This window comes from Stenotrophomonas maltophilia (assembly GCF_006970445.1).
In the GTDB taxonomy this organism is placed as follows: domain Bacteria; phylum Pseudomonadota; class Gammaproteobacteria; order Xanthomonadales; family Xanthomonadaceae; genus Stenotrophomonas; species Stenotrophomonas maltophilia_AU.
The window spans coordinates 3,829,364-3,885,698 of sequence record NZ_CP033877.1; the positions used below are offsets into that span (position 1 = coordinate 3,829,364).

50 protein-coding genes (2 of these 50 cut by a window edge) are annotated in these 56,335 nt (G+C 66.9%); 15 read left to right on the forward strand and 35 right to left on the reverse strand.

The window, feature by feature from the left end; translation table 11 throughout:
• The 3 genes from EGM71_RS17525 to EGM71_RS17535 all read left to right on the forward strand — a co-directional run.
• Nucleotides 1–182 carry the final stretch of a glucokinase family protein gene (locus EGM71_RS17525; protein ID WP_049442849.1) on the forward strand. It extends 835 nt beyond the left edge of the window, so 182 of the gene's 1,017 nt are visible here — the last part of the coding sequence; its start codon lies off the left edge, out of view; it ends in the stop codon at nt 180–182.
• Between the two features lie 143 nt (nt 183–325).
• Nucleotides 326–2,989, forward strand: coding sequence for a TonB-dependent receptor (locus EGM71_RS17530; protein WP_188486007.1), 2,664 nt, complete (start codon nt 326–328; stop codon nt 2,987–2,989).
• 111 nt (nt 2,990–3,100) lie between these two features.
• Nucleotides 3,101–5,458 carry a beta-N-acetylhexosaminidase gene (locus tag EGM71_RS17535; protein WP_188486009.1) on the forward strand — a complete coding sequence of 786 codons (2,358 nt, stop codon included), beginning with the start codon at nt 3,101–3,103 and terminating at the stop codon, nt 5,456–5,458.
• 137 nt (nt 5,459–5,595) lie between these two features.
• Here the strand turns inward: EGM71_RS17535 and EGM71_RS17540 are convergent, their stop codons facing one another.
• Together EGM71_RS17540 and EGM71_RS17545 are read right to left on the reverse strand one after the other, a co-directional pair.
• On the reverse strand, nt 5,596–5,988 hold the full coding sequence (locus tag EGM71_RS17540; protein ID WP_188486011.1) for a VanZ family protein: 393 nt from the start codon (nt 5,986–5,988) through the stop codon (nt 5,596–5,598).
• Nucleotides 5,985–7,169 carry a class I SAM-dependent methyltransferase gene (locus EGM71_RS17545; protein WP_188486013.1) on the reverse strand — a complete coding sequence of 395 codons (1,185 nt, stop codon included), beginning with the start codon at nt 7,167–7,169 and terminating at the stop codon, nt 5,985–5,987. The genes EGM71_RS17540 and EGM71_RS17545 overlap by 4 nt, the downstream gene beginning before the upstream one ends.
• A gap of 59 nt (nt 7,170–7,228) precedes the next feature.
• Here EGM71_RS17545 and EGM71_RS17550 point away from each other — a divergent pair, with 59 nt between their 5' ends.
• The gene (locus EGM71_RS17550) at nt 7,229–7,966 is read left to right on the forward strand and encodes a pteridine reductase (RefSeq protein ID WP_008265570.1); all 738 of its coding nucleotides are present in this window, start codon (nt 7,229–7,231) and stop codon (nt 7,964–7,966) included.
• Between the two features lie 60 nt (nt 7,967–8,026).
• Here the strand turns inward: EGM71_RS17550 and folK are convergent, their stop codons facing one another.
• The gene (gene folK, locus EGM71_RS17555) at nt 8,027–8,512 is read right to left on the reverse strand and encodes a 2-amino-4-hydroxy-6-hydroxymethyldihydropteridine diphosphokinase (RefSeq protein ID WP_188486016.1); all 486 of its coding nucleotides are present in this window, start codon (nt 8,510–8,512) and stop codon (nt 8,027–8,029) included.
• 89 nt (nt 8,513–8,601) lie between these two features.
• Between folK and EGM71_RS17560 the strand changes: the two genes are divergently transcribed.
• Nucleotides 8,602–9,345, forward strand: coding sequence for a 20S proteasome subunit A/B (locus EGM71_RS17560; RefSeq protein ID WP_188486018.1), 744 nt, complete (start codon nt 8,602–8,604; stop codon nt 9,343–9,345).
• A gap of 244 nt (nt 9,346–9,589) precedes the next feature.
• Here EGM71_RS17560 and EGM71_RS17565 read toward each other — a convergent pair whose 3' ends face one another.
• From EGM71_RS17565 to EGM71_RS17580, 4 genes are all read right to left on the reverse strand, one after another.
• Entirely contained in the window at nt 9,590–11,101 is a 1,512-nt protein-coding gene (locus EGM71_RS17565) for an ATP-binding response regulator (protein ID WP_188486020.1), read from the reverse strand.
• A 4-nt stretch (nt 11,102–11,105) separates the two neighbouring features.
• Complete coding sequence (locus EGM71_RS17570; protein ID WP_087923644.1) at nt 11,106–11,546, reverse strand: response regulator; 441 nt, start codon at nt 11,544–11,546, stop codon at nt 11,106–11,108.
• On the reverse strand, nt 11,543–13,360 hold the full coding sequence (locus EGM71_RS17575) for a sensor histidine kinase (protein WP_188486021.1): 1,818 nt from the start codon (nt 13,358–13,360) through the stop codon (nt 11,543–11,545). The genes EGM71_RS17570 and EGM71_RS17575 overlap by 4 nt, the downstream gene beginning before the upstream one ends.
• Before the next feature lie 168 nt (nt 13,361–13,528).
• Nucleotides 13,529–13,912: a BON domain-containing protein gene (locus EGM71_RS17580; protein WP_014038506.1), complete on the reverse strand. Its 384-nt coding sequence runs from the start codon at nt 13,910–13,912 to the stop codon at nt 13,529–13,531.
• 170 nt (nt 13,913–14,082) lie between these two features.
• Here EGM71_RS17580 and EGM71_RS17585 point away from each other — a divergent pair, with 170 nt between their 5' ends.
• Nucleotides 14,083–15,126 carry an oxidoreductase gene (locus EGM71_RS17585; protein WP_188486023.1) on the forward strand — a complete coding sequence of 348 codons (1,044 nt, stop codon included), beginning with the start codon at nt 14,083–14,085 and terminating at the stop codon, nt 15,124–15,126.
• Between the two features lie 381 nt (nt 15,127–15,507).
• Here the strand turns inward: EGM71_RS17585 and gnd are convergent, their stop codons facing one another.
• The 7 genes from gnd to EGM71_RS17620 form a co-directional block, all read right to left on the reverse strand.
• Nucleotides 15,508–16,413, reverse strand: coding sequence for a phosphogluconate dehydrogenase (NAD(+)-dependent, decarboxylating) (gnd, locus tag EGM71_RS17590; protein WP_188486025.1), 906 nt, complete (start codon nt 16,411–16,413; stop codon nt 15,508–15,510).
• 10 nt (nt 16,414–16,423) lie between these two features.
• Entirely contained in the window at nt 16,424–17,677 is a 1,254-nt protein-coding gene (locus EGM71_RS17595) for a hypothetical protein (protein WP_188486027.1), read from the reverse strand.
• Nucleotides 17,678–17,679: 2 nt separating this feature from the next.
• Nucleotides 17,680–18,270: a DUF2242 domain-containing protein gene (locus EGM71_RS17600; RefSeq protein ID WP_188486029.1), complete on the reverse strand. Its 591-nt coding sequence runs from the start codon at nt 18,268–18,270 to the stop codon at nt 17,680–17,682.
• A gap of 234 nt (nt 18,271–18,504) precedes the next feature.
• Nucleotides 18,505–20,682 (reverse strand): carboxy terminal-processing peptidase, encoded by a 2,178-nt coding sequence (locus EGM71_RS17605; protein ID WP_188486031.1) that lies wholly within the window; start codon nt 20,680–20,682, stop codon nt 18,505–18,507.
• A gap of 318 nt (nt 20,683–21,000) precedes the next feature.
• Entirely contained in the window at nt 21,001–22,011 is a 1,011-nt protein-coding gene (gene lipA, locus EGM71_RS17610) for a lipoyl synthase (RefSeq protein ID WP_032130310.1), read from the reverse strand.
• Between the two features lie 18 nt (nt 22,012–22,029).
• Nucleotides 22,030–22,740, reverse strand: a complete 711-nt coding sequence (gene lipB / locus EGM71_RS17615; RefSeq protein ID WP_188486033.1) for a lipoyl(octanoyl) transferase LipB — start codon at nt 22,738–22,740, stop codon at nt 22,030–22,032.
• On the reverse strand, nt 22,728–23,006 hold the full coding sequence (locus EGM71_RS17620; protein WP_188486035.1) for a YbeD family protein: 279 nt from the start codon (nt 23,004–23,006) through the stop codon (nt 22,728–22,730). Before EGM71_RS17620 ends, lipB begins: the two co-directional genes overlap by 13 nt.
• Before the next feature lie 352 nt (nt 23,007–23,358).
• Between EGM71_RS17620 and EGM71_RS17625 the strand changes: the two genes are divergently transcribed.
• A complete protein-coding gene (locus EGM71_RS17625; RefSeq protein ID WP_188486037.1) occupies nt 23,359–24,417 on the forward strand; it encodes a lipid A deacylase LpxR family protein in 1,059 nt (352 codons plus the stop codon).
• Between the two features lie 263 nt (nt 24,418–24,680).
• Here EGM71_RS17625 and EGM71_RS17630 read toward each other — a convergent pair whose 3' ends face one another.
• From EGM71_RS17630 to EGM71_RS17670, 9 genes are all read right to left on the reverse strand, one after another.
• Entirely contained in the window at nt 24,681–25,901 is a 1,221-nt protein-coding gene (locus EGM71_RS17630) for a D-alanyl-D-alanine carboxypeptidase family protein (protein ID WP_014038515.1), read from the reverse strand.
• Between the two features lie 100 nt (nt 25,902–26,001).
• Complete coding sequence (locus EGM71_RS17635; RefSeq protein ID WP_188486039.1) at nt 26,002–27,276, reverse strand: septal ring lytic transglycosylase RlpA family protein; 1,275 nt, start codon at nt 27,274–27,276, stop codon at nt 26,002–26,004.
• The gene (mltB, locus tag EGM71_RS17640) at nt 27,273–28,418 is read right to left on the reverse strand and encodes a lytic murein transglycosylase B (RefSeq protein WP_188486041.1); all 1,146 of its coding nucleotides are present in this window, start codon (nt 28,416–28,418) and stop codon (nt 27,273–27,275) included. The genes EGM71_RS17635 and mltB overlap by 4 nt, the downstream gene beginning before the upstream one ends.
• Nucleotides 28,419–29,407: 989 nt before the next feature.
• Nucleotides 29,408–30,502: a rod shape-determining protein RodA gene (gene rodA / locus EGM71_RS17645; protein ID WP_188486043.1), complete on the reverse strand. Its 1,095-nt coding sequence runs from the start codon at nt 30,500–30,502 to the stop codon at nt 29,408–29,410.
• A 122-nt stretch (nt 30,503–30,624) separates the two neighbouring features.
• Nucleotides 30,625–31,737 carry a rod shape-determining protein RodA gene (gene rodA, locus EGM71_RS17650; protein ID WP_188486045.1) on the reverse strand — a complete coding sequence of 371 codons (1,113 nt, stop codon included), beginning with the start codon at nt 31,735–31,737 and terminating at the stop codon, nt 30,625–30,627.
• Nucleotides 31,734–33,809, reverse strand: a complete 2,076-nt coding sequence (mrdA, locus tag EGM71_RS17655; protein WP_188486047.1) for a penicillin-binding protein 2 — start codon at nt 33,807–33,809, stop codon at nt 31,734–31,736. Before mrdA ends, rodA (EGM71_RS17650) begins: the two co-directional genes overlap by 4 nt.
• Nucleotides 33,810–33,812: 3 nt before the next feature.
• Nucleotides 33,813–34,298, reverse strand: coding sequence for a rod shape-determining protein MreD (gene mreD / locus EGM71_RS17660; protein ID WP_005419400.1), 486 nt, complete (start codon nt 34,296–34,298; stop codon nt 33,813–33,815).
• Nucleotides 34,295–35,449 (reverse strand): rod shape-determining protein MreC, encoded by a 1,155-nt coding sequence (gene mreC, locus EGM71_RS17665; RefSeq protein WP_188486049.1) that lies wholly within the window; start codon nt 35,447–35,449, stop codon nt 34,295–34,297. Before mreC ends, mreD begins: the two co-directional genes overlap by 4 nt.
• 121 nt (nt 35,450–35,570) lie before the next feature.
• Nucleotides 35,571–36,617 carry a rod shape-determining protein gene (locus EGM71_RS17670; RefSeq protein WP_005419402.1) on the reverse strand — a complete coding sequence of 349 codons (1,047 nt, stop codon included), beginning with the start codon at nt 36,615–36,617 and terminating at the stop codon, nt 35,571–35,573.
• Nucleotides 36,618–36,900: 283 nt separating this feature from the next.
• Here EGM71_RS17670 and EGM71_RS17675 point away from each other — a divergent pair, with 283 nt between their 5' ends.
• Nucleotides 36,901–37,839: a carbohydrate kinase family protein gene (locus tag EGM71_RS17675; RefSeq protein ID WP_014038522.1), complete on the forward strand. Its 939-nt coding sequence runs from the start codon at nt 36,901–36,903 to the stop codon at nt 37,837–37,839.
• A 103-nt stretch (nt 37,840–37,942) separates the two neighbouring features.
• Here the strand turns inward: EGM71_RS17675 and EGM71_RS17680 are convergent, their stop codons facing one another.
• The 4 genes from EGM71_RS17680 to ubiE form a co-directional block, all read right to left on the reverse strand.
• The gene (locus EGM71_RS17680; RefSeq protein WP_188486051.1) at nt 37,943–38,566 is read right to left on the reverse strand and encodes an HAD family hydrolase; all 624 of its coding nucleotides are present in this window, start codon (nt 38,564–38,566) and stop codon (nt 37,943–37,945) included.
• Nucleotides 38,566–39,297 (reverse strand): hypothetical protein, encoded by a 732-nt coding sequence (locus EGM71_RS17685; RefSeq protein ID WP_008265071.1) that lies wholly within the window; start codon nt 39,295–39,297, stop codon nt 38,566–38,568. Before EGM71_RS17685 ends, EGM71_RS17680 begins: the two co-directional genes overlap by 1 nt.
• A gap of 127 nt (nt 39,298–39,424) precedes the next feature.
• Nucleotides 39,425–41,353, reverse strand: a complete 1,929-nt coding sequence (locus EGM71_RS17690; RefSeq protein ID WP_188486053.1) for a M1 family metallopeptidase — start codon at nt 41,351–41,353, stop codon at nt 39,425–39,427.
• Nucleotides 41,354–41,624: 271 nt separating this feature from the next.
• Nucleotides 41,625–42,386, reverse strand: a complete 762-nt coding sequence (gene ubiE, locus EGM71_RS17695) for a bifunctional demethylmenaquinone methyltransferase/2-methoxy-6-polyprenyl-1,4-benzoquinol methylase UbiE (protein ID WP_005411082.1) — start codon at nt 42,384–42,386, stop codon at nt 41,625–41,627.
• Nucleotides 42,387–42,467: 81 nt separating this feature from the next.
• On the opposite strand from ubiE, the gene EGM71_RS17700 reads away from it, so the two are divergent.
• The 4 genes from EGM71_RS17700 to EGM71_RS17715 all read left to right on the forward strand — a co-directional run bounded on the left by EGM71_RS17700 (nt 42,468) and on the right by EGM71_RS17715 (nt 44,295).
• Nucleotides 42,468–42,920, forward strand: a complete 453-nt coding sequence (locus EGM71_RS17700) for a nucleoside deaminase (protein ID WP_075676219.1) — start codon at nt 42,468–42,470, stop codon at nt 42,918–42,920.
• A 198-nt stretch (nt 42,921–43,118) separates the two neighbouring features.
• Nucleotides 43,119–43,379 carry a hypothetical protein gene (locus tag EGM71_RS17705; RefSeq protein ID WP_188486055.1) on the forward strand — a complete coding sequence of 87 codons (261 nt, stop codon included), beginning with the start codon at nt 43,119–43,121 and terminating at the stop codon, nt 43,377–43,379.
• A gap of 73 nt (nt 43,380–43,452) precedes the next feature.
• Complete coding sequence (locus EGM71_RS17710; protein WP_014038526.1) at nt 43,453–43,779, forward strand: hypothetical protein; 327 nt, start codon at nt 43,453–43,455, stop codon at nt 43,777–43,779.
• A 93-nt stretch (nt 43,780–43,872) separates the two neighbouring features.
• Nucleotides 43,873–44,295 (forward strand): low affinity iron permease family protein, encoded by a 423-nt coding sequence (locus tag EGM71_RS17715; protein WP_014038527.1) that lies wholly within the window; start codon nt 43,873–43,875, stop codon nt 44,293–44,295.
• Nucleotides 44,296–44,439: 144 nt separating this feature from the next.
• Here the strand turns inward: EGM71_RS17715 and smeF are convergent, their stop codons facing one another.
• From smeF to smeD, 3 genes are read right to left on the reverse strand one after another with little or no spacing between them, the layout of a single operon-like run.
• Nucleotides 44,440–45,840 carry a multidrug efflux RND transporter outer membrane subunit SmeF gene (gene smeF / locus EGM71_RS17720; protein ID WP_188486057.1) on the reverse strand — a complete coding sequence of 467 codons (1,401 nt, stop codon included), beginning with the start codon at nt 45,838–45,840 and terminating at the stop codon, nt 44,440–44,442.
• Between the two features lie 57 nt (nt 45,841–45,897).
• Nucleotides 45,898–49,020 carry a multidrug efflux RND transporter permease subunit SmeE gene (gene smeE / locus EGM71_RS17725; RefSeq protein ID WP_188486060.1) on the reverse strand — a complete coding sequence of 1,041 codons (3,123 nt, stop codon included), beginning with the start codon at nt 49,018–49,020 and terminating at the stop codon, nt 45,898–45,900.
• 12 nt (nt 49,021–49,032) lie between these two features.
• Nucleotides 49,033–50,217, reverse strand: a complete 1,185-nt coding sequence (gene smeD, locus EGM71_RS17730; protein WP_075676214.1) for a multidrug efflux RND transporter periplasmic adaptor subunit SmeD — start codon at nt 50,215–50,217, stop codon at nt 49,033–49,035.
• 227 nt (nt 50,218–50,444) lie between these two features.
• On the opposite strand from smeD, the gene smeT reads away from it, so the two are divergent.
• From smeT to EGM71_RS17745, 3 genes are read left to right on the forward strand one after another with little or no spacing between them, the layout of a single operon-like run.
• The gene (gene smeT, locus EGM71_RS17735) at nt 50,445–51,104 is read left to right on the forward strand and encodes an efflux transporter SmeDEF transcriptional repressor SmeT (protein WP_005419430.1); all 660 of its coding nucleotides are present in this window, start codon (nt 50,445–50,447) and stop codon (nt 51,102–51,104) included.
• A complete protein-coding gene (locus tag EGM71_RS17740) occupies nt 51,101–51,610 on the forward strand; it encodes a MepB family protein (protein ID WP_101766100.1) in 510 nt (169 codons plus the stop codon). Before smeT ends, EGM71_RS17740 begins: the two co-directional genes overlap by 4 nt.
• 35 nt (nt 51,611–51,645) lie before the next feature.
• Nucleotides 51,646–52,638, forward strand: coding sequence for a Gfo/Idh/MocA family protein (locus EGM71_RS17745; protein WP_188486061.1), 993 nt, complete (start codon nt 51,646–51,648; stop codon nt 52,636–52,638).
• 48 nt (nt 52,639–52,686) lie between these two features.
• Here EGM71_RS17745 and hslU read toward each other — a convergent pair whose 3' ends face one another.
• The 5 genes from hslU to EGM71_RS17770 all read right to left on the reverse strand — a co-directional run.
• The gene (hslU, locus tag EGM71_RS17750; protein WP_019337671.1) at nt 52,687–54,060 is read right to left on the reverse strand and encodes an ATP-dependent protease ATPase subunit HslU; all 1,374 of its coding nucleotides are present in this window, start codon (nt 54,058–54,060) and stop codon (nt 52,687–52,689) included.
• Between the two features lie 103 nt (nt 54,061–54,163).
• Nucleotides 54,164–54,715 carry an ATP-dependent protease subunit HslV gene (gene hslV, locus EGM71_RS17755; protein ID WP_005411093.1) on the reverse strand — a complete coding sequence of 184 codons (552 nt, stop codon included), beginning with the start codon at nt 54,713–54,715 and terminating at the stop codon, nt 54,164–54,166.
• 74 nt (nt 54,716–54,789) lie between these two features.
• Nucleotides 54,790–54,990, reverse strand: coding sequence for a DUF3079 domain-containing protein (locus EGM71_RS17760; RefSeq protein ID WP_024957056.1), 201 nt, complete (start codon nt 54,988–54,990; stop codon nt 54,790–54,792).
• 77 nt (nt 54,991–55,067) lie between these two features.
• Nucleotides 55,068–55,958 (reverse strand): tyrosine recombinase XerC, encoded by an 891-nt coding sequence (gene xerC / locus EGM71_RS17765; protein WP_188486063.1) that lies wholly within the window; start codon nt 55,956–55,958, stop codon nt 55,068–55,070.
• A 16-nt stretch (nt 55,959–55,974) separates the two neighbouring features.
• Nucleotides 55,975–56,335, reverse strand: partial view of a DUF484 family protein gene (locus EGM71_RS17770; RefSeq protein WP_188486065.1) — the 3' portion only. Its footprint extends 314 nt past the window's final position; only the last 361 of its 675 coding nucleotides appear in the window; its start codon lies beyond the right edge, outside the window — the gene reads right to left on this strand; its stop codon occupies nt 55,975–55,977.

A 56,335-nucleotide genomic window follows, 5' to 3' on the forward strand; every position in this document is an offset into this window, starting at 1 on the left:
TGGCCGGCGGCATCCTGCCGCAGATCCGCGAATACCTGCACGCCAGCACGTTCGTCGAACGCTACCTGCAGAAGGGGCCGATGGGCGAAGCGCTGGCACGCATCCCGGTAAAGGTCGTCGAGCACGGCCAGCTGGGCGTAGTCGGCGCTGCCAGCTGGTACCTGCAGCAGTCGGCCGCCTGACACCGCAACAGGCTTCAACGCAATCGCAGCACGCAGTACGTGGCACGCCAACGCACGGGACTTCGCCGCCGCCCCGCGCATGTCATCGCAACCGTAACCGAACACCGCCGCCGGCATCCAATCGAGTGATGAGGAGAGACATCATGAATACCCGCAAGACCCTGCTTTCGGCCGCCATCGTCAGCTGCATCGCCTTCAGTGCCCACGCGCAGCAGGCCACCCAGACCGCCACCGACCTGGACACCGTGACTGTCACGGGCATCCGTGGTTCGATGGAAAAGTCGCTGGACACCAAGCGCGAAGCCAATGCGCGCGTGGAAGTGGTTACTGCCGAGGACGTGGGCAAGCTGCCGGCGCACAACGTCGCCGACACCCTGCAGCGCCTGCCGGGCGTCAACATCAGCTCGTCCAGCGCCGATGAAGGCGGCTTCGACGAAGCCGACCGTGTCAGCCTGCGCGGCACCAGCCCGAGCCTGACCCAGACCCTGATCAACGGCCATACCGTCGGCTCGGCCGACTGGTTCGTGCTCAGCCAGGGCAACAATGTCGGCCGCAGCGTCAGCTACTCGCTGCTGCCGTCGGAACTGGTCAGCTCGGTGGAAGTGAACAAGTCCTCGCAGGCCAAGCTGCAGGACGGCGGCACCACCGGTACCGTCAACATCATCACCCGCAAGCCGCTGGAGTTCTCCAAGCAGTTCACCGCTGAAGGCTCGATCGGCATGGTGCGCTCGGACCAGGCCAAGTCGAACGACCCGCAGTATTCGGCACTGTTCAACTACAAGAACGACGAAGGCACCTTCGGCGTGATGGTGCAGGGCTTCAGCCAGAAGCGCGAACTGCGCCGTGAAGCGCAGGAAATCCCGGGTGGCTTCTTCAAGATCGGCGCAGACGATCCGGTCGCCAAGACCAATCCGGACCTGATCGGCGTCAATGTCCCGGGCCTGCTGGGTTCGACCCTGTTCGAACAGACCCGTGAGCGCAAGGGTGGCCTGGTCTCGCTGCAGTTCAAGCCGAGCGACAGCCTCACCCTGGGCCTGAATGGTTTCAGCTCCGAGCTGAAGGCAAACAACTACAACCGCAACTTCATGATGTTCGGCAACAGCTTCGCCAAGTCGCAGGCGCCGGATCCGGGCTACGTGGTCAAGGATGGCGTGCTGACCAACGCCAACTACAAGGGCGTGCCGGGCACCAACTATGCGGTGTACGACATGATCTACCGCGAGTCGAAGGCCAAGTCGAGCTATGTCACCTTCGATGCCGACTGGCAGATCAACGACAGCCTGACCGCCAAGTTCCAGGCCGGCAGCACCAAGGGCACCGGCGAGACGCCGCGCCAGTACATCGCCGAGGTCACCCTGGCCAACGGCGGCGGCGCCAGCTGGGCCACCCACGGCAATGGCTCGCCGATCGACTGGAATGTCGGCGGCGATATCTCGCCCAACGGCGTGACCAGCTTCGGCACCTGGGGCAACCAGCAGGTCACCGCCGAAGACAAGGAGAAGTGGGCCACGCTCGACTTCAACCAGTACTTCAATGATGGCGGCGTGCTGAGCTCGATCGACTTCGGCCTGCGTTTCGCCGACCACAAGCGCGAAGCACTGTCGCCGGAAGGTGCAACCCCGGGTGACATCTGGAGCGCGCTGAAGAACGGTGCGACGGCCAACTATCCCAGCGGCTTCGCCGGTGACATCGGCGGCACCTTCCCGCGCAACCTCTGGTACTTCACCCCGGGCGCGCTGAAGGACGCGGTGACCAACAATTCCACCTGGCTGGCCGGCAATGATGGCCCGACCGGTCGCCACAACTACGGCGCCGAGTGGAAGGTGAAGGAGAAGAACTTCGCCGGCTACGTGCAGGCCAACTTCCGCGGCGACTGGTGGAGCGGCAACGTCGGCCTGCGCTACGTCAACATCAAGCAGGACATCGACACCTACAACGCGGTCAGCAAGGCCGCCGATGCCGATGTCAGCAGCCTGTTCGGCATGTGGGAGCGCCTGGCCTTCCAGAACAAGCGCAACCGTGTGCTGCCCAGCGCCAACATCAAGTTCGACCTGGACGACTCGCTGGTACTGCGCGTCGCCGCTTCGCAGACCCAGACCCTGCCGGATTACTCGGCACTGGGCGCCTCCTCGTACGGTTCGGACCTGAACCGCACCGGCGGCGGCGGCAATCCGAACCTCAAGCCGACCCTGTCGACCAACCTGGATGCCAACCTGGAGTGGTACTTCATGCCGCGCGGCCTGCTGTCGGTGGGCGCATACCACATGAACCTGAAGGACTACATCGCCTTCGACGTGGTCTCGCGCCAGCTGTACAGCGAACTGACCAACCAGCTTGAGACCTACCAGATCTCCACCCCGATCAATGCCGACGGCAAGGTCACCGGCGTGGAAGTGGCCTACGAGCAGCCGATCGGCGAATACTTCGGCATCAATGCCAACTACACCTACGCCAACGGCACCACCTCGCACACCTGGTCGGATGGTTCGCACAACCTTCTGGGCACCTCGAAGAACACCTACAACGTGGGTGCCTACTTCGAGAACGAGCGCTTTGGTGCCCGCGTCAGCTACACCCGCCGTTCCTCGTTCCTGATCAGCCTGTCGGGCACCAACCCGTACTACCAGGATGACTTCGGCACGCTGTCGGCGTCGCTGAGCTACAAGGCCACCGACTGGCTGAGCATCAGCCTGGATGGCCTGAACCTCAACAACCCGACCTACAAGTACTACCAGACCGCGGCCATCCCGACCTCGTTCTACAGCAACGGTCGCCAGTACTACCTCAACTTCCGCTTCAAGTACTGATCCAGCGGCGGCAACATCGCCGAGTCGTGCACGCACGCCGGGCCTGGGTCATTCCGGGCCCGGCGTTTTTCATGTATAGCGTTCATCGCACCGTTCCAAGGAGTCGTTCCGATGGTCAAGCCTTCCCGCGCCCGGATGCGCAGCGCGCTGCTGCTGGGCAGCCTGCTCGCTCTGCTGCCAGCACTGCCCGCACTCGCCGCCGATCCCACGCCGGCCGCTGAAGCACCGGGTCCGCAGCTGCGTGCCGGCAGCCTGATGCTGATTCCCGCCCCGGCCACCGTGCAGCCCGGCCAGGGCAGCGGCATCACCGTGCGCGCCGATACCGTGCTGCACGCTGAAGGCGAGGCCGCACAGCGGGTCGCCACGCAGTTCGCCGACCTGCTGGCGCGCAGCGGCGGGCCACGCCTGGCACTGGCCAAGGGCAAGACTGCATCAAGGAGCGGCGGCATCCGTTTCGAGATCGTCCCGACCTTCCGCGACAGCGGCGAGGGCTACACGCTGGAAAGCACCGCGCAGGGCGTGCTGGTGCAGGCCGGCAACGAAACCGGCCTGTTCTATGGCGCGACCACGCTCGCCCAGCTCGCCACCGGCGGCAGCAACGGCGTGCTGCCAGCGGTGCAGATCCAGGATGCGCCACGCTTCAGCTGGCGCGGTTTCATGCTCGACTCGGCACGGCATTTCCAGAGCCTGGACGAGATCAAGCGCGTGCTCGACGCAATGGCTGCGCACAAGCTCAATACCTTCCACTGGCATCTCACCGATGACCAGGGCTGGCGCATGGAGATCAAGCGCTACCCGAAGCTGACCGAAGTGGGCAGCTGCCGCCTGCCGGCCGGCGACGGTGGCATCGATCCGGCCAGCGGCCAGAAACATCCGTACTGCGGCTTCTACACGCAGGACCAGATCCGCGAGGTGATCGCCTATGCCGCGAAGCTGCATATCCAGGTGATTCCGGAAATCGATGTGCCGGGGCACGCGACCGCAGCGATCGCCGCGTACCCCGAGCTGGGTTCGATCAACACCCCGCTGAAGCCGATCAGCGAATGGGGCGTGTTCCCGAACCTGTTCAACGTGGAAGACAGCACCGTCACCTTCCTCGAGAACGTGCTGGAGGAAGTGATCGAACTGTTCCCGGCCAAGTACGTGCACGTGGGCGGCGACGAGGCGGTCAAGGACCAGTGGGAAGCCTCGAAGCAGGTGCAGCAGCGCATGCGTGCACTGGGCATCAAGAATGAAATGGCCATGCAGAGCCACATCATCAAGCGCCTGGAGACGTTCCTGGAGGAACACGACCGGCGCCTGATCGGCTGGGATGAGATCCTCGAAGGCGGTCTGCCGCCGCAGGCCACGGTGATGTCGTGGCAGGGCACCGAAGGCGGCCTGGCGGCGGCCAGCGCCGGGCATGACGTGATCATGTCGCCGGTCGGTTACCTCTATCTGGATTACCTGCAGACGGCCTCGCCGAATGAACCGCCGGGCCGCCCGACCCAGGTCAACCTCGGCAAGCTCTACAACTTCGAGCCGGTGCCGGCCGAACTGGCCACCGACAAGCGCGGCCACATCCTCGGCCTGCAGGCCAACATGTTCACCGAGCACACGCGCAGCTATGCACGCCTGCAGCACAACCTGTTCCCGCGCCTGGCCGCAGTGGCCGAGACCGGCTGGAGCACGCCGGAACATCGCGATTTCCGCGATTTCCTCGCACGCCTGCCGGCCCAGCTGCAGCGCTACCGCGCCTGGGGCCTGGCCTACGCGCAGACCCCGTTCGAAGTGGGCGTGGACTACACCGACAGCCGTGCGGCCAACACGGTGACTGTGTCGCTGGCCAACCCGCTGGGCTATGAAGTGCGCTACAGCACCGATGGCCAGCCGGTGACCGCGCAATCACCGCTGTACCAGCAACCGCTGACCGCGACGCTGCCGACCACCGTGCAGGCCGCCGCGTTCTACCAGGGCCAGATGCTGGCCGCGAAGCCGAGCATCGCCGCGTTCACCGCGCAGTCGCTGCTCAGCCGCCGCAGTGATGAACTGCTCAGCTGCGTGGGCAAGAAGGGACTGGTGCTGCGCCTGGAAGACGATGGCCCGCGCGAGGGCGCCCGTGCAGTGTTCAACGTGGACATCTTCCAGCCGTGCTGGCGCTGGCCGCAGGCGCAGCTGGACGGCATCGGCAGCGTGGAAGTCCGCGCGGGCCGTATTCCGTACTACTTCCAGCTGGCCCACGACGAGCCCAAGCGTCGCTTCGAGAAGGCCAAGCGCGCGCATGGGGAGATGCTGGTGCGTCGCGGCGACTGCAGCGGCAAGGTGCTGGCTGAAGTACCACTGCCGGCCAAGCCGGATGCCGATGGCTTCGTGACGCTGAAGGCCACGTTGCCGAAGGACACGCAAGGCACCGGTGACCTGTGCATCAACTTCACCGGCGACACGCGCCCGGCGATGTGGGTGCTGGATGAGGTCACGCTGGGGAAATGACGGCAGGTCTGTCTTGATGGGTGCCGACCTTGGTCGGCACCTCGGGCAGTTCATCCACGCATGGCGTGGATCTACTGAAACTCCATCCACGCATGGCGTGGATCTACGGGTAGGTGCCAGCCCTGGTTGGCACGCTTTTACCCGCGCCAGCGCAGCAGCAGGTCGCGCAGCGGGGTCAGTGCCGTGGCCATGCCGGCCAGCACACCGATCGTATTGGCCAGCGCATCCATCGGGTCGGTAGTGCGGTTGCTGGTCAGCGCGCCCTGCGCGAACTCGATGCCGATACCCATCAGTACCAGGCCCACGCCCACCCACAGCAGCGGGCGGCCCCGACGGAACAGCTGCACCGCGCTGCCGGCCAGGACGAAATAGGCGAGGAAGTGCTCGCCTTTGTCGCTGTTTTCCGGCAACGGAATCGGCGGCGGTGGGATCAGGCAGACCACGATCACCAGCAGCACTGCGGTGACCCACAGTGCGGTCCACAACCGTGGCCGCCGCAGCAGCTTGATCACCGGCAACGCGTGGCTCACAGGCGCCAGCTCAGGTCACCCAGCTCGAAGGCCGGTTCGAAGTCGACGCCACGCTGCAGGCCGATCGCCTGGAAGCGCTCGCCCATCTCGGTCGGCAGGGTCAGCTTCTTCACCTGGTCGCGCAGCTGGATGCGGCCGACCTCGTCGGTACGTTCCTCGGCCAGCAGCAGCACCTGGTCCAGGCCATTACCGAGCAGGAAGCTGGCCTGGCTGCAGTAGCCGGCCAGTTCAAAACCACCGTGCGCGCCGGCCTCGGCCATCGCGGTGAAATCCACCGACGCGGTGATGTCCTGCAGCCCCGGCCAGCGATGCACGTCGTTGTGCACATGGTGGCGGTAGAACGCACGTACGGTGCCATCGTCGCGGTCGTGCTGGTAGAACTCGCCGCGGTTGTAACCATAATCGACGAACAGCAGCGCACCGCGCTGCAGGCCGCCGGCCACCGCCTGCAGCCAGTACGGCAGCTGCGGCAGCACCTCGGAGCGGTAGCCTTCGGCGAAGGGCTTTTCCAGGTAGCGCTCGATATGCCGCACTGCGCCGTTGAGCAGGATGTCCGCCGGCTGCGCGCCACGGATGAAGTTGCCTTCGGCATCCAGCTCGACGGTTTCCTCGTAGACCTCGCCGTCCCGGATCAGGAAGCGCGGGGTCGGCAGCGCGTCGATCACCTCGTTGGCGAACACCACACCTTCCCAGTCCTCTTCGAACGGGCGGTCGACCCAGTCCACCCGCGCGGCCAACTCCGCCGGCAGGTTCTGCTGCAGGCGCTGCTGCTGGCGCTCGCGCAGGTCGGCGCTGGGTTCCAGGATCGCGTAGCGCGACGGCAGCGCGTCCAGCTCGGCCAGGCGCAGCAGCACGGCCTCGGCGAAGGCACCGGTACCGCCGCCCAGTTCCAGCATGCGCGCCTGCGCACCCAGCTGGGCGAACACGGGCGCCAGCGCATTGGCCACACTGCCGGCGAACAGGCTGCCGAGCTCGGGCGCGGTGGTGAAGTCACCGCTGCCACCAAACTTGCTGGCGCCGGCGCTGTAATAGCCCCAGCCGGGGGTGTACAGGCACAGCTCCATGAAGCGCGAGAATGGCATCGCCCCGCCCTGTGCAAGGATTTCGGCGCGCAGGGCGGCCGCCAGCTGGTCGCTGTGGGCCAGGGCATCGGCTTCGGGCAGGGGGAAGGTGGGCTGCATGGCGTCTTCGAATGCGGTGACAATGGTGCACAGGATAGCCGAGCCTTGGAGGACCCTCGATGAGCGACACCCACCCCGTGGTCCTGATCACCGGCAGCGCGCGCCGGATCGGTGCGGCCATCGCCCGCCAGTTCCACGCCTGTGGCTGGTCGGTGGTGCTGCACGCCAATACCTCCAGCGCCGAGCTGCAGCAGGCCGCGTTCGATTTCGACAACGTACGTCCCGGCAGCGTGCTGGCCCTGCAGGCCGACCTGCGTGACGCCGACGCCCTGCCCGACCTGGTGGAACAGGCCGTCACCCACTTCGGGCGCCTGGACGCGCTGGTCAACAACGCCTCCAACTTCTTCCCCACCCCGCTCGGCCAGGTCACCGCCGAGGCAATGGACGAGCTGTATGCGGTCAATGCACGCGCGCCGCTGCTGCTGTCCCAGGCGGCGGCGCCCTACCTGCGCCGCCAGCAGGGCTGCATCGTCAACCTGACCGACCTGCACGGCACCGACCCGATGCGCGACCACATCGCCTACACCATGGCCAAGGCCGCGCTGGAAATGGCCACACGCTCGCTGGCGCTGGAGCTGGCGCCCAAGGTGCGGGTCAATGCAGTAGCGCCGGGTGCGATCCTGTGGCCGGAACAGGGCAAGGACGATTTCGCCCGGGAGGCGCTGCTGGCGCGCACGCCGCTGGCGCGGATCGGCACGGTCGAGGAGATCGCCGAGGCGGTGTACTGGCTGGTGGCCGAGGCCAGCTTCGTCACCGGCCACACCCTGCGCGTGGATGGCGGGCGCACGGTCAGCTGAAATGTTGCCGGCCAGCGGCCGGCACTACCGGTCGTGCCGGCCGCTGGCCGGTAACCTCCATCAATCGAGGTCCACCACCTCGAACGCCTCGCCAAACTGCGTGTGCGCGCGCCACAGCGTGGCCAGGTCCAGCCCGCTGACCGGGTCGATGAAGCCCGGCGCGATGTCGGCCAGCGGCTTCAGCACGAAGGCATGCTTCAGCTCCGGGCGCGGAATGCGCAGGTGGCCAGGGCCTTCCACCACCAGGTCGCCGTAGAACACCACGTCGATGTCCAGGGTCCGGTCGGAGAAGCGTGGCCCGCTGCGATCGCGGCCGTGCGCGTCTTCCAGCGCATGCAGCCAGTCGTCCAGTTCCTGCAGCGGCAGGTCGGTCTCGATCGCCACTGCATTGTTGAGGAAGGCCGGGCCATCGAAGCCGACCGCGGCGGTACGGTAGGCCGGCGACACCTGCAGCGCGCCGAAGCGCTCGCGCAGGGCCGCCACCGCGGCGTGGAGGTAGCGGCGGGGCTGGACATTGCTGCCCAGGCTCAGGAGCACGGTCGTCATGCGGTTCAGGTGGCAGCGATGGGGGCGTGGACATGCCGTCGTCACGGCGGCCTGCCTACAATCCGGGACGCACATGATAGGGCACCGACATGACCTATTGCGTTGGAATCGAGGTGGACGAGGGCCTGGTCTTCGCTGCCGACACCCGGACCAATGCCTCGCTGGACGATGTGCGCGTGCACCGCAAGCTGCACGTGTTCGAGTATCCCGGCCAGGCAGCCTACGTGCTGATGGCGGCTGGCAACCTGGCCACCACCCAACTGCTGGTGTCGCGCCTGGGGCGCGATGCCGACGAACGGCGCGCGCCCAACCTGCGCGACATGACCCACCTGTTCGAAGCCGCCGAGTACGTCGGCCAGCTGCTGGTGGACAGCCAGGTGCACAGCAACCACAGCGAACATGGCCACGATGGGGTCAATACCCAGGCCACGCTGATCTTCGGCGGCCAGATCGCCGGCGAGCGCCCCGGGCTGTACATGATCTACCCGCTCGGCAACGCCATCGCCGCCTCGCCGGAGACACCGTACCTGCAGATCGGTGAATCCAAGTACGGCAAGCCGATCCTCGACCGCATCCTCAGCCCGGCCACGCGCCTGGAGGATGCCGCGCGCACGGCGATCGTCTCGCTGGACTCCACCATCCGCTCCAACCTGTCGGTGGGCCTGCCGATCGACCTTGCGCTGCTGCGCGACGGAGAACTGCGCATCGGCCAGCAACTGCGGCTGGGCGCGGATTCAGCGCTGTATGCCGATATCCACCAGAACTGGTCACGGCGCCTGGAACAGGCAGTGGACGCCCTGCCGCGCTTCCCCTGGGAAACCATCGAACGGTAGTGCCGACCGCTGGCCGGCAACCGCGTGCGGTGGGATCCATGCGGCTGCCGGCCAGCGGCCGGCACTACCCGAATGTCAGCCCAGCGCTTCAGCCACTGCGCGGAACACCTGCTGCATCTGCAGCGACCAATACCAGCCTCGCATCTCCAGGGAAACCGGGGACCGGTAGTGCCGGCCGCTGGCCGGCAACCGCAGTAATCCCGCCGCACGGGGATGCCGGCCAGCGGCCGGCACTACCGCGGCATCAGCCCAGCGCTTCAGCCACTGCGCGGAACACCTGCTGCATCTGCAGCGGCTTGCGCAGCACATGGACTTCCACGCCCGCCGGGAATGCATCAGCGGGCACCGCCGCCGCTGCGTCCTCCAGCACCAGCGCCGGGCCGCGATAGCCCAGCGCGGCCATCTCACCCAGCAGCTGGCTGGCCGGCAGCAGCTTTGAGCCGGCGTCTGCAATCACCAGCGCCGGCATCGCCTCCTGCTGCATCCAGCGCAACGCCGCCGGGCCATCGGAGGCCAGCTGCAGCTGATACCCCTGGCTGGACAGCGCGTTGCCGAGCAGCGACAGGCGCGTGGCCTCGCCGTCGACCACCAGGATCGACTGGCCACTGCCCAGGGCCACCAGCTGCTCGATCGGCTCGCTGCCGTCGCTGGCCTCGTGCATCGGCAAGCGCAGTTCGAAGCAGGTGCCCTGCCCCGGCTGGCTGCTGACATGGATGCTGCCGCCGGCGCCTTCGACGATGCGCTTGCAGGAAATCAGGCCCAGGCCGGTGCCATCGGCCTTGGTGGTGAAGAACGGATTGAACAGGTGCGACAGCGTGTCCGCATCCATGCCGATGCCTTCATCGGCCACGCAGATCTGCATCCAGTCCACGCCATCGCGCTGCCCGGCATGGCTGGCGGTCAGGCTCAGGCGGCCGCCGTTGGGCATCGCCTGGATCGCATTGAGCGCCAGGTTCAACATCACCTGCTGCAACTCGGTGTAGTTGGCGTCGACCACCAGGCCTTCGTCCTGCACCTGCAGTTCCAGGCGCACGGCATCGGGCACGTTGCTGCGCAACAGCAGTGCCACCGCATCGAACAGGCCACCGATCTCGATGCGCTCGCTCGGCTTGCGCGAACCGCGCACGAACGACAGCATCGACTCGGCCATCTCGTGGCCACGGCGGCCGCACTCGGCGATGACGTCGGCCAGGTGGTGCAGTTGCGGATCTTCAGTACGCGCCTTCAGCAGGTCCGGCATGATCAGCAACGGCTGCAGGATGTTGCGCAGGTCATGGCTGAGGCCGGCGGCAAGCAGCGACAGGCTTTCCAGCCGCTGCGCGCGCATCAGTTCGGTTTCCACGCGCGCACGCTCGACCGCGCTGCGTGCATCGCGGATCGCACGCGCCACCGCCGACGGCAGGCGCGCCGGCAGGTGCTTGATGATGTAGTCGTTGGCACCCTTCTGCAGCGCCGCCACCGCGTTCTCCTCACCCATGGTGCCGGAGACGAAGATGAAGGGCACTTCCGGCGAGGTCTCGCGCACGATGCGCAGCGCGTCATCACCGGAGAACCCCGGCATGCTCAGGTCGGAGAGCACGATGTCCGGCTGGAACGCAGCCAGAGCCTGGCGCAGTTCCGCCTCGCTCTCGACACGCTCGAAGCGGGCTTCCAGGCCCGCGTCGAGCATCTGTTCGGACATCAGCTCGGCATCTTCCGGTGAGTCTTCCACCAGCAGGATGCGCAGCGCCCCCAGGGCGGGACCGGTCAGGGGCATGGGCTCACTCGAGTTCCGGTGCCTGGTTGATCAACGCCCAGAACTTGCCCAGGGTCTGCACCGCGCCGAAGAACTGGTCCACGTCCACCGGCTTGACCACATAGGCATTGACGCCCATGTCCCAGCTGCGGGCCAGGTCGCTTTCCTCGCGCGAGGACGACAGGATCACCACCGGCAGGCGCTTGAGTTCTTCGTGCTCACGGATCTGCCGCAGCACTTCCAGGCCATCCATGCGCGGCATCTTGATGTCCAGCAGCAGCACCGCCGGCAGGCCTTCCTCGCGGCTGGCGAAGGCGCCGCGGCGCAGCAGGTAGTCCATCACTTCCACGCCGTCTTCGACGTGCACGATGGGATTGGCCAGACGCGCCTCTTCCAGGGCGTCGATCGCCATTTCGGCGTCAGCCGGGCTGTCTTCGGCGAGAAGAATGGTGCGCAGAGTCGTCATGCAGAAGGACCTTGTTTGTCCGCGTCGATCGCGGGAGGCAGGTAGAAGTGGAAGGTGGCGCCGACGTCCGGTTCGGCCTCGGCCCAGATACGGCCGCCATGACGGGTCAGCACGCGGCGCACGCTGGCCAGGCCGATGCCGGTACCCGGGTAGTCACTGGCCTTGTGCAGGCGCTGGAACACGCCGAACAGTTTGCCGGCGTAGGTCATGTCAAAGCCTGCACCATTGTCGCTGACCGTGAACTGATGGCCGCCATCGGGCTGCTGCTGATAATCCACGCGGATCTTGGCCGGCTCACGGTTGCCCGAGTACTTCACTGCGTTGCCGAGCAGGTTGAGCCAGACCTGGCGGATCATGTTCTCGTCGCCCACCACGATCGGCAGCGGCGCGATGCTCCACTCCACGTGGTGCGCATGGCCGCTGTTCTCGGCTTCGGCCTGCAGGTTGGAATCGAGCATGGCGCGGGTATCGGCCACCAGCGACTGCATGTCCACCGCCTGCTGGCGCATCGCCGCGCGGCCCAGCCGCGAGTAGACCAGCAGGTCGTCGATCAACGCCGCCATGCGCCGGGCCGAACTGGAGATCACTTCCAGGTAGTGGCGGCTCTTGTCATCGGCCTGATCGCCGAGGTGCCGCGACAGCTTGTCGGAGAATCCGGCCACGTGGCGCAGCGGTGCACGCAGGTCATGCGAGACCGAGTAGCTGAAGGCCTCCAGCTCGCGGTTGACCTCGGATACCTGCGCAACCTTGCCTTCCAGCTGGCGGTTCAGCTCTTCCACGCGCAGCTGCACTGCGCGCTGCATGGTGACGTCACTGATGGTCAGCAGCACCACTTCGTCATCGGTGTCGGGCAGCGGCATGCGCCGCGCGTTGAGCAGCATGTAGCGCACCATGCCGTCGGCGGTGCGCTGCTCGTGCTCGAAGTCCCAGAGTTCGCGACCGCGCGACAGCACGTCGGCCAGGCGCTGCCGGACCACCGGGTCCTGCCAGGCGTTGTCGCCAACGGTTTCCAGCAGCAGGCCGTCGGCACGTTCGTCCTGCAGGCCGTACAGCTCAGCGAATGCCGGGTTGTGCAACTGGACGCGCAGGTCGCGGTCGAGCAGCACGATCGGTTCGCGCACCGTCTGCAGCACCGAGGCCGCGCGTGCGGCCGAGCGCAGCGATTGCCGCTCTGCATGCAGCCGACGGCCGATCTGCCGCTGCAGCAGCCACAGCACCAGGCCGAGCAGGGCCAGCTGGATCGCCAGCGAACTCCACGACACCAGTTCGGTCTGCTTGCGCTGGCGAGCAGCCTGCTCGGCGCGCTGTGTCAGCAGCTTCTGCTCGCTCGCCTGCAGTTCCTCCACCAGGCCACGGATCGGATAGCGCGTGCTCAGGTCCTGCACCAGCTCGCGCTGATCACTGTTGGGTTCGGACTTTGCCAGTTCGCGGGCAAGCGCCATGCGCCCTTCCAGCATCGACTCGATACGGCCGATGCGGATCAGCTGCTCAGGATTGTCGCGGGTCATCCGGCCCAGTTCAGCCAGGCGACCGGGAAGGTCATTGGCTTTGGCCATGCGCTCGCGCAGGCCAGGCGCATCCACACCCTTGGACAGGGTCAGCGCAGCCGATTCGACATCGCGTACATCAGCCTGCAGCTGCTGCAGGGCCACACCCACGGCCTGGGTATGATTGACCCAGGCCATCGCATCTTCGCTGTCCTGCTGCAGTTTGCGCAGGGTCAACCACGGCACCACGATGATCGCTGCAGCGGCCAGCGCCAGGGCCGGCAACCGCCAGCGGTCCCAGATGTCGTCACTGAAAACCAGCGCCATAGTTCCTCGTCAGCTCAGCCGCGAAGCGTTGGCCGGGACGAACCCGGCTGCGGCGGAACCGGCAATATAGCGCAGGCGGTCACAACTCTGGAGTTTCCAGCCGAGTTGCCTGAACGGGTTGGCGGAACCCCGTGCAGTGGGCGCCCCGCACCGGGGCGCCCACCCGGTTCAGCGCTTGGCGGCAGCGCTGACCTTCAATGCGGCGGCATCGACGCGGGTCACGCCCTTGATGCCCTTGGCGGTGGTGACCGCCTTGTCCTTCTCGGCCTGGGTGGCCACGGCACCGCTCAGGCTGACCACGCCATTCACGGTTTCCACCTTGATTTCAGTGCCCGGAACGTTGCTGCTGGCCAGCAGATCGGCCTTCACCTTGGTGGTGATCCAGGTATCGGTCACCGGCTCGTTGGAGTCATGGCGATCGGCATGGGTCGTCGGATGGGTGCTGGTCGGCGGGCTCTTCGCGGCCGGGTCCTTGGCGAATGCGGCCGAGGAGGACAGCGCCAGGCCCAGGGTCAGGGCGGAAGCAATCAGCGTGCGGGTGGTATTGCTCATCGTGTCGTACTCCTTCGGGATGTGCTGCCAGTCTGGACAAGCCGCCGTAGAGCAGGCGTGGCGTTGCGGTCATGCCGCCGTGAATCGAAACGTTTCCAACGGCAACGGTTCAGTTTTGGACGGCCAGCACCCGTCGTTTACCCTGCCCTTCCCACTGCCGGAGCCCTGCCATGCGCCCCGACCTGCAACTGGCCCTGATCGGCTACGGCCTCGCCGGCCGCGTCTTCCATGCGCCACTGATCCAGCACACGCCCGGGCTGGTGCTGCACAGCATCGTCAGTTCGCAACGCGACACCCTGCTGCGCGCGTTCAGCGACGTGCACGTGCGCGCCACGCCGCAGGAGGTGTTCAACGATCCAGCAGTGGATGCGGTGGTGATCGCCACACCGAACGAACAGCATGCACCCCTCGCGATCGCCGCGCTGGCCGCCGGCAAGCATGTGCTGGTCGACAAGCCATTCGCGCTGGATGTGGCCGAAGCGGAAACGGTGCTGGCTGCGGCGCGCGATGCCGGACGCATCGCGACCGTGTTCCAGAACCGGCGCTTCGATGCCGACTTCCTCACCCTGCAGGCGCTGCTGGCCGAAGGCACGCTGGGCGACGTCGCCGAGTGCCACGCGCACTTCGACCGTTACCGCCCGCAGGTGCGTGACCGGTGGCGCGAGCAGGACGGGCCCGGTAGTGGCCTGTGGTACGACCTCGGCCCGCACCTGCTGGACCAGATGCTGGTGCTGTTCGGCTGGCCCGACGCCATCGATGCCGATCTGGCCGTGCAGCGCGAAGGCGGCACCGGCATCGATTACTTCCACGCCGTGCTGCATTACCCACGTCATCGCGCGATCGTGCATTCCGGTTCGCTGGTAGCGGCGCCCACGCCGCACTTCGCAGTGCATGGCCGCGATGGCAGCTGGATCAAGCACGGACTGGATGTGCAGGAAGCGCAGCTGCGCCGGGGCGTGGCACCGGGCGCGCCGGGCTGGGGCATTGATCCGCGGCATGGCGAGCTGCTGCGCTGCGACGCCGAGGACAACGTGCAGCGCACGACGGTCGACAACCTGCCGGGCGACTACCGGCGGTTGTATGCGCAGTTCGCGGCGGCGATGCACGGCGACGGCGAAGCCACGGTCAGCGCGGTGCAGGCGCTGCAGCTGATGCGGTTGCTGCAGGCCGGCATGGACAGCGCGCGCGAAGGGCGGCGAATCGCATTGGACTGATCGGCAGGGCTGCGCCCTGCACCCGCAGAAGCGGTAGTGCCGGCCGCTGGCCGGCAACCTCAACAGCAACAGCAACAGCCGGCCATCCGTGAGATGGCGGGGTGGGTCCGGTTGCGGGGGACGCCGTAAACCCATCCTTGGGGGCTTGGCCGCGGCATCCATGCCGCGGACACCCCCGCAACCGGACCCACCCCGCCTTCGACAGTTATCCGCGCCCGACGGTAGGTGTCGACCTTGGTCGACACATCCACACCATGCGTGGATGACGTGGAAACCATAGGAGAAGGCTTTTGTAGAGTCGGGCCATGCACGACTGACCCCGATCTGCCTGGGGCCGGATCCCTTCGGCAACGCCGAAGGGCTCTGCCCCCATCGCGGTGCTTACGATTTCTTGATGGCGTGGCCGCCGAATTCATTGCGCATCGCCGACAGCAGGCGGTCGGTGAACGAATTCGATTCGCGCGAACGCAGGCGTTCCAGCAGCGACAGGGTGATCACCGGTGCCGGTACGTCCAGCGCGATCGCTTCGGCCACGGTCCAGCGGCCTTCGCCGGAATCCTCCACGTACGGCGCGATGCCATCCAGCGAAGGATTGCGCTTGAGTGCTTCGGTGCTCAGGTCCAGCAGCCACGAGCGCACCACGCTGCCGTGGCGCCACACCTCGGCTACCTGGGCCAGGTCCAGCTCCATCTCCTGCTTGCGCTCCATCAGCGCGAAGCCTTCGGCGTAGGCCTGCATCATTCCGTACTCGATGCCGTTGTGGACCATCTTGGTGAAGTGGCCGGCGCCGGACGGGCCGACACGCCCCCAGCCACGATCCTCGGCCGGAGCCAGCGTGCGCAGCAGCGGTGCGATCTGCTCCACCACCGACGCTTCGCCACCGACCATCAGGCTGTAGCCCTCCTGCAGGCCCCACACGCCACCGCTGGTGCCGCAGTCGACGTAGCCAAGATCGCTCTCGGCCAGCGCCTTGGCGCGGCGGATCGAGTCCTGGTAGTTGGAGTTGCCGCCGTCGATGACGATGTCACCCTCGGCCAGGTGCGGGGTCAGCTGGCCAAGCGTCTGGTCGACGGTTTCGCCGGCCGGCACCATCAGCCACACCACGCGCGGTACCGGCAGCGCGGCCACGGCGGCGGCCAGCGAATCAACCACCTCCAGGCCGGCCTCGGCGGCGCGCTGGCGGGCAGCGTCGCCCGGGTCGTAGCCGACCACGCGGTGGCCACCGCGATGCAGGCGCTGGGCCATGTTGGCGCCCATGCGGCCGAGGCCGATCATTGCAATATCCATTGTTTCACCTTCAGTTGGGGTCTAGGGTCAGGCTGCCTGGCCTGCCGGTAGCCGCGCAGTGGCGCAGCTGCGCCTCGCGCCAACGCCGGTAGAGCGTGGTATGCAGATTGTGCACCGCCAGGTCGATCGAAAACGGCGTTCTCGGGTTGCGATCGAGCAGGCGGGCGATGTGGTAGCCGACAGGACGTATACCGCGCGGATGCACATAGATCACGAACTGCTGGTAGAACGGATCGTCCAGCAGCTGGTCCATGCGCCGCAATGCCTCGTGGTAGCGCGGCGCCAGCCGTGCGCGCAACTGTGGATCGCGCTCGAACAGCAGGCGCTCGAAATAGCGTTGGCCCGTACGCGGAATGCCCTGCGCCAGTGTCCACAGCTCGGCATTGCGCTGGTCGTACCAGGCCAGGCCACCGTGCTGCGCCAGGGCCCGCGCAGCGCCCTCGCCCACGTCGACCACCACGAAGTTCTCGGCCTGGTTGCTCAGGTCGTCCAGCATGCCCTTGTCGTACACATGTTCGATGAAACCGGGCACGCCCACGAACGCCTGCCGCCCCATCGCCGAGGTGCGCACCGCCTTGCCATCGGCGAAGAAGTCGCCGGCATGCGCGCCGAGCAGGATGCTGTCGGTATCGTGCAGCGCGAGGAAGGTGCCGATCGACAGTTCATCCGCTGCGAACTCCGTATCGAACGCGGCATCGCCATACAGCTCGCGCTGGGTGGCCAGCTGCGCGACCTGGCGGCCGACACCGCATTCGGCACGCACCGCACCGCTGTAGAACGCCTGCAGCGCATGGCTGTTGCTCGCACGGGGCACGAAGCCACGACCGAAACTACGCGTACGCTGCCAACCTTGTGCCGGTGCACCCTGCAACCCGAAGCCGATCCACCCGAGCTGCGGGCCGGAGAAGCGGAACGTGGGGTTGCCCTGCAGTGCCGACGTCGCGCGCCGCGTGGCCGCCCCCAGCTCGAAGGCATAGGCGCAGACCGTGGCCGGGTCATCCAGCAGCTGCTGCAGCAGTGCCTGCCGTGCGGCAGCGGGCAGCGCCGCCGGCCATCGCACGCGCAGGTCACCGGCCGCCTGCGATTCAGCCAGCGAGGCACGCGTGCACACCGGGCCACCGTGTACCTGCGGCGCACTGAGGGACGCCTCCTCGAAGCGCCACCCCAAGCGTTGCAGCAGGCCCTGCACACAGTCCGGGGAAGGCGCTGCCACGACCCACGCTGGCGCCAGCAGCAGGGCTGCAATCAGCCACCTGCCCCGCATGCTCAGCCCTGGTCCGTGACCGCCGGTGCGGGTTCCGGCACCGCTTCCGGCGATGGCGATGGCTTGCCTGCCGCGGCCGGCAGGTACTGCTGCAGGCGCTGGAAGAAGCGGCGATAGAACTCAGCGTCGGTGACCGTGCTGCTGGCCACCTTCACCAGCGAGTCGTCGTTGCTGCCGAAGGGCAGCGATACCGAGCCCAGCGCGCCCACGCCGACGCTGGCCGAGGTTGGGCTCTTCTTCAGCGCGTAGCGATCCTGCACGGCACTGACGAACACCAGCGTCTGGCTGCCACGCGGGGCGCAGGAGATGCGCAGCACCAGCTGCTCATGGTCATCCTCGCGCGGCTGGAAGTTCTTGTTGCCCTCCACCTGCGCGTCATCGGAGCGGGCGATGGCATAGCCCTGGCTGAGCAGCGTGCGGCGCGCCGCCTCGCAGGCTTCGCCGGGGCGTCCCTCAACGGTGCGCGAGAAGGTATCGCCGGAATCGAAGGACTCGCGCAGCACGGTGCTGTCGGCGGCACGGCCACCACAGGCCGAGAGGATCAGCGCACTGGCGAACGCCACGGCAGCGCTGGAAAGACGGGAGGCCCGCATGGGTACTCCTGCGAGAACGAGAGCCCCAAGGGTAGTCCCGCCCCCGTGTGCGGCAGGTCGACATGCCCCCCCACGTTGCTCCCGGTTCATGCACGAAAAAAGGGGACGGAGGGGATTAAGTCGTTTGTGGCACTTCGCTCGCCGGGCAAGGCCCGACGCTACGGTGATCGAGGTCCCCAATCAAAAAAGGGGCCGGCAATGCCGGCCCCCTCAGGATTACATGCCGTCTCCGGCTCAGTCCGCCCAACGCCCCGCGCCGGTGGACTGCGGCAGCACCTGCGCCGACAGCGGGCGGTCGTTGGCCAGCAGGTTCACTGCATCGGCCAGGATCGAGGCCGACTCGCGCAGCAGCGGGTCCGGACGCTTCTCGGCAGCCTTCTCGCGGGCAGCATCCTTCACGATGTCGCGCTCGTTGCCGGTCAGGCCATCGTCGCTGCTGTCGTCGGCCAGCGGATCCAGGTCCAGGCCCAGTTCCTTGCGCATCACCTGACGGTCCTTGCGCTGGGTGTCCTGGCGCTCACGCTCGGCGCGGCGGGTGGCCTCGTTGAGCGAGATGTACTTCTTCGCGGCCTCGGTGCGGAACTGCTGCACGTCCTCGTTCCACCACTGGAATTCCTTGTCGGTCGCGATGCGCGCGTCGTGGCGGGTTTCCAGCTTCGGCAGCAGCGGCGCGAAGTTGCCGTACTGGGTGTGCGGCACGGCAGCGATGCGGGTCCACGGCAGTGCATTGTCGTAGGTGCTTTCACCGAATTCGGTGGCATCGACGCTGGCCGGGAATGCCAGGTCCGGCACCACGCCCTTGTGCTGGGTGCTGCTGCCGCTGATGCGGAAGAACTGGGCGATGGTCAGCTTGACCTGGCCGAAGCGCTGGGTTTCGCCACTCGGCCAACGGTCCAGGTCGACGATGTTCTGCACGGTGCCTTTGCCGAAGCTGGTTTCACCGATCACCAGGCCACGACCGTAGTCCTGGATGGCACCGGCGAAGATCTCCGAGGCCGAGGCCGAACCGCGGTTGATCAGCACCGCCAGCGGGCCGTCCCACGCCACGCCCTGGTTACGGTCGCTGTTGACGGTGACGCGGCCACCGGACTCACGCACCTGCACCACCGGGCCCTGCTCGATGAACAGGCCGGTCAGTTCGATCGCCTCATCCAGCGAACCACCACCGTTGTTGCGCAGGTCCAGCACCACGCCATCCAGCTTGTCGTTCTTGAAGCCGGCCAGCAGCTTGGCCACGTCACGGGTGGCCGAGGCATAATCGGCCGCATTGCGGCGACGACCTTCGAAGTCCTGGTAGAAGGTCGGCAGCTTGATCACGCCGATCTTCCGCGCCGGCTCACCATTGGCGGCCGGAATGGACATGGTCTCGCCCTTGGCGGCCTGTTCGGCCAGGCGCACCTTCTGCCGGGTCAACAGCAGGGTGTGGTGCTTGCCATCGGCACCTTCGGCAGCCGGGATGAATTCCAGCTTGACCTGGGTGTCCTTGTCGCCACGGATCTTGGCCACCACATCGTCGATGCGCCAGCCGATCACGTCCTCGACCTGGCCGGACTTGCCCTGGCCAACGCCAACGATGCGGTCACCCGGCTTCAGCGTGCCGTCCATCGCGGCCGGGCCACCGGCGATGATCTCGCGGATCACCACCACATCGTCCTGGCGCTGCAGCTGCGCACCGATGCCTTCCAGCGACAGCGACATCGCCTGGTTGAAGTTCTCGGCGGTGCGCGGGGTGAAGTAATCGGTGTGCGGGTCGACAGCGCTGGTGTACGAATTCATGAAGAACTGGAAGACGTCTTCGCCCTTCAGCTCGTTGACCGACTTCTCCAGCGTCGCGTAGCGCTTGTCCAGCGTCTTGCGGATGTCGTCCGGCTTCTTGCCGGCCAGCTTCAGGCGCAGCCAGTCGTTCTTCACCGACTTGCGCCACAGCTCATCCAGCTCTGCACTGCTGGCCGCCCACGGCACCTTCTTGCGGTCGTATTCGAAACGCTCGTCGGTGGTGAAATCCGGCTCCTGCTTGAGCAGCTTGCGCGCATAGGCCACACGTTCGCCGACGCGCTGCTTGTAGACCGCAAACACCTGGAACGCCGGCTCAAGCTCGCCGCCACGGATGGCCGAAGAGATGTTGGCTTCGAACGGCGCGAAGCGCGCCACGTCGGCCTGGGTGAAGTACTGCTTGGCGCCGTCCAGTGTCTCCAGGTAACGCTTGAACACGTCCTTGGAGGTGGCCTCGTCCAGCGCGCGCGGGCGGTAGGCGTAGCGGCTGTCGGACAACAGGCCATACACCAGCTTGGAGGTGGTCACCTGATCGGCGGTTGCCGCGGCGGGCAATGCAGGCGAGTCGGCCTTGGCCGCCAGCGCCAGCGGCGCGACCAGCGCCAGGGCCATCAGGAATGCGGGGGCTTTGAATTTCATTGACGTGCTCGAAGGCGCCTTGCCAAGGGGGAGACTGCAGGGTGTTCAGACACCACGACAGTGCCGAAAGTTGCCGGGTTTGTCACCCGGCCGCGCTCGGTGGAAAACCAGCCTAGCGGGGCCGGTGTAGCAAATTGTGAATGGCTGAAGAGCGGCGCACCCAGCGGCGCCGTCTGTCCGGTTGCAGAGGGCATGGGGTTGCAAGCCCCCTGAGTCAGGGGGCGGCCGCGAAGCGGCGGGGGTGTGGGTGGTGGTAAGCCGGGGCCCACGGTGTGCGCAGCGCAGCGTGGAAAGCGGTAGCGCGCATCGCGCAACCGCTTACCGGACCCCTGCGCCCTTGGCCTGGACGTCGGCGTGGTACGACGAGCGCACCATCGGGCCGGACGCCACGTGGCTGAAGCCCAGCTCGTAGCCGTAGTCTTCCAGCGCCTTGTAGTCCTCGGGGGTCCAGTACTTCAGCACCGGGTGGTGGTGCGCGGTCGGCTGCAGGTACTGGCCGATGGTGATCATGTCCACGTCGTGCGCGCGCAGGTCGCGCATGGTGGCCTTGATCTGTTCGAACTCTTCGCCCAGGCCCAGCATGATGCCGCTCTTGGTCGGCACGTCCGGGTGCTGCGCCTTGAAGTTCTTCAGCAGGTTCAGCGACCACTGGTAGTCCGCGCCCGGGCGCACGTTGCGGTACAGGTCCGGCACGGTTTCGATGTTGTGGTTGAACACATCCGGCGGGTTCTGCGCCAGGATCTCCAGCGCGCGCTCCATGCGGCCCTTGCCGCGGAAGTCCGGGGTCAGCACTTCGATGCGGGTGCCCGGCGACTTCGCGCGGATGGCACTGATGCAGTCGACGAAGTGCTGGGCACCACCATCGCGCAGGTCATCGCGGTCGACGCTGGTCACCACCACGTACTTCAGGCCCATGTCGGCCACGGTCTGGCCGAGGCTGGCCGGCTCGTTGGCATCCGGCGGCTTCGGGCGGCCGTGGGCCACGTCGCAGAACGAGCAGCGGCGGGTGCAGACCTCGCCGAGGATCATGAAGGTGGCGGTGCCATGGCCGAAGCACTCGTGGATGTTCGGGCAGCTGGCCTCCTCGCACACCGTCACCAGGCGGTTCTCGCGCAGCTTGGCCTTCAGGTTCTGCACGGCATTGCCCGAAGGAATGCGCACGCGGATCCAGGACGGCTTGCGCAGCACCGGCGCGTCGGCGAACTGCACCGGCGAACGGTTGATCTTGTCACCGCCCAGCTGTTTGACCCCGGCCTGCAACGGCGCGGCGGACGGGGAATCGCCCTGCACGATCTGCAGGGGAATGGAACGAGCGGTGGTTTCAGTCATGGCAGTTCCGGGGGGCGGTCAGGCGGCCGCAGAAAGATCGGGCAGTTCCGGCGTGTGCTGCAGCAGCAGGCCGAACTGGCGGGCCAGGTGGTCCAGCAGCACCGGCTTGACGGCATCCATCCCGGAGGGGCCGCCCAAGTCTACCACCGAGGTCACCTGCAACCCCTGATAGCCACAGGGGTTGATGCGGTGGAAGGGTTCCAGGTCCATGGCCACGTTGAAGGCCAGGCCATGGAAGGTGCAGCCGCGGCGCACGCGTATGCCGAGCGCGGCGATCTTGGCGCCACCGACGTAGACGCCAGGGGCGCCCTCGCGGCGTTCGGCGCCGATGTTCCACTCGGCCAGGGTATCGATGAGCGCCTGCTCGATGCGGCACACGTAGTCGCGCACACCGATGCCCAGCCGCGGCAGGCGCAGCAATGGATAGACCACGATCTGGCCGGGGCCGTGATAGGTCACCTGGCCGCCGCGGTCCACGTGCAGCACGGGAATGTCGCCCGGCGCCAGCACATGCTCATCCTTGCCGGCCTGGCCCAGGGTGAACACGGGATCGTGCTCGACCACCCACAGCTCGTCGGCATCGGCGTCGCTGCGCTGGTCGGTGAAGCGCTGCATGGCGCGCCACACCGGCTCATAGGCCTGGCGGCCCAGGTCACGGACCACCGCCGGACGCGGCGCGCGGTCTTCCGGGGCGGCTTCGGCCGGGCAGTTGTCGGCTACAGCGTCCACTTCACTTCCGGGTGGTCACGCAGTGCCTGGTGGGCCAGGTCGTACTGTTCGCGGCTGTCGGCCTTGAACACGATGCGGACGGACACGTACTTGCCGTTGGACGAGTGCTTCCAGCTGATGCGTTCGTTCACCACATCGATGCCGGCAGCCAGCAGCAGGCGGGGAAGCTCATGCTCCAGGCCGCGGTTGGCCGGGCCCATGGCACTGAGCTCGAACTGGCCGGGGAACTGGAAGCCGTGGTCGGGGTTGTCGGACTTGATTTCCATGGCCCCATTATCGGGCCGCAGGGCAACAAACCCAAGAGTATTCATCAACGTCAAAGACGGCACCGGCGGTCTGCTGCGTTGCAGGCGGCCCCAAAGCGGGGGCCGAAAGTCCAACGACAGCTGACTGCATTCTCCTGTCCCGCACTGGCCCCGGCATCGTACGGGCGGCCTGCGATCGCCTTCACGCCAGGCCCGCAGCGCGTACGCGAGTAACGAATTGTGTCTGCCGGACAATGTTGTTTTCGGAACAGACAAGTGATCCGAACGCGCTCGTTCCGACGCGCGGGCACGAGTACCGTAGCGTTGCAGAAAACGACAGAAAACCGCCCCCTTCCCCATGAGCATCCCATCCATGCGTAGTGTCGCAGCCCTCGGGCTGGCCGGCCTGCTGGCCTCTGCCCTCCCGCTTGCCGCCCAGGCGGCCGAACAGTGTGGCCCCGACGCCATGCGCGACCACCCGCCGCAGATCAATTTCCGCGTCGACAACGACCTGTTCGGTGGCCGCCACCAGGACCAGGGCTATACCAACGGCGCGCAGCTGACCCTGGTCTCGCCGAATCTGGTCGACTACACCGACGACCCCTGCCTGCCCCGCATGGCGCGCTGGGTGAACCAGTACCTGGAAGGCTTGCACCCGGGCAGGTTCGAACAGCAGAACATGATCTTCAGCATCGGCCAGGGCATCTTCACCCCCACCGACCCGACCCGCCGCGACCTGATCGAGGACGACCGGCCCTACGCCGGCGTGCTGCTGGCCAGCTTCGGCTTCAACGCGCGCAGCGGCGACCGCCTGCAGACCACCCAGCTGGCCGTGGGTGTGGTCGGCCCCTGGGCACAGGGCAAGCAGGTGCAGGACGCGGTGCACAACATCCTGGGCGACAAGAAGTTCGAGGGCTGGGACAACCAGCTGCACAACGAACCGGTGTTCATGCTGACCCACGAGCGCATGCGGCGCTGGCCGGCCGATGCCAGCGTCAATGCCGGCGGTTGGGGCTGGGATGCGATCAGCCACTACGGCGGTGCGATCGGCAACCTGGAAACCAAGGCCAATGCCGGTGGTGAAGTGCGCTTCGGCTGGAAGCTGCCCGACGACTTCGGCAGCACGCCGCTGCGTCCGGCCGGTGAAAACACCGCACCGACCCGCGGTGGCCGCCCCAGTGGCTGGTCGTGGCACCTGTTCGTGACCACCGACGCGGCGTGGATGATTCGCGACATCACCCTGGACGGCAACACGTTCCGCAGCAGCCACAGCGTGGACAAGCGCCACGTGGTGGCCCAGGGCGGCTACGGCATCGCCGTGATGCGCGGGCGCTGGAAATTCGCGATGGCGCGTTACCACAGCACCCGCGAATTCGATGGACAGCGCCAATCGCCCGTGTTCGGCAGCTTCACCATCAGCCGCTCGCTGTAAGCGAGGGGCTGAGGTAGTGCCGGCCGCTGGCCGGCTGTTGGCACATCCGGATGGGTTCATGGGGTGCCGGCCAGCGGCCGGCACTACCCACATCCGTATGGGTTCATGGGGAGCCGGCCAGCGGCCGGCACTACCCACATCCGGATGGGTTCATGGGGTGCCGGCCAGCGGCCGGCACTACCCACATCCGGACGGAACCGGCATCCCAGAACAGAAAAGGCCGGCATGCGCCGGCCTTTTCGTTCACCCCGCCGAGGCGTGGATCATTCCGATTCCCACCACATCCAGAAGCTGTCCCACAGGCGCTTGAAGAAGCCGGCCTGCTCGACGGCGGCCACGGCCACCAGCGGTGCCTCGGCGATGACCTTGCCATCCAGGGTGACCTTCACGGTGCCGATCTGCTGCCCGGCGGTGAACGGTGCTTCCAGGGTCTTGGGCACGTCGATGCTCGGCTTCAGGTCGTTGTAGCGGCCGCGCGGCACGCTCACCAGCATCGGCTGGGCCACGCCCAGCTGCACCTTGTCGGTGGTGCCCTTCCAGACCTTGTGCTCGGCCACGGCCTTGCCCGGCTCGTACAGGCGGTGGGTCTCGAAGAAGCGGAAGCCCCAGTTCAGCAGGGCCAGGCTGTCGTCGGCACGCTGCTTCTCCGACGAACCACCCAGCACCACGGCGATCAGGCGCTGGTCACCACGCTGGGCCGAGCTCATCAGGCAGTAGCCGGCTTCGGAAGTGTGGCCGGTCTTGATGCCGTCCACGCTGCCATCGCGCCACAGCAGCAGGTTGCGGTTCGGCTGCTTGATGTTGCCGACCTGGAATTCCTTGATCTTGTTGTACGCGTAGGTTTCCGGGTAATCACGCACCATCGCGCGGCCCAGCAGCGCCAGGTCGTAGGCGGTGCTGTGGTGGCCTTCGGCGGTCAGGCCGTGGGCGTTGACGAAGTGCGAGTCCTTCATGCCGATCTTGGCGGCGTAGCTGTTCATCAGCGACGCGAAGGCTTCTTCGCTGCCGGCCACGTGCTCGGCCAGGGCAATCGCGGCGTCATTGCCGGATTGGATCGCCATGCCCTTTTCCATGTCTTCCAGGCGTGCAGTCTGGTTGACCGGGAAGCCGCTGTAGCTGCCGTCGGTACCCGCACCGCCTTCGCGCCAGGCGCGTTCGCTCATCATCACCTGGTCATCCGCACGGACCTTGCCGTTCTTGACCTCGGCGGCGATCACGTAGGACGTCATCACCTTGGTGATGCTGGCCGGGGCCAGCTGCTCGTGGACGTTCTCGCCAGCCAGTACCTGGCCGGTGGCGTAATCCATCAGGACCCAGGCCTTGGACACGCTCGGTGCCGGGGCCGGCGGAGTGGCGACAGTGGCCGGGGCGGCAGCGGCGGCGGCAGGCGCCGGCGTGGCCGGAGTCGGCAGCGGGGTCTGGGCGGAAGCCAGGCCCACCACCAGGGTGGCGGCCAGGGCGGTGGCGGCGGAACGGAAATTCATTGGACAGCAGGCTCCAGGGGACGGCCAGGAATGGAGGGTGGAACGTAACGGCCATTGTAAGGCCGGGGCAGCATGGGCCGGCAGCACCGGCCCGGGCGGATCAATCCTTGACGATCTGCGGCGAACCCAGGCCCAGACCGGCAATGCGGCCGACAAGTTCCGCGGCACTGGCATGGTCGGTGGCGGGAACGCGCAGGCGGAACAGCGTGCGGCCACCGGCGGCGATGTCGCTGATGGTCGCGCCGACGATGCCAGCGGCGTTGAGCTGGCCCATTGCGCGATTGGCGTTGTCGCGGCTGGAGAAGCTGGCGACCTGCACCATCACCGCACCTACCACCTGCTGCGACAGGCTGGGGGCCGCAGGTGCGGCGGCGGTGCGCACCGGTGCCGGTGCGACGGCACGCGGCGCGGTGCTGGCGGCGGCGACCGTTGCCGGTGCAGTGCTGCGCACCGGCGGTGCACTCGGCGGCAGGCTGCTGACCGCCACGTCCGGCACGGTGCTGGCCACGCCCTGGGTGGTGGCCGGTTGGCCACGTGCCGGCATGCCATCGGCCGGCAGCCCCTTGACCAGGCGATCGATGTCGCTGTCGGCGGTTGCCCGCGCGGTCGGCGCCGGGCGCGCACTGGCCACGGCGGCGGCGGCGGCCGCTTCGGCGGCGCGGCGTTCTCGGCGCGACGGCTTCTGCGCCAGCAGGTTGCTCTCGCCCGGCTGCAGCGCGCGCACTTCCACGTTGCCGGTGCCGCGCTGGGTGATGCCCAGGCGCACGGCGGCGGCATAACTGAGATCAACCACGCGGCCATCGTGGAACGGGCCGCGATCGTTGACGCGCACGATCACCGACTCGCCGTTGTCGAGGTTGGTCACGCGGGCGAAGCTGGGCAGCGGCAGCGTCTTGTGCGCGGCAGTGAACTGGTACATGTCGTAGACCTCGCGGTTGGAGGTCAGGCGGCCATGGAACTTGGCCCCGTAGTACGACGCGGTGCCGCGCTCGACGTAGTTGCGGGTGTCGTCGAGCACTTTGTACGACTTGCCCAGCACCACATACGGCGTCTTGTTGCCGATCGCCGAGCGTTCTTCCGCGGTCACTTCCGGCTCGGGGATGCAGGCCACGTTGGGAATGTAGTCCGGCGTGCTGTCACGCACGCCCGGCTTGTACAGGCCACCGGCGGTGTAGTTGCCGCGGGTGCTCAGGTCTTCCTTGGCCGCTGCGTAGGGCGAGCCTTCCGGGCAGTGTGCCGGGCGCGAGCCGCGCCCCTGCACCAGGGTGCCACCCGACTTGCCACCATGGCCGGCCGTGGCCGGCTTCTTCGGCGCGCTGCTGCAGGCCGCCAGCGCGAGGACGATCAAGCCTGGGACCAGCCATCTGATGTTCATGCCGGGGGCAGCTCCTGTCCGGCGATGGCCTGGGACAGCTGGAACACGGCCATCGCGTACATCTTCGAGAGGTTGTAGCGGGTGATCGCGTAGTAGTTCTGGAAGCCCAGCCAGTACTGCTTGCCGGTGCTGCCTTCAAGCGTGATCGGGGTGGCGGTGGCGCCCGGCTGCACTGCAGCGCTGGGCTGGTAGCCGCGCTGCGCCAGGTCGGCCAGCGACCAGGTCGGCATCCATTCGGTCGGATTGAACTCCTCGCGGCCTGGCGCCAGCGTGGCCGGCACGGCCACCTGGCCACCACGGACCCAGCCGCCCTTCTTCACGAAGTAGTTGGCAATGGACGAGAACACGTCGTCGTAGCTGGTGAACAGGTCGCGACGGCCGTCGCCATTGCCGTCCACTGCGTAATCCAGATAGCTGGACGGCATGAACTGGCCCATGCCCATCGCACCGGCATAGCTGCCCTTGAGCGTGGTGATGTCCAGTTTCTCTTCGCGACCCAGCTCGAACAGTTTGGCCAGCTCATCGCGGAAGAACAGCTCGCGGCGCACTTCGCGTTCCAGCTTGGCCGGGTCGCCGCTGCGCGGGTAATAGAACGCCAGCGTGTACAGCGCATCAAGCACGCGATGGCTGCCGGCATTCTTTCCGTAGCTGGTTTCCACGCCGATGATCGCCACGATCACTTCGGCCGGCACGCCGGTGCGCTGCTGCACGCGATCCAGTTCGGCACGGTGCTGGGCCAGGAACGCGCGTCCGCCATCGATGCGTGCCTTGCTGATGAACATCGGCCGGTATTCGTTCCACGGCTTGACCCGTTCGGCCGGGCGCGACATCGCGGCGATGATCGGCTGGCGCACCTGCGCCTGGTCGAGCACGCTGCTGATCTGCTCCGGCTTCAGGCCATAGCGCTTGGCGGTATCGGCAATGAAGCGGGCCCGTGCAACCTCGAACGGTACCGGGGTGAGATCGACCGGCGGCGCGGTGGCAGCGGCGGCTTCGGGCGCGGCCTCGGCCGGGCCATGGGCCTTGGCGGCGGGTTGGCGCGGCGTACTGCTGGCCTGGGGCGAAGACGGTGGGGACTTCGGCTGGGTCGCGCAGGCGACCAGGCCGAGGGTGAGCATGCAGGCCAGAGTGCGTCGAATCATCGTCGCAGGTTAGCAGGTCATGGATGAATTAAAACCCCTAACACCATGAATCACAACGATTTGCCCGCGTTCAGCGGGAAATGTGAAGACGTCGTGACCAGGCTTGCCCATTCAGATAGAGGTTGCCGGTTGCGTCCCCATCCCCGCAGACGCAACCGGCGACCGGATCCGGTCGGTACCTGCGCGGCTGCCGCTCCCCAGTGGCAGTTCCCCGCGCTCCTTGTACCCGTTGGATCAGTACTGCTCCCGCCCGACGCCCCCTGGCGCTGCATCGATTGACGGCGCGCCGTGCCGAACGGGCCGCCATTGTGCAGGCCGATTACGACAAGTCCATTGATCAAGATCAACGCGCTGTAAAAGTGTGAACCAGCTAACATTTTTTCTGGGAATTGGTCAGAGCGCGTGCTGCTGCGCGATGTTGTGAGAACGATTCCACAACAGGCATTGCGCAGAGTCAGGAAGTTTCCAGCCAACGGCGCAGCCCCTCGCGGGTGGTGTCTGGGTGGTCGCGGAAAGCCGGATTGCTGAGGGCTGGCCGGGTGGGTGGGCAGTGCGGGGACGCCGTGAACCCATCCATGGGGGCTTGGCCGCGGCATCCATGCCGCGGACACCCCGCACTGCCCCCCCACCCGGCCGCTGACAGTTTTCGGCGCGTTCACCCACGGAGAAGAAAAGAGAAGATCAAAAGCAAAAGCAGCTTGGCGGGTCGCTTCATTGCCTTGTGTGGAGCCGAGCCATGCTCGGCTCACGAGCAAGCCCAGCGCCGCGACCCGCTTTTGATTTTCTCTTTCTTCTCCGTGGGTAGACGCGCACGGAACCTGTCCGTGGCCGGGTAGATGGGCTGCGCAGGGGCGTGAGCCGCATGGATGCGGCGACCGAGCTTACATGGACGTACTTGCAGCGTCCCCTGCGCAGCCCATCTACCCGGCCCCACCCATGAACTGCTTTGCGCGACCACCCACGAGGGGCTGCGCCGTTGGCTGGAAACGCTATCCCCCGTGCACGGGCCGGTGCCCGCGTACCGCCATCACCAACCCGATGCCAGCCAACAGCGACACCGCCGAGGTCCCGCCGTAACTGATCAGCGGCATCGGAATGCCCACCACCGGCAGCAGGCCGGAAATCATTCCACCGTTCACCAGCACGTAGACGAAGAACGCCAGCCCCAGGCTGCCGGCCAGCAACCGCGCATGCGTATCGCGCGCGTGCACGGCTATCCACAGGCAGCGCCCCACCACGAACAGGTACAGCGCAAACAGCGTCGCCACGCCGATCCAGCCGAACTCTTCGGCCAACACAGAAAACGCGAAGTCGGTGGTGTACTCGGGCAGGAAATCCAGCGTGGCCTGTGTGCCCTGCCCCCAGCCGCGTCCCTGCCAGCCCCCGGAGCCGATCGCGATGCGCGATTGCAGGATGTTCCAACCGGTGCCAAGCGGGTCCGCCGCCGGGTCGAGGAAGGTCAGTACGCGATCCTTCTGGTACTGACGCAACAGACCGAACCACGCCAGCGGTGCGGCCACCGCCAGCCCCGTCGCACCCGTTGCCACCCAGCCCCAGTGCAGGCCGGCCAGCAGCAACGCGAACACGCCGCTGGCGGTGACCAGGGTGGCCGTGCCGAGGTTGGGCTGCATCAGGATCAATACCGCCGGCACCCCGATCAGCACTGCGGCGGTCAGTACCGTGCGCGGCGACGGCGGCAACGGCTGCCGGTGCAGGTACCAGGCCATCATCATCGGCAGGCTGAGCTTGAGCAGCTCGGACGGCTGCAGGTAGAACACGCCGAGGTTGAGCCAGCGCTGCCCGTACTTGCCGGTGCCGATGACGTACACCGCCATCAGCGGCAGCATCGACAACGCATACAACGCCGGTGTCCACGCGCGCAGGCGCAGCAGCGAAACGCGCGACAGCAGCCACATGGCCAGCAGCCCACCGGCAAAGCGCGCCGCCTGCCCGGTCACTGGCCCGGACACGCTGTGCAGCACCGCAAGGCCCGCGCCCATCAGGATCAACAATGCGACCAGCAACGGCAGGTCGATCGTGCGCACTACCTCACGGCAGCCGCCAAGCAGTCGTTTCCATTCCACGCGCAGCACGGTAACAACGGGCGCTTGCGTGAAGCTGTCAGGGTGCTTCTGCTCTCCGTAGCCGAGCTCTGGGGTCAGATCCCTTTTTCCTGTGGAAAAGGGATCTGACCCCGACGCCGGACTCAACCGTAGCCGCCGTGCACCGGATTGTGGCTGCGCACTGCCATCACCAGGCCGAAACCGGCCAGCAGCGACACCGCCGAGGTACCGCCGTAGCTGATCAGCGGCATCGGCACGCCCACCACCGGCAGCAGGCCGGAAATCATCCCGCCATTCACCAGCACATAGACGAAGAACGCCAGGCCGGTGGCACCGGCCAGCAGGCGCGAATAGGAATCGCGCGACTGGCTGGCGATCCACAGGCAACGCCCGATCACCACCAGGTACAGCGCCAGCACGGTGGCCACGCCGATCCAGCCGAACTCCTCGCTCAGCACCGAGAACGCGAAGTCGGTGGTCTGCTCGGGAATGAAGTTCAGGTGCGACTGCGAGCCCTCGCCCCAGCCCTTGCCGTCGAAGCCACCGGAACCGATCGCGATCTTCGACTGGATGATGTTCCAGCCGGCACCCAGCGCATCCATCTCCGGGTCGAGGAACATCATGATGCGGTCCTTCTGGTAGGGCCGCAGCAACCAGAACCAGGCCACCGGCGCGACCGCGGCCACGCCGCCTACGCCCAGGCCCACCCACCACCACGGCAGGCCCGCCAGCAGCAGTACGAACACACCGCTGGCGGCAATCAGCACGCCGGTACCGAAGTCCGGCTGCAGCATCACCAGGCCGGTGGGCACGCCGATGATGACCAGCGCGGTCAGCACGGTGCTGAAGCGCGGCGGCAGCGGCATCTTGTGCAGGTACCACGCCACCATCATCGGCAGGCTGACCTTCAGCAGTTCGGCCGGCTGCAGGTAGAAGAACTTCAGGTCCAGCCACTGCCGGCCATATTTACCGGTGCCCAGCACGAACACCGCCAGCAACGGGATCATCGAGATCGCGTAGATCATCGGCGTGGCCGAGCGGATGCGCAGGATCGGCACCCGCGAGATGCCCCACAGTGCGGCCATGCCCACCGCGAAACGCGCGCCCTGCGCCATCACCAGGCTGTCGCCACCGGCACTCTTCAAGGTCGCCAGGCCGATCAGCATCAGCGCGCCCAGGGCCAGGCACAGCACCCAGTCCAGCGTACTGAAGAAGCGGCGCAGCATGTCGCCGGCCCAGCGCAGGAACACTCTCATCGTGCGGGCTCCGCGGGGGTCGGGCGCGGCGTGGCAGGCAGCGCGGCAGCGACCGGCGTACCCGGCTGCGGTGCGGGTACAGGTTCCGGCGCAGGCACCCCGACCAGCACCGGATGTTCACCCAGCTGCGCCGCGGCGAGGTCGCCAGCCTGGCGCGCGCCGGCGTCTTCGTTGTCGAACGCGGTGGCGCCGATGGCAGTGGTGCCGCGCTCGCTGTCCAGTGGCTGCATGCCTTCGGGCATCTTGCCCAGCAGGTAGGCGTCGAACACCTTGCGGGCGATCGGCGCGGCGGCCGAACCACCGTAGCCGCCGCCTTCCACGGCCACCGCGATCGCGATCACCGGGTTGTCCGCCGGCGCAAAGCCGACGAACAGCGCGCGGTGGCGCAGATGCATCGGCAGGCTCTTCGGATTCACGGCGGCGGTGCCCTTGCGGCTGATGACCTGCGCGGTACCGGTCTTGCCGGCCATCACGTACGGCGCACCGACGGCCACGCGCCAGCCACTGCCACCGGGCCGCATGGTCGCCATCATGCCCTCGCGCACGGCCTGCAGGTTGTTGGGGTTGGGGCTGACCGGCTTGGTCTCGCCGGGCGACATCGCCGCCCAGTCACTGTCGAAACCCTCGCGCTGCTGGATCACCAGATGCGGGGTACGCAGCTGGCCGTCAGCCAGTGCGCTGACGCCGCGCGCCAGCTGCAGCGGGGTGACCTTCCAGTCGCCCTGGCCGATGCTGATGTTGACCGTATCGCCGGGGTACCAGGCTTCCTTGCGGCTCTTCCGCTTGTAGGCGGGCGACGGCAGGATGCCGCCGATCTCGCCGGTGAGGTCGATGCCGGTCGGCTGGCCGAAGCCGTAGTACTCCATGTAATGGTCGAAGCGCTCGATGCCCAGGTCCAGCGCCAGCTTGTAGTAATAAGTGTTGACCGATTCGGCGATGGACTTGCGCAGGTCGGTCCAGCCGTGGCCGCCACGGTGGGCGTCACCCCAGCCGCGCGAGGTGCCCGGCAGATAGAACATGCCGGTGGACAGCACCTTGTCTTCCGGGCGACGCACGCCGGAGTCCAGGCCGGCCAGGCCGATCAGCGGCTTCAGCGTGGAACCGGGGGCGACGCCGCCGAGCACCAGGCGGTTGAACTGCGGCCGCGACGGGTTTTCGTTCAGCGCCTTGAAGTCGGCATGGGAAATGCCGTTGACGAACAGGTTGGGGTCGTAGGACGGCAGGCTGACCATCGCCAACACTTCGCCGGAACGCGGGTCCATCGCCACCGCCGAGCCTTCCTGGTCACCGAAGGCGGCCACCATGGCACGCTGCAGGTCGGCGTCGATCGACAGCCGCAGATCGGCACCGGACTGCGCGGCAACGCGGCCGATGGTACGGATCGCGCGGCCCTGCACGTTGGTCTCGACCTGCTCGTAGCCAACCTTTCCGCGCAGCTGCTGCTCGTAATAGCGCTCCAGGCCGGACTTGCCGATGTGGGTCAACGCGGCATTGCCTTCGCCGAGGATCTCCAGGTCCCGGTCATCGACGCGGCCGACATAGCCGATGATGTGCGCGAACAGGTCGCCGTAGGGGTAGCGCCGGGTCAGGTAGGGCTCGAGCTCGACACCGGGGAAGCGCCAGCGGTCGACGGCAAAGCGCGCCATCTCCTCGTCGTTCATGCGCAGCTTGAGGGTGACCGGCAGGAACTTGCGGCGTGCCTTGCGCGACTTGTTGAACGCTTCCAGCTCTTCCGGGCTGATGTTGATGATCTTCGCCAGCCCTTCCAGGGTGGCGTCCATGTCCTTGACCTTGTCCGGGGTCACGTCCAGGCGGAAGGCCGGCACGTTCTCGGCCAACAGGCGGCCATTGCGGTCGTAGATCATGCCGCGCCCGGGCACCACCGGCCGCGGCTTGATGCGGTTGGCTTCCGAGCGCGTGGCGTAGACGTCGTGGTCCAGCACCTGCAGCTTGAAGTACCAGCCGCCCAGGCCCAGCAGGCAGACCAGCACGCCCAGGAAGCCCAGCGCCGCACGGCGGCGGAACTGTTCGGCTTCGGCGTGCGGGTTCTTGACCTGGCGGCGCGGGATCATGGCTCAGCGCCCGCGCTTGCCGAAGCGCACCGCGTCCAGCAGCACGAACACCAGCGGCCACAAACCCATGCCCAGCAATGGCGCCCACCAGTACGACCAGGGCAGCGTCGGCTCATCCACCACGATGTGGACCAGCGCGCTGACGATGCGGTCGTTGAACAGCAGGCCGCCAATGGCCAGCATCTGCTGCGACATCGGGAAGAAGCGGATGCGGGCGCGGAAGCGCTGCAGGATGAAGGCCAGCATCACCAGCCGCAGCGCCTGTTCGCCCAGCACGCCGCCGTACAGCAGGTCGGCGACCACGCCGCTGGCGAAGGCAATGCCCAGACCGACGCGCTCGGGGGCTTCGATGACCCAGTATGCCAGCACCAGCGCCAGCCAATACGGGCGCAGCGGCTGCAGCAGCGCCGGCAACGGCAGCAGGCCCAACAGCAGCGCCACCACCAGGCTGGCCGGCAGCACCCACGGGTTGTCGCGCAGGCGGCTCATCGCTGGGCCTCGGGCGTGGCCGGCTGCCGGCCAGCGGCCGGCACTACCGTGGACCCGGCTGGGGGAGAGCCCCCCTCTTGTTGAGGGGGACGCGCCGAAGGCGCGGGGGTAAGGGAGGATGCGGGGGCAACCGGCTTCGTCGAAGACGGAGCCGGTTGCCGGCCAGCGGCCGGCACTACCGTAGCGCCGGCTGGGGTGGAGCCCCCTTGTTGTTCAAGGGGGCGCGCCAACGGCGCGGGGTTAAGGGAGGGTGCGCGGGCCGGTTGCACCGAAGGTGCAGTCGGCAGCAATTCGCTGGCCGCAGGCAAGCGAATTGCTGCGCCCGGGCGCAGCAGCAGCACGTCACGGCCGCGGTCGAGCTGGGCCGCCGGCTTCAGTTCGCCAACCAGGAACGCATGGGTGTCGTCCGGGCGCAGGCCAGTGATGGTGCCGACCGGGAAGCCGGCCGGGAAACGCCCGCCGAGGCCGGAGGTGACGATCTCATCGCCCACTTCCACGCCGGCACTGAGCGGAATGTCGCGCAGCTCCAGCTTGTCGCCGCGGCCGTAGACGATCAGGCGCACGCCGTTGCGGGCCACGGTAACGGGCACCGCGTGGTCGGGGTCGGTCAGCAGCAGCACGGTGGAAGTGCCGCCGGTGACACTGATCACCTGCCCCATCAAGCCGCCGGCATCGATCACGGCCTGGCCGACGTGCACGCCTTCGCGGGCGCCGGCGTCGAGCACCAGGCGTTGCTTCACCGGGTCCAGGTCGATGTCCAGGATCGGCGCCAGCTGAACGTCCAGGCCACTGCGTTCGGCCACGTTCAGCAGTTCGCGCAGCTGGGCATTGTCCAGCGCGGCGGTCTGCAGGCGGGTCAGGCGCGCGTTGGCCAGCAGCAGCTGGTTGCGCAGTTCGCGGTTCTCGGTCACCAGCTGGGTATGGCTGGCGGCGGAATCCTTGACCTGGTTGCCGAGCTTGCCGGGCAGGCCGGCCAGCGCCCACACGGGCTGCACCAGGCTGTTGGCCTGCTCGCGCAGGCGCGCCAGCCAGCCGGCCTGGTCGTCGAGCACGATCAGGGTGATGGCCAATGCGAGATAGGCCAGCAACCTGAGGGGGCTGGCGGCATCACCGGATCGGGAGGCAACGGGAGGACCGGCGTAGGGCGGCACGGCAACGATTCAACTGGCAGAAGGCGGAAGGGAAACACGCGGACGCCCCGCCGGTGCCGGCCCGCCATCACGGCGGGCCGCACCCCGGAAGGGCGCGGCGGGCAGGAACGGCCGGGACGGCTTATTCCGGCGCAAAGAACTCGTTGCCGTGCATGTCCACCAGCTCCAGCGCACGACCGCCACCGCGGGCCACGCAGGTCAGCGGATCGTCGGCCACCTGCACGTGCAGGCCGGTTTCCTCGGAGATGAGGCGGTCCAGGTCGCGCAGCAGGGCGCCACCACCGGTCAGCACGATGCCGCGCTCGGCGACGTCGGCGCACAGTTCCGGCGGGGTCTGCTCCAGCGCCAGCTTGACCGCACTGACGATGCCCGACAGCGGCTCGTGCAGGGCCTCGAGCACCTCGTTGGAGCTGATCTTGATCATCTTCGGCACGCCCTCGGCGAGGTTGCGGCCGGAGATTTCCATCTCGATCACTTCCGCCTGCGGGTAGGCGCAGCCCAGCTCGACCTTGATGCGCTCCGCAGTGGCTTCACCGATCAGCATGCCGTGGTTGCGGCGCACGTAGTTGGTGATGGACTCGTCGAAGCGGTCACCGCCGATGCGGACCGAGGCCGAATAGACGATGCCGTTGAGCGAGATCACCGCCACTTCGGTGGTGCCGCCGCCGATGTCGATGACCATCGAGCCACGGGCTTCGGTGACCGGCATGCCGGCGCCGATCGCGGCAGCCATCGGTTCTTCGATCAGGAACACGTCACGGGCACCGGCTTCCTCGGCCGATTCCTTGATCGCGCGGCGCTCGACCTGGGTCGAGCCGGCCGGCACGCAGACCAGCACGCGCGGGCTCGGGCGCAGCACGCGCGACTTGTGCACCTTCTTGATGAAGTGCTTGAGCATCGCCTCGGTGTAGGTGAAGTCGGCGATGACGCCGTCCTTCATCGGGCGGATGGTGGTGATGTGGCCCGGGGTACGGCCCAGCATCTGCTTGGCTTCGGCGCCCACGGCTGCCACCGAGCGGGTGCCACCGATGGCACGGTCCTGGCGCACGGCAACGACCGACGGCTCGTTCAGCACGATCCCCTGCCCGCGCACGTAGATGAGGGTGTTGGCCGTGCCCAGGTCGATGGACAGGTCGTTGGAGAACATGCCACGGAGTTTCTTGAACATCTGAGGAAGGAGTCCTGAGGGGTGTCGTGCCCGCCGCGGGATGGCGAAAAAATGGGCAGAATTCGAGGCCGACAAGCCTAGCAACCCGCCTGCCGCCGAGCAAGGAAAAAACTAGCTGAACCCGCGTCTTCACAGGCTTTCGGCCTGATCGGGTCTCACCCGGTTCTGGCCCTGAGCGGCACCAGCGGGTAACCTTTGCGCCGTCGGGCGCCCAAGGGCGCCGTTTGCTTGCCCGCTGAACCGGGCCGGCCCACCCCAAAATTCACCGCATAGGCTTACATCGATGTCCGCTCTGATCTGTGGTTCTCTTGCCTTCGACACCATCATGGTGTTCCCGGACCAGTTCAAGAATCACATCCTGCCGGACAAGGTGCACATCCTGAACGTGTCCTTCCTGGTGCCGCGCATGCGCCGCGAGTTCGGCGGCTGCGCCGGCAACATCGCCTATAACCTGCACCTGCTGGGCGGCCAGCCGATCCCGATGGGCACCGTGGGTTCGGACTTCGGCCCCTACCGCGAATACTTCGACGGCCTGGGCATCGACCTGTCGCGCGTGCGCGTGATCGATGAGCTGTTCACCCCGCAGGCGTTCATCACCACCGATCACGACAACAACCAGATCACCGCCTTCCACCCGGGCGCGATGATGCGTTCCTACGAGAACCACGTGCGTGGCGTGCCGGGCGTGACCCTGGGCCTGGTCGGCCCGGACGGCCGCGAAGGCATGATCCAGAACGCACAGGAATTCCACGAAGACGGCATCCCGTTCATCTTCGACCCGGGCCAGGCCATGCCGCTGTTCAACGGCCCGGAGCTACGCGCCTTCATCGAGCAGGCCGACTACGTGGTGGTCAACGACTACGAGTCGAACCTGCTGCAGGAACGCACCGGCTGGGACGAGAAGGAGATCGTCAGCCGGGTCAAGGCCTACATCACCACCCGCGGCCCGAAGGGCGCGGTCATCCACACCCCGGAAAAGAGCTACGACATCCCGCCGGCGCACGAGCGCCGCGTGGTCGACCCGACCGGCTGTGGCGACGCCTTCCGCGCCGGCCTGATCTACGGCATCCAGAAGGGCTACGACTGGCTGACCATCGGCCGCATGGGCAACCTGATGGGCGCACTGAAGGTTGAGCACCCGGGCACCCAGAACCAGCGCTTCACCTTCGATGAGTTCAACGAGCAGTTCAAGCAGCAGTTCGGTTACGCGCTGGGCGCGTAAGCCGAACTGCCCGCGCATCTGCTCGGTGGGTGTCGACCTTGGTCGACACGCTTTTCTCTGGTAGGTGTCGACCCTGGTCGACACTGCCGGCCAACGGCCGGCACTACCCCTTCTGCTGCCAGGCCGCCAACAGCGCGCGGCAATCGGCGAAATGCCAGTCGGCACGGCCCGGCCACGGATTTTCCGGCAGGTTGACCAGCACGGTATGGGCGCCCGCGGCGCGACCGCACTCCAGGTCGTAGGCGTGGTCACCGACCATCACCGCCTGCGCAGGCGCGATACCCCAACGCCGCAGGTGCTGCTGCAGGCCATCCGGCGAGGGTTTGGGCACCGCTTCATCACGACCGACGATATCGGCGTCGTCGAACAACGCCCCGATCCCGATCGCCTCCAGCGTCAGCTTCGCCAGCGCATGATCATTGCGGGTCAGGATGCCCAGCCGGCAGCCCGCCGCCGACAGCGCACGCAGCAGCTTCACCGCACCCGGTGCCGGCAGCGCGTCCTCGGCCAGCGCGCGCTCATGATCCAGCAGCCACTCGCGCTTGGCCTGCGCCGGCGCGTCCGGCAGCGCCGCGATATGGTCGAGGATGTCTTCCTCGGCGGCGATCTCCAGTGCGCGGCGGATCGCGGCGAAATCATGCACGGCGACGGTCAGCGTGCCATCCATGTCGAACACCCAGTGCCGGATCGCGGACAACGCGTGCACTGCGCTGCCCGCCGCAACCATCACTGCCACCACTGCGGCATGCGGCTGGCGTCGACGCCACCGGTTTCAAACACAGCGGTGCGGGTACCACCGGCCTTGACCGGGAACTCGATGCTGATCGACTTGCCCTTGCGCGCCAGCTTCCACAGCGCTTTCTGATCGGTGATGAACAGGGCGATGGCTTCATCGGTCTTCGGGCGCCACGCGGCCATCGACACCGGCTTGCCGTCGTCCACGGTTACTTTCACCGTGCACTGCGGGCAACGGAAATCGCCGGCCTGCAGCACCAGGTAGGCATGCCGCTTCCACTCCGGATGATCGCGGAACACCAGCTGCACCGGCTTGGCGCCGCTGCCATCCACGTCCACCCGTTCCTTGCTGTAGATCTGCGCCGAAACCTGGTTGCCCTTGTTGCCCACCGGGATCTGGTTGTACTGCCACAGCGCCTGCATGCGGCGCAGGTCGCGCGCGGCATCGCCCTTGGCCTTGACCTCGTCGAAGCCTGCGGCGATGCGCTCGGCGGCAGCGGTGTCCTTGTACTGGTCCAGCAGCGAGGCGCCATGCAGGCGCGCGCGTTCCCAGTCCTGCGCGGCCACGGCCATGTCGTACTGCTTGGCCACGTCTTCGGCCTTGGCCTCCTTCTGCGCCTGCACGGCGGCCGCGGCGGCTTCCTGCGCCTTGCGCTCTTCCTCGGGGTTGCTGCAGGCAGCCAGGGCCAGCGTGCAGGCGGTGAGCAGGATCAGTCGTTTCATGGCGGAGGTCCTATGCGAGTGCATCCCGATTCTATCGGCAGCGAAAAGCGGATACACCAACGGCGGGTTTCCCCGCCGTTGGTGGTGAAGCAATGACCGGTTGCCGGCCAGCGGCCGGCACTACCGCTTACTTGGCTTCAGCCTTGGCCAGCATGTCCTGGACCGAGGCGGTGGTGATCGGGTGGTAGCCCGGCTTGGCCTTTTCGAAGGCCTGCTTGGCCAGCTCCAGCCCCTTCGGGGTCTTCACCAGTTCGGCGTAGATCGGCATGATCAGCTTGCGACGGCCGACGCGTTCGATGAACGCGGCTGCGCCTTCATTGGCCTGCTCGTAGCCGCTGCGAATCGCCAGCGGGTACCAGCGCATGGCGATCTCGCCATTCGGGGTGCCGGTGAAGTGGAAGGCCTTGTCCAGCGTGGCCAGCTTGTCCAGCGGCTGGGTCGCGCCCAGGCCGTCGATGAAGCGCACCCATTCCTGCGTGCTCCAGTCGGCGATGACCTGGCTGCTCGGCACGGTGCCGGCGCTGGCAAAGGCAATGCGCGCGGTATCGACGCTGCTGAAATTGCGCGACTGCGCCTTGGCCGCGAATGCCGGAATACCCGGCTCGTCCAGCCACGCCTTCAGTTCGGCCTCGGTCACTGCCGACGGATTCTTCGGCAGCAGGTTCTTCTTCATGTACTCGACGAACTGGTCGGTGTTCGCGCTCTGGAAGGCGTGATCATCGAACCAGCCACGCAGGAACGGATCGAAGGTCTCGCGGCCGAAGCGCTGCTCCAGGAATTCCAGGAACCACGAACCCTTGACGTAGGCGACCTGGCTGAGGGCTTCGTCGGGGTCACGCTCGTTCAGCGGCGGCAGCGCCAGCGCCTGGTCGGCCGGGCTCATGTCCTTCACTTCGGCCAGCAGGTCGGTCTGGTCGATCTGCTTCTCCATCTCGGCCATTTCCTTGCCGTACAGAGCTTCGGTGATGCGGCCCTGGACGTAGGTGGTGAAGCCTTCATTGAGCCAGATGTCCTTCCAGCTGGCGTTGGTCACCAGGTTGCCCGACCAGCTGTGCGCCAGTTCGTGGGCGACCAGCGAGACCAGCGACTTGTCGCCGACGATCACGGTCGGAGTGGCGAACGTCAGGCGCGGGTTCTCCATGCCGCCGAACGGGAACGACGGCGGCAGCACCAGCATGTCGTAACGGCCCCAGCGGTATTCGCCGTACAGCTTCTCGGCGGCACCGATCATCTTCTCGGTGTCTTCGAATTCCTTGGCCGCCTTGTTGACCATGGTCGGCTCGGCCCAGACGCCGGAGCGGCCGGAGATCGGCTCGAACACCAGGTCACCGGCGGCGATGGCCAGCAGGTAGGACGGAATCGGCTGCGGCATCTTGAAGGTGTAGTCACCGTCACGCGCGGCCTTCGGATCGTTGTCGGCGCTCATCAGCACCATCACGTCCGGGCGCGAGACCACGTGCGCGCTGTAGGTGAAGCGCACGCTCGGGGTGTCCTGCAGCGGCACCCAGGAACGGGCGTGGATGGCCTGCGACTGGCTGAACATGAAGGGCAGCTTCTTGCCTTCGGTCATCGACGGCGCCAGCCACTGCAGGCCCGAGGCAGTCGGTGCGGTGTGGTAGGTCACTTCCACCTTGGCCGGCTGGGCCGGGGCCTCGATGGTCAGCTTGCTGCCGAACACCTTGTCGACCGGGGCCAGCGCGAACTGCAGCGGGCTGCGCGCGCCATCGGCGGCAACGGCCTCGACCTTGGACACGGTCAGCTCGCGGGTGTCGAGCACCAGCTGCTTGGCGTCCTTCTGCTTCCATTCCAGGGTGTAGGTGGCGGTACCGCCGATCTGCTTCTGGTCGAAGTCCAGCTTCAGGTCCAGCGCGATATCCTTGATGACGACCTTGTCCGGCTCGGCGTACGAGCTTTCGTCGTGGCTGCGGTTCTCGGCGTTCACGGGGGCGGCGGGGGCCTTTTCGGCAGTCGGGGCAGCGGCGGGCGCGGCCGCCTGCTGGGAGCAGCCGGCGGCCAGGGCCACGGCCAGCGGAAGGAGCATCAGCGGATTACGCATGAATCGGGACCGTTACGGGGATCAAACCCCAATGGTACCTCCGTCCGGCCCGGCAGGCGTTGCGCGGTGCGGGGTAATGGCGCGCACAGCCGATCCTGCGCCTCCGGCGCATGCCAACCATGGTTGGCATCCACAGGTAGGTGCCAACCTTGGTTGGCACGGATCTTTCATCGCTCGCAGCAGGCCCGTGCCGACCAAGGTCGGCACCTACCAGAGCGGATGACCGCGGCCGGGGCGTGCCAACCAAGGTTGGCACCCACCAAAGCGGGGCTTACAGCTTGTAGCCGGAGTGGATCGAAACGATGCCGCCGGTCAGGTTCTTGTAGTGGCAGCGCTCGAAGCCGGCCTGCCCCATCATCGCCTTCAGTTCGTCCTGCGGCGGGTGCTTGCGGATGCTCTCGGCCAGGTACTGGTAGCTGTCCGAATCGTTGGCGAACAGCTTGCCCAGCTTGGGCAGGATCTTGAACGAGTGGAAGTCGTAGATCGGCTTGAACCAGTCCGCGGTGACTTCGGAGAACTCCAGCACGCGGGCCTGGCCGCCCACCTTCAGCACGCGGTACATCTCGCGCAGGCCAGCGTCCTTGTCAGTCACGTTGCGCAGGCCGAAGGCGATGGTGACCAGGTCGAAGCTGTTGTCCGGGAACGGCAGGGCTTCGGCATTGCACTGCACGTAGTCCAGGCCGAGCACCAGGCCGCGGTTGGTCAGGCGGTCACGGCCGACCGACAGCATGCCGGCGTTGATATCGCCCAGCACCACCGAGCCCTCGGCGCCAACGCGCTCCTTCAGCAGGGCGGCGATGTCGCCGGTGCCGCCCGCCAGGTCGAGCACGCGGTCGCCCGGCTTCACCTGCGCGGTCGCCACGTAGTAGCGCTTCCACGCCCGGTGCACGCCCAGGCTCATCAGGTCGTTCATCAGGTCGTAGTTGCGCGCGACCGAGGTGAACACCTGGCCGACCAGCTTCTGCTTGTCCTTGGCGGCGACGTCGCGGAACCCGAAATGGGTGGTACCGGCTTTGTAGGGGGATTCGCTCATGGCCCCGATTATCGCACCGCCGGGGGCCAGCGGCACCCCCTGCCCGTATCATGGCGGGCCACGACTTACCGGAGCCCCCGCATGATCACCACGCCCGACTACCAGGCCCTGCTGCAGACCGCCATCGCCGAAGCCCGCCAGGGCCTGGCCGAGGGCGGCGTGCCGATCGGCGCGGCGCTGTACCACAACGACGGCCGCCTGCTCGGCTGCGGCCACAACCGCCGCGTGCAGGAAGGCGACCCCTCCGTGCACGGCGAAACCGACGCCTTCCGCAAGGCCGGCCGCCAGCGCCGCTACCAGGACACCATCATGGTCACCACCCTGGCGCCGTGCTGGTACTGCTCGGGCCTGGTGCGCCAGTTCAACATCGGCACCGTGGTGGTGGGCGAATCGCGCACGTTCCAGGGTGGCATCGACTGGCTGCGCGAGAACGGCGTCAACGTGATCGACCTCGACAACCAGGAATGCGTCGATCTGCTCGGCGATTTCATCGGTCGCCATCCGGACATCTGGAACGAAGACATCGGTGAATGAGCATCGCGCAGCCTGCTGTTGAACCCGCTTAATGAACGCTTCAGTGCCGGCACGCCCTAGTGCCGGCAGCGTTTGCGGCCATTGCCGTGAACCCGTGCACAGTCAGCTGCGCTGCGTGCATACACTGCGGTAACACCCCACCCCGCCGCCGCGCCTAGGGTGGGGTTACCGGGGCCCCTTTCCCCGGCGGAGCCAGCCATGTGCGCGCACGCCGTACGCCCCACGCCCGACCCGATTCTCGATGCCATCCGCGAGCGCCTGCAGCAGCAGTACGCGCTGCACCAGCGTGGCGCACTGTTCTGGACCGCCTACCAGGGCCTGCAGCTGGAACTGGTGCGTGGCCATCCGCTAGACCATGAGCGCCTGTGCAATGCGATGGCCGACATGGCCGAAGACCTCGGCGCGGTCGAGCATGCGCAACTGATAGGCAATCGCAACGCCGGCTCCACGCCGCGCTGACACGGCATGCACCGGCGCATACGCCACACTGCGATGAACCCCCACTCCCTCCACCTCAACCGATTGGATCGACATGCACGCTGAAGTCCCCACCATTCCCCCGGTCATCAACGTCGACGCCGAGCTTGACCATTGGCGCCGCCAGCATGCCGACGGTGCACTGCCGCACAACTCCTTCGGCTCCTACGTGCCGTGGATCAAGTTCGCCTGCGATTCGCTGATCACCCAGCCGCGCGCCAGCAATGCGCAGCGCGACGAGATGTTCCAGACCCAGTACGCCCTGCAGATCATGCCGCGCCTGAGCGAAGCCCAGGCCCGCGAATTCGTCGACCGTTGCTGGCAGCACGTCTACCAGACCAGCCCGGTGCGCCTGCAGGACGCGCCGCGCCTGCGCGCCTGATCCGCCGCGCGGCGGCGGCTCAAGCGCGGCGGCTGCACGGCCCCTGCACGAGCCACTGCCGATCATCCTCGTCACCTGAGTGGGACGACGACGATGAAAGCACGCAACCTGTTCAATACGATCGCCAAGAAGGCTGCGGCCGCCACCGGCTCGCCGTGGACCTTCCTGGCTGCGGTCGCGATCGTGGTGATCTGGGGCATCAGTGGTCCGGTGTTCGGCTTCAACGACACCTGGCAGCTGGTGATCAACACCGGCACCACCATCATCACCTTCCTGATGGTGTTCCTGATCCAGCACACGCAGAACGCGGACACCGCCGCGATGCAGATCAAGCTGGACGAGCTGATCCGGGCGACGGCCGAAGCCAACAACGAACTGTTGGATCTGGAAGAACTGGACGAGGAACGGCTGGAAGAGATCCGACGCGAGTACGAGCAGATGGCGCGCGAAGCCGGCGACGCACTGGCGCGGGTGCGCGCCTGCCATGTGGCGCGGCGCGACGACGAAGCGGTATAGCGGCCCTCCTGAAATGACAATGCCGGCCCGCGGCCGGCATTACCATCGATCTCCAGGTAGGTGCCAACCTTGGTTGGCACAGGGCCAGCCGCCTGCGCTGACGCATCCGTGCCAACCAAGGTTGGCACCTACCAGAAGCACTGCTTACCCGCGCTCGTGCCAGCCGCCACCCAGCACCTTGTACAGGGTGATGCGGTTGGCCTGCTGCGCCAGCTGGGCCTGCAGCTGGGTCTGCTGCGCGTTGTAGGCGGTACGCCGCGCATCGAGCAGGGTGACGAAGCTGTCCAGGCCGGCGTCGTAGCGTGCCTGCGACAGGCGGTTGGCCTGTTCGGCCGCTTCCACCAGGCGCTGCTGTGAACTCACCTGCTCATCCAGGCTGACGTTCAATGCCAGCGCATCGGCGGTTTCGCGGAAGCCCACCTGGATCGACTTCTCGTACTGCGCCAGCGCGATATCACGATCGGCGTTGGCGATGGCCAGGTTGGCGCGCAGCTTGCCGCCCTGGAAGATCGGCAGGGTGATCTTCGGCAGGAAGCTCCACACGCGCGTTCCGCTGTCGAACAGGTTGGACAGTTCGCTCGAGCCACTGCCGATGCTGCCGGTCAGCGAGATGCTCGGGAAGAACGCCGCACGTGCTGCACCGATGTTGGCGTTGGCCGCCAGCAGCTGGTGTTCGGCGGCCATGATGTCCGGGCGCTGCAGCAGCACATCGCTGGGCAGGCCGGCCGGCGGCGGCGCCAGTGCCAGCAGCTGCGGTTCGATGCTGTCCGGCAGCAGCGCCGGATCCAACTGGCCACCCGCCAGCAGCGCCAGCGCGTTGCGGTCCTGGGCCAACTGGCCACGCAGGCGTGCGGCATCGGTGCGCGCGGTCTCGACCAGGGTCCGGGTCTGGGTCAGCTCCAGCGCCGAACTGCCGCCACGCTCGTGACGGGCCTCGGCCAGGCGCAGCGAATCCTCATAGGTCTTCAGCGTGGCATCGGCGATCTTCAGCCGCTGCGCATCAGCACCGTAGGTCAGCCACGCCGTCGCGGTCTCGGCCACCAGGCTCAGCTGCGCGTTGCGGCGATTGGCGGCCACCGCGAAGTACTGCTGCAGTGCCGCTTCACTGAGGTTGCGCACGCGGCCGAACAGGTCCAGCTCGAACTCGGCCACGCCGACACCGGCGGTGAACTGCTCGGTGACGCCGTCATCGGTGCCTCGGCGATCCATCTGGCCGGTGACGGCCACGCCCGGCACGCGATCGGCACGCTGCACGCGGTACTGGCCGCGCGCGCGTTCGACGTTGAGCACGGCCACGCGCAGGTCGCGGTTGTTCTGCAGCGACTGGTCGATCACCTGCTGCAGGCGCGCATCGGTGAAGAAGTCGCGCCAACCGACGGCGGCGACATCGGCCACCTGGCCCTGCGCGGCCTCGGCCGGCCACTGCGCCGGAATCGCCGGAGCGACGGCGGTGTTCTTCGGCACCAGGGTGGAGCAGCCGGCCAGCGCGAGCGTGGCGGCAATGGAAAGGAACAGGGATGCACTTTTCATGGGGATGACTTCCATCGGTACTGCCGGATGGCAGGAGGCAGTGCCGGCCAGCGGCCGGCACTGCCGATTCGCTTACGTCGTGGACTTGCGCTTGAACAGGCGCTGCACCACCACGAAGAACAGCGGTACGAAGAACACGCCGAGCACGGTGCCGACGATCATGCCGCCGAGCACGCCGGTGCCGATCGCCTGCTTGGCGCCGGAGCCGGCACCGGTGGAGATCGCCAGCGGTACCACGCCCATGCCGAAGGCCAGCGAGGTCATCACGATCGGGCGCAGGCGGTCGCGCACGGCATGCATGATCGACTCGATCAGGCTGGCGCCCTTCTCCAGGTTTTCCTTGGCGAACTCGACGATCAGGATCGCGTTCTTGCTGGTCAGGCCCACCGTGGTCAGCATCGCCACCTGGAAGTAGATGTCGCGCTCCAGGCCCTTGAAGGTGTTGGCCAGCACGGCGCCGAGGATACCCAGCGGGGCCGCCAGCAGCACCGCGGTCGGCACGCTCCAGCTTTCGTACATCGCGGCCAGGCACAGGAACACGATCATCAGCGACAGCGTGTACAGCAGCGGCGTCTGCGAACCGGCCTGGCGCTCCTGGTAGGACATCGCCGTCCATTCGATGCCGAAGCCCTGCGGCAGCTGCTTGGCCAGCTGTTCGATCTCGGCCATGGCATCGCCGGAGGCAACACCCGGGGCCGGTTCACCCTGGATTTCCATCGCCGACACGCCGTTGTAGCGTTCCAGGCGCGGCGAGCCGTAGTCCCAGTGCTTGGTGGCAAACGCACTGAACGGCACCATTTCGCCCTTGTCGTTCTTCACGGACCAGAGATCAAAGTCCTCCGGCACCATGCGGAACGCCTGGTCGGCCTGCACGAACACACGCTTGACGCGGCCGCGATCGACGAAGTCATCGATGTACGAGCTGCCCCACGCGGCGGCCAGCGTGCCGTTGATCTGGTCGATCGACAGTCCCAGCGAGGTCGCCTTGGCCGCGTCGATGTCGATGCGGAACTGCGGCGTGTCTTCCTGGCCGTTCGGGCGCACGTTGGCCAGCTTCTTGCTGCCGGCGGCGAGGCCGAGCAGCTGGTTGCGCGCGGCCACCAGTGCGTCGTGACCCTGGCCGCTGTTGTCCTTCAGGAAGAAGGTGTAGCCCGAGGCGGTACCCAACTCCGGAATGGCCGGCGGCGGGAAGGCGAAGATGAAGGCATCCTTGATCTGGCCCAGGGCCGCCATCGCACGGCCGGTGATCGGCATCACGCCATTGTTGGCGTCACGCTCGCTCCAATCCTTCAGCTTGACGAACGCCATACCCGCGTTCTGGCCCATGCCGGCGAAGCTGAAGCCCTGCACCGAGAACACCGAGTCCACCGCATCCTTCTCGTTCTGCAGGAAGTGGTTTTCCAGTGCCGCGATCGATTCCAGCGTACGTTCCTGGGTGGCACCGACCGGCGCCTGCACCAGCGCCATCAGCACGCCCTGGTCTTCGTTGGGCAGGAACGAGCTGGGCAGGCGCACGAACAACACGCCCATCAGCACGAACAGCGCCGCCACGATGCCCATGAAGCGCCACGGACGGTGGATGATGCCGCGCACGCCACGCTGGTAGCTTTCGCTGGTGCGGTCGAAGCCGCGATTGAAGCCATTGAAGAAGCGACCGGCCAGGCCACGGTGGGCGACGTGGTGCTCACCCTTCTTCAGCGGCTTGAGCATGGTCGCGCACAGCGCCGGGGTCAGCACGATCGCCACCAGCACCGACAACGCCATCGCAGAGACAATCGTGGCCGAGAACTGGCGATAGATCACGCCGGTGGAGCCGCTCATGAAGGCCATCGGCACGAACACCGCCGACAGCACCAGGCCGATACCCACCAGCGCACCGGTGATCTGGCCCATCGACTTGCGGGTCGCTTCGAGCGGCGACAGTCCTTCCTCGGACATGATGCGCTCGACGTTCTCCACCACCACGATGGCATCGTCCACCAGCAGGCCGATCGCCAGCACCATCGCGAACATGGTCAGCATGTTCACCGAGAAACCCAGCATCGCCAGTACGCCGAAGGTACCCAGCAGCACCACCGGCACGGCGATGGTCGGGATCAGGGTGGCGCGGAAGTTCTGCAGGAACAGGTACATCACCACGAACACCAGCACGATCGCTTCGATCAGGGTCTGCACCACGCCCTTGATCGACACGCGCACGAACGGAGTGGTGTCGTACGGGATCTCGGCCTTCAGGCCGGCCGGGAAGAAGCCCTTCATGTCTTCCAGCGCGGCGTTCACACCAGCAGCGGTATCCAGCGCGTTGGCGCCGGTGGCCAGGGTGACCGCCAGGCCGCTGGCCGGCTGGCCGTTGTAGCGGGTGACGAAGTCGTAGGATTCGGCACCCAGTTCGACGCGGGCGACGTCACCCAGGCGCAGCTCGGCACCGTCCTGCGCACCGCGCACGATGATGTTGCGGAACTGTTCCGGGGTCTGCAGGCGCGACTGCGCGTTGATGGTGGCGTTGAGCTGCTGGCCCTTCACCGACGGCGCACCGCCAAGCTGGCCGATCGCCACCTGGGCGTTCTGGGCCTTGATCGCCGCGGTCACTTCCGGCACCGACAGGCCATAGGTGTGCAGCTTGTTCGGGTCCAGCCAGATGCGCATGGCGTACTTGCCACCGAACACCTGGATGTTGCCCACGCCCGGCACGCGGCTGAGACGGTCGACGACATTGGAACCGACGTAGTCGGCGATGTCGTTGGCGTCCATGCTGCCGTTCTCGGACACGAACGCGATGACGTTCAGGAAGCCCGAGCTGGACTTGGCCACGTTGATGCCCTGCCGCTGCACTTCCTGCGGCAGCAGCGGCATGGCCAGCTGCAGCTTGTTCTGCACCTGCACCTGGGCAATGTCCGGGTTGGTGCCGCTCTCGAAGGTCAGGGTGATGGTGGCCTGGCCGTTGGACGAGCTGTTGGAGGAGAAGTAGATCAGGCCATCAAGGCCCTTCATGTTCTGCTCGATGATCTGCGTCACCGAGTCCTCGACCACCTTGGCCGATGCACCCGGGTAGGTAGCGCTGATTTCCACCGCCGGCGGTGCGACGTTGGGGTACATCGAGACCGGCAGCTTGAACAGGGCCAGGCCGCCGGCGAGCATGATGATGATGGCGATCACCCATGCAAAGATGGGTCGATCGATGAAAAAGCGTGCCATGGGGTTCTCCGCTTACTTCGCGTCGCCGGCCGGAGCGGCAGGCTGGGCGGCCGCTGCCGGCTTGGCCGGAGCAGCGCCCTTCTCGGTGGCCTTGACCGGCATGCCGGGGCCGATCTTCTGCAGGCCTTCGACGATGACCTTGTCGCCGGCCTTCAGACCGTCCTCGACCAGCCACTTGTCGCCGACCGTGCGGCTGACCTTGACCGGGCGCACTTCGACCTTGTTGTCCTTGTCGACCACCATTGCCGTGGTGTCGCCCTTCGGATCGCGGGCGATGCCCTGCATCGGCACCAGCACCGCGTCGCTGCGCACGCCGCCGCCGATCACTGCACGCACGTACATGCCCGGCATCAGCAGGCCGTCCGGGTTGTCCACCTTCACGCGCAGGCCGAAGCTGCCGGTGGTCGGATCGACGCTGACTTCGGAGAACTCCAGCGTGCCCTTGTGCTCGAAGGTGCTGCCGTCTTCCATCAGGATGCTGACCGGCAGGGTCTGGTTGTCCTGCAGGCGGCCGGCGGCCAGTTCGCGGCGCAGCTGCAGCAGCTCGGCCGAGGACTGGGTCAGGTCGACATAGATCGGGTCCAGCTGCTGCACGGTGGCCAGTGCATTGGCCTGCCCGGCGTTGACCAGCGCACCCTGGGTGACGCTGGACTTGCCGATGCGGCCGCTGATCGGCGCGGTGATGCGGGCGTAGCCGAGGGTGACGTTGGCCGCATCCAGCGAGGCCTTGGCGGCACCGACATCCGCCTCGGCCTGCTTCTGCGCGGCCACGGCGTTTTCCAGGTCCTGCTGGCTGACCGCATCGACCTTGGCCAGCTCGGTGATGCGCTTGGCGCTCAGGCGGGCGGCATTGGCGGTGGCTTCGGCACGGGCCAGCTGGGCGCGGGCGTTGTTGGCCTGGGCGCGGTAGCTGGCGTCGTCGAGCTGGTACAGCGGCTCGCCGGCCTTGACCATGCCACCCTCGGTGAACAGGCGCTTGGCGACAATGCCGTTCACCTGCGGGCGCACTTCGGCGACCAGGAAGGCATTGGTACGGCCCGGTAGTTCGCGGGTCAGGCCCACGGTCTCGGACTTCAGCGTGACCACAGTGACGTCACCCGGGCCCTGCTCGGGGGCCTGGGGTTGGCCGCCGCAGGCAGCCACGGTCGCGGCGATTGCCAGCGACAGTGCAAAGGGTCGGATTCGGCTCAGCAACATGACGGAAAGGCTCTTGGAGGAAGGAATCTCAGAGGAGGCTGATACCGCTGGACTTCCCCTTGTTCCGGTGAAAGCCCCGCAGATCGCGCCCACCCGGGTGGAGTGGGAGCCGGACCGGCCTGCCACGCACACGACGGGAATGATGGGTGCGAAATATACATACATGCTTGTTTGTTTGTAAACCGGTACAATTCAGCCACGTTTCACCCGCACTCGTACCCACACCCATGGCCCGCAAGACCAAAGAGGACACCCAGGCAACCCGGGAAGGCATCCTTGACGCCGCCGAAGCCTGCTTCCATGAACACGGCGTGGCCCGTACCACGCTGGAGATGATCGGTGCCCGCGCCGGCTACACCCGTGGCGCGGTCTACTGGCACTTCAAGAACAAGAGCGAGGTGCTGGCCGCGATCGTCGAGCGCGTGCACCTGCCCTTCATGCAGGAACTGGAGCGCACCTCCACCGACCAGCGCGACACCCCGGTGCACGACCTGCGCGCGGTAATGATCCACTCGTTCATCGAGCTGTCCGAGGACGAGCGCCTGCGCAAGACCATGGAAATCATGCTGCGCAGCGATGCGTCGGCTGACACCAAGGTGCTGACCGAGATGCAGCAGGCCGGTTTCCGCGATGCGCTGGACCGGATGGAGCGCGCCCTGCGCCGCGCCCGCGATCTGGGCCAGCTGCGCGAAGGCGCCGACCCCAAGATCGCCGCACGCATGCTGCACGCCACCGTGCTGGGCGTGCTGCACGGGGCAATGGTCGAACCGGAACTGATGGACCTCAAGCGCGACGGCATGCTCGCGCTGGACATGACCCTGGCCGCCTACGTGAAGGACGGTGTGTTCGTTCCCGGAACGGTGCCCGAGCCGTTGCCGGAAGCATGAGCGGCGTTGCTGCCGCCATCGCGGCACTGCACGATCTCTACCTGCCCGCAGGGCTGCAGTTGACCGGACCGATCGTGGCGGAAGCGGAAAGCGCAGAGTACGGTGCCTGCCGCTTTGCCCTTGAGGGTCACAGCATCGTGTTCCGCGTCGCGAAGATCACCCCCACCAAGACCGGCCAGTTCGTAACCCTGTGGAAGCGCCCCGCCCCCGGTTCTGATATCGCTCCATTGGATGCAGCCGATGCTGTGCACTTCGTGGTGATCGCGGTCTTCGACGGAACACAGCGCGGGCAGTTCATCTTCAGTCGTGACCTGCTGATCGAGCGCGGTGTGATGTCGCGCGATGGCGAGGGCGGAAAGCGCGCCCTCCGTGTCTATCCGCCGTGGAGCACGCCGACCGCAAAGGACGCGATCCGGACCCGGCAGTGGCAGCTTCGTTGCTTCCTGCCCACCGGTGCTGATGTCTCCGCCTCCGCCGGTGATCGATTACGCTCACTGTTGGGTTGAACCCGGCGGACCTTCCCTTTTCTGGACGCATCCTGATGATCCTGGACAACGTGGTGTGGGGCTTCATCGGCTGTGGCAGCGTCACCGAGAAGAAGAGCGGGCCGGCCCTGGCCAACACGCCGGGCTCACGGGTGGCCGCGGTCATGCGCCGCAATGCGGCGTTGGCCGAGGATTATGCGCGGCGCCATGCGATTCCCCGCTGGTACGCGGACGCCGATGCACTCATCGCCGACCCGGAAGTGAACGCGATCTACGTTGCGACGCCGCCCTCCACGCACATGCACTACGCATTGCAGGCGATAGCTGCGGGCAAGCCGGTCTACATCGAAAAGCCGATGGCCATGGACCACGACGAGTGCCAGCGCATCATTGAAGCCAGCGCCCGCAGCGGCGTGCCGGTGTTCGTCGCCTACTACCGCCGCGCCCTGCCCCGCTTCGCACAGGTGAAGCAGTTGCTGGACAGCGACGCGATCGGTACGCCGCGCAGCGTGCGCGCGACCCTTCATCGGCCGCATTCAGTAAATGCCGCATCACCGGACTTCTGGCGGACCAACCCCGCGATCGCTGGCGGCGGGCTGTTTGTCGATCTGGGCTCGCATACCCTGGACCTGCTCGACCATCTATTGGGGCCGCTGAGCGATGTGCATGGCCTGGCCAGTTCGTTGACCGGCGCCTACGCCGCCGAGGACAGCGTCTCGATGTGCTTCCGCACCGGGACGGGTGCGCACGGCATCGCGCAATGGAGCTTCTGCGCGTTCCGCCGCCAGGATGAGATCGAGATCACCGGCGACCGTGGGCAGCTGCGCTTTGCCACCTTCGAGGACGTTCCGGTGGAGCTGGAAACCGAAGCCGGCGTGCAGAGGTTCGACATCCCCAACCCGCCGTCGATCCAGCAACCGTTGATCGCCTCCCTCGTGGACGAACTGTGCGGCAACGGGCGCTCGCCCTCGAACGGCATCAGTGCCGCCCGCACCAGTGCGGTGATCGACCAGGTGCTGCAGGCCTATCGCACGCGGCAATCGCGCTGACCGCACAGGAAAAAGGCCGCCTTGCGGCGGCCTTTTCCGTATCGGGCGTTACAGGATGTAGCGGCTCAGGTCCGGGTCCTGCACCAGCTCGCCCAGATGTGCATCGACGTAGGCGCTGTCGATGGCCAGGGTTTCGCCATCGCGGTCCGGTGCCTCGTAGCTGAGCGAATCCAGCAGGCGTTCCAGCACGGTGTGCAGGCGGCGGGCACCGATGTTCTCCTGGCGCTCGTTCACCTGGAAGGCGATCTCGGCCAGGCGGTCGATGGCATCGGCGGTGAAGCTGACCTTGACGCCTTCGGTGGCCAGCAGCGCTTCGTACTGCTTGGTCAGCGCGGCCTTCGGCTCGGTCAGGATGCGCACGAAGTCATTCTTGCTCAGCGCACCCAGTTCCACGCGGATCGGGAAACGACCCTGCAGCTCCGGAATCAGATCGCTGGGCTTGGCAAGGTGGAACGCGCCCGACGCGATGAACAGGATGTGGTCGGTCTTGATCGTGCCGTACTTGGTGGACACGTTGGAGCCTTCCACCAGTGGCAGCAGGTCGCGCTGCACGCCTTCGCGGGAGACATCGCCACCGCCCACGTTGTCACCACGCTTGGCGACCTTGTCGATCTCGTCGATGAAGACGATGCCGTGCTGCTCGCAGGCCTCGATCGCCGCCGTGCGGATATCGTCCTCGTTGACCAGCTTGCCGGCCTCTTCTTCCACCAGCAGCGGACGCGCGGCCTTGATGGTCAGCGTGCGCTTGTGCGCCTTGGCGCCGCCGCCGAGGTTGGCGAACATCGACTTCAGCTGCTGGCCCATTTCCTCCATGCCCGGCGGGGTCATGATGTCCATGCTGACGTTGGCAGCCAGGTCGAGCTCGATCTCACGCTCGTCCAGCTCACCATTGCGCAGCATCTTGCGGAACTTGATGCGGGTCTCGTTGTCCTGCGCCGACGGTTCGTTGCGCGCCACTTCCGGATCGAAACCGATGCCGCCGCTACGGCGCGGCAGCAGTGCATCGAGAATGCGGTCTTCTGCGCGTTCTTCGGCCTGGGTACGCACACGCACCTTGGCCTGTTCGCGATAGAGCTTCACTGCGGTATCGGCCAGGTCGCGGATGATCTGCTCGACGTCCTTGCCGACGTAGCCGACTTCGGTGAAGCGGGTGGCTTCGACCTTCACGAACGGTGCGTTGGCCAGCGTGGCCAGTCGACGCGCGATCTCGGTCTTGCCGACGCCGGTCGGGCCGATCATCAGGATGTTCTTCGGCATCACTTCATTGCGCAGCTCAGGCACCAGCTGCATGCGGCGCCAGCGGTTGCGCAGGGCGATGGCCACGGCGCGCTTGGCGTCATGCTGGCCCACGATGTGCCGGTCCAGTTCCTGCACGATCTCGCGCGGGGTCATGGTGGCGGAGGAAACTTCGATCTTCGACATGGTTGTGCTCACGAATTCATTGTCGGTAGTGCCGGCCGCTGGCCGGCAACCAGGCACGCGTGCGGGGGCTCATGAGGTTGCCGGCCAGCAGCCAGCACACCCCTCACAGCTCCTCGACCACCACGTTCCGGTTGGTATAGATGCAGATGTCGCCGGCGATGCCGATCGCTTCACTGGCGATGGTGCGTGCATCCAGTTCGGTGTGCGCCATCAACGCGCGCGCGGCCGACAGTGCATACGAACCGCCCGAACCGATGGCGATGATGCCGTCCTCCGGCTCGATCACATCACCGGTGCCGCTGATGATCAGCGAGGTTTCCTTGTCGGCCACTGCCAGCAGGGCTTCAAGCTTGCCGAGGCGGCGCTCGGTGCGCCAATCCTTGGCCAGCTCGACCGCGGCGCGCTGCAGCTGGCCGTGTTTCTCCAGCTTGGCCTCGAACAGCTCGAACAGGGTGAAGGCATCGGCGGCGGCACCGGCGAAGCCGGCCAGCACCTGGCCATCACGGCCAAGGCGGCGCACCTTGCGCGCATTGCCCTTCATCACGGTGTGGCCCAGCGTGACCTGGCCGTCGCCGGCAATGGCCACGTGCTCGCCGCGACGGACGCAGACGATGGTAGTGGCGTGGAAAACGTTGGGGTTCTGACTGGGGTCCATGCGGCCTCCGATAGCTGTTCACGGGACATGGGGACAGCGCCGGGTGCGATCAAGCCTGCGCGGATGGCTGCCGTTCAGCGCTTGGCGTGCGACGGCCGGTCCGGATTCGGCTCGATACCCCAGGCGATGTACCAGTCTTCACCCTGCGTCTCGATCGGGTGCTGGGTGCGGCCGGAACCATTGCCGCAGGCCAGCGCGTCAGCCGCGCAGTAGCGGTCGCAGCCCCAGCAGATGCGTTCGGGGTGCTTGGGATGCAGCGGAATGGGCTTCGCCATGGTGGTGGTTTCCTCGTGGCCTGCGGCCACGATGCGCCGCTGGCGCCCACCCTGCCCTGATCCAGATCAAGCGCAGGCTATTCAGCCTTGTCGTCCCTGCTGCGGCGCTTGGCGCGCGGATGCGCGGCGTCGTAGACCTTGGCCAGGTGCTGGAAATCGAGGTGAGTGTAGATCTGCGTCGTGGCGATGTCGGCATGGCCGAGCAGCTCCTGCACACCGCGCAGGTCGCCGGACGATTCCAGGATATGGCTGGCGAAACTGTGCCGAAGCATGTGCGGATGCACGTGCTTGAACAGTCCCTGGCGCTGTGCAAGCTGGCGGATGCGGATCTGCACCGCACGCTGGCTGATCGGCCCGTTGCGGCCGGGGAACACCGGCGAGGCCGGGCCGCCGCCACTTTCCGCGCGCCATGCCTGCAGCGCTTCGCGCGCCGGCCGGCCGAACGGCACCCGGCGCTGGCGGTTGCCCTTGCCCAGCACGTTGACCAGCCCGCTGTCGAAATCCAGATCGCGCCAGGTCAGCGCACAGACTTCGCTCAGGCGCAGGCCGGAGGAATAGAACAGTTCCAGCAGCGCGCGGTCACGGCGGCCGAGTTCACCTTCCGGCTCCAGCTCGACCAGCTGCACGGCTTCATCGGCGTCGAGGACCTGTGGCAACCGGCGTGGCGCGCGCGGTGCCTTCTGCGTTGCCGCCGGACTGACCTCGATGCGCCCGTGCTTGAGCAGCCAGGCATAGAAGCTCCGGCAGGCCGACAAGCGACGCTGCAGGCTCTTGGCCGACAGACCGCGGCGGTGCTCATCGGCAATGAACTGGCGCAACGCGTCGGCATCAAGCGCCTCCACCACCACGCCACGCGGCTCGGCCCAGGCCGACAGCGCGTCCAGGTCGCGGCGATAGGCGTCGAGCGTATGTGCCGACATCCGCCGCTCCACCTGCAGGTGCTGCAGGAAGGCCTGTACCGCGCTCATCGTCGCCGTGCCCTGCTCAGCCGGGGAAACGCTTCAGGCCAGTGACCAGCGCGTCGCCCATCATGCGCAGGAACAACGTCCCCATGCCCGGATAGAAGCGGTTCGGGTCGTGGCTGCCGACCGCGATCAGGCCGACGCCCGGCAGCGGCAGCAGCGCGGTGGTCTGCACTTCTTCGCTGCGCACGCCGTACAGCACGGCATTCTTTTCCGGCTGCAGGCGGCCGCAGATCGGCTCGCCATCGTTCAGGCAATCGCGGAACGGGCCCAATTGCGGATCATCGGCGGCAATCACCTGCAGCCAGTCGGCCTGTTCCAGCCCGGCCACCGGCGTGTGCACCACCAGCCGCACCAGGTCGCCGGCGAAGTCTTCCTGCAGC

What these genes read in the sequence shown, in the direction of transcription:
- EGM71_RS17530 (WP_188486007.1), top strand. Translation starts at nt 326, where the DNA reads ATGAATACCCGCAAGACCCTGCTTTCGGCCGCCATCGTCAGCTGCATC.
- EGM71_RS17535 (WP_188486009.1), top strand. Translation starts at nt 3,101, where the DNA reads ATGGTCAAGCCTTCCCGCGCCCGGATGCGCAGCGCGCTGCTGCTGGGC.
- EGM71_RS17545 (WP_188486013.1), bottom strand. Translation starts at nt 7,169, where the DNA reads ATGCAGCCCACCTTCCCCCTGCCCGAAGCCGATGCCCTGGCCCACAGC.
- EGM71_RS17550 (WP_008265570.1), top strand. Translation starts at nt 7,229, where the DNA reads ATGAGCGACACCCACCCCGTGGTCCTGATCACCGGCAGCGCGCGCCGG.
- folK (WP_188486016.1), bottom strand. Translation starts at nt 8,512, where the DNA reads ATGACGACCGTGCTCCTGAGCCTGGGCAGCAATGTCCAGCCCCGCCGC.
- EGM71_RS17560 (WP_188486018.1), top strand. Translation starts at nt 8,602, where the DNA reads ATGACCTATTGCGTTGGAATCGAGGTGGACGAGGGCCTGGTCTTCGCT.
- EGM71_RS17565 (WP_188486020.1), bottom strand. Translation starts at nt 11,101, where the DNA reads ATGCCCCTGACCGGTCCCGCCCTGGGGGCGCTGCGCATCCTGCTGGTG.
- EGM71_RS17570 (WP_087923644.1), bottom strand. Translation starts at nt 11,546, where the DNA reads ATGACGACTCTGCGCACCATTCTTCTCGCCGAAGACAGCCCGGCTGAC.
- EGM71_RS17575 (WP_188486021.1), bottom strand. Translation starts at nt 13,360, where the DNA reads ATGGCGCTGGTTTTCAGTGACGACATCTGGGACCGCTGGCGGTTGCCG.
- EGM71_RS17580 (WP_014038506.1), bottom strand. Translation starts at nt 13,912, where the DNA reads ATGAGCAATACCACCCGCACGCTGATTGCTTCCGCCCTGACCCTGGGC.
- EGM71_RS17585 (WP_188486023.1), top strand. Translation starts at nt 14,083, where the DNA reads ATGCGCCCCGACCTGCAACTGGCCCTGATCGGCTACGGCCTCGCCGGC.
- gnd (WP_188486025.1), bottom strand. Translation starts at nt 16,413, where the DNA reads ATGGATATTGCAATGATCGGCCTCGGCCGCATGGGCGCCAACATGGCC.
- EGM71_RS17595 (WP_188486027.1), bottom strand. Translation starts at nt 17,677, where the DNA reads ATGCGGGGCAGGTGGCTGATTGCAGCCCTGCTGCTGGCGCCAGCGTGG.
- EGM71_RS17600 (WP_188486029.1), bottom strand. Translation starts at nt 18,270, where the DNA reads ATGCGGGCCTCCCGTCTTTCCAGCGCTGCCGTGGCGTTCGCCAGTGCG.
- EGM71_RS17605 (WP_188486031.1), bottom strand. Translation starts at nt 20,682, where the DNA reads ATGAAATTCAAAGCCCCCGCATTCCTGATGGCCCTGGCGCTGGTCGCG.
- lipA (WP_032130310.1), bottom strand. Translation starts at nt 22,011, where the DNA reads ATGACTGAAACCACCGCTCGTTCCATTCCCCTGCAGATCGTGCAGGGC.
- EGM71_RS17620 (WP_188486035.1), bottom strand. Translation starts at nt 23,006, where the DNA reads ATGGAAATCAAGTCCGACAACCCCGACCACGGCTTCCAGTTCCCCGGC.
- EGM71_RS17625 (WP_188486037.1), top strand. Translation starts at nt 23,359, where the DNA reads ATGCGTAGTGTCGCAGCCCTCGGGCTGGCCGGCCTGCTGGCCTCTGCC.
- EGM71_RS17630 (WP_014038515.1), bottom strand. Translation starts at nt 25,901, where the DNA reads ATGAATTTCCGTTCCGCCGCCACCGCCCTGGCCGCCACCCTGGTGGTG.
- EGM71_RS17635 (WP_188486039.1), bottom strand. Translation starts at nt 27,276, where the DNA reads ATGAACATCAGATGGCTGGTCCCAGGCTTGATCGTCCTCGCGCTGGCG.
- mltB (WP_188486041.1), bottom strand. Translation starts at nt 28,418, where the DNA reads ATGATTCGACGCACTCTGGCCTGCATGCTCACCCTCGGCCTGGTCGCC.
- rodA (WP_188486045.1), bottom strand. Translation starts at nt 31,737, where the DNA reads ATGAGAGTGTTCCTGCGCTGGGCCGGCGACATGCTGCGCCGCTTCTTC.
- mrdA (WP_188486047.1), bottom strand. Translation starts at nt 33,809, where the DNA reads ATGATCCCGCGCCGCCAGGTCAAGAACCCGCACGCCGAAGCCGAACAG.
- mreD (WP_005419400.1), bottom strand. Translation starts at nt 34,298, where the DNA reads ATGAGCCGCCTGCGCGACAACCCGTGGGTGCTGCCGGCCAGCCTGGTG.
- EGM71_RS17670 (WP_005419402.1), bottom strand. Translation starts at nt 36,617, where the DNA reads ATGTTCAAGAAACTCCGTGGCATGTTCTCCAACGACCTGTCCATCGAC.
- EGM71_RS17675 (WP_014038522.1), top strand. Translation starts at nt 36,901, where the DNA reads ATGTCCGCTCTGATCTGTGGTTCTCTTGCCTTCGACACCATCATGGTG.
- EGM71_RS17680 (WP_188486051.1), bottom strand. Translation starts at nt 38,566, where the DNA reads ATGGTTGCGGCGGGCAGCGCAGTGCACGCGTTGTCCGCGATCCGGCAC.
- EGM71_RS17685 (WP_008265071.1), bottom strand. Translation starts at nt 39,297, where the DNA reads ATGAAACGACTGATCCTGCTCACCGCCTGCACGCTGGCCCTGGCTGCC.
- EGM71_RS17690 (WP_188486053.1), bottom strand. Translation starts at nt 41,353, where the DNA reads ATGCGTAATCCGCTGATGCTCCTTCCGCTGGCCGTGGCCCTGGCCGCC.
- ubiE (WP_005411082.1), bottom strand. Translation starts at nt 42,386, where the DNA reads ATGAGCGAATCCCCCTACAAAGCCGGTACCACCCATTTCGGGTTCCGC.
- EGM71_RS17700 (WP_075676219.1), top strand. Translation starts at nt 42,468, where the DNA reads ATGATCACCACGCCCGACTACCAGGCCCTGCTGCAGACCGCCATCGCC.
- EGM71_RS17705 (WP_188486055.1), top strand. Translation starts at nt 43,119, where the DNA reads ATGTGCGCGCACGCCGTACGCCCCACGCCCGACCCGATTCTCGATGCC.
- EGM71_RS17710 (WP_014038526.1), top strand. Translation starts at nt 43,453, where the DNA reads ATGCACGCTGAAGTCCCCACCATTCCCCCGGTCATCAACGTCGACGCC.
- EGM71_RS17715 (WP_014038527.1), top strand. Translation starts at nt 43,873, where the DNA reads ATGAAAGCACGCAACCTGTTCAATACGATCGCCAAGAAGGCTGCGGCC.
- smeF (WP_188486057.1), bottom strand. Translation starts at nt 45,840, where the DNA reads ATGGAAGTCATCCCCATGAAAAGTGCATCCCTGTTCCTTTCCATTGCC.
- smeE (WP_188486060.1), bottom strand. Translation starts at nt 49,020, where the DNA reads ATGGCACGCTTTTTCATCGATCGACCCATCTTTGCATGGGTGATCGCC.
- smeD (WP_075676214.1), bottom strand. Translation starts at nt 50,217, where the DNA reads ATGTTGCTGAGCCGAATCCGACCCTTTGCACTGTCGCTGGCAATCGCC.
- smeT (WP_005419430.1), top strand. Translation starts at nt 50,445, where the DNA reads ATGGCCCGCAAGACCAAAGAGGACACCCAGGCAACCCGGGAAGGCATC.
- EGM71_RS17740 (WP_101766100.1), top strand. Translation starts at nt 51,101, where the DNA reads ATGAGCGGCGTTGCTGCCGCCATCGCGGCACTGCACGATCTCTACCTG.
- EGM71_RS17745 (WP_188486061.1), top strand. Translation starts at nt 51,646, where the DNA reads ATGATCCTGGACAACGTGGTGTGGGGCTTCATCGGCTGTGGCAGCGTC.
- hslU (WP_019337671.1), bottom strand. Translation starts at nt 54,060, where the DNA reads ATGTCGAAGATCGAAGTTTCCTCCGCCACCATGACCCCGCGCGAGATC.
- hslV (WP_005411093.1), bottom strand. Translation starts at nt 54,715, where the DNA reads ATGGACCCCAGTCAGAACCCCAACGTTTTCCACGCCACTACCATCGTC.
- EGM71_RS17760 (WP_024957056.1), bottom strand. Translation starts at nt 54,990, where the DNA reads ATGGCGAAGCCCATTCCGCTGCATCCCAAGCACCCCGAACGCATCTGC.
- xerC (WP_188486063.1), bottom strand. Translation starts at nt 55,958, where the DNA reads ATGAGCGCGGTACAGGCCTTCCTGCAGCACCTGCAGGTGGAGCGGCGG.